The organism is Pseudomonas sp. F01002 (assembly GCF_004402115.1).
In the GTDB taxonomy this organism is placed as follows: domain Bacteria; phylum Pseudomonadota; class Gammaproteobacteria; order Pseudomonadales; family Pseudomonadaceae; genus Aquipseudomonas; species Aquipseudomonas frigoris.
On sequence record NZ_SOPU01000015.1, the window covers coordinates 334997 to 392667 of the forward strand.

The 57671-nt window shown below is 59.6% G+C and carries 42 protein-coding genes, 2 pseudogenes and 1 riboswitch (1 of these 45 cut by a window edge); of the genes and pseudogenes, 32 read left to right on the forward strand and 12 right to left on the reverse strand.

What is annotated here, in order from left to right:
• A pseudogene (locus E3W21_RS11125) lies at positions 1-788 on the forward strand (23S rRNA (adenine(2030)-N(6))-methyltransferase RlmJ) (it extends 54 nt beyond the left edge of the window).
• 126 nt (positions 789-914) lie between these two features.
• Here the strand turns inward: E3W21_RS11125 and msrA are convergent.
• From msrA to aceE, 5 genes are all read right to left on the reverse strand, one after another.
• Positions 915-1562, reverse strand: coding sequence for a peptide-methionine (S)-S-oxide reductase MsrA (msrA, locus tag E3W21_RS11130; protein WP_134419969.1), 648 nt, complete (start codon positions 1560-1562; stop codon positions 915-917).
• 219 nt (positions 1563-1781) lie between these two features.
• Positions 1782-4475, reverse strand: a complete 2694-nt coding sequence (locus tag E3W21_RS11135) for a bifunctional diguanylate cyclase/phosphodiesterase (protein WP_129439096.1) — start codon at positions 4473-4475, stop codon at positions 1782-1784.
• 257 nt (positions 4476-4732) lie between these two features.
• Positions 4733-6127: an alkaline phosphatase D family protein gene (locus E3W21_RS11140; RefSeq protein WP_134419737.1), complete on the reverse strand. Its 1395-nt coding sequence runs from the start codon at positions 6125-6127 to the stop codon at positions 4733-4735.
• Between the two features lie 281 nt (positions 6128-6408).
• Positions 6409-8379, reverse strand: coding sequence for a dihydrolipoyllysine-residue acetyltransferase (gene aceF / locus E3W21_RS11145; protein WP_134419739.1), 1971 nt, complete (start codon positions 8377-8379; stop codon positions 6409-6411).
• An 11-nt stretch (positions 8380-8390) separates the two neighbouring features.
• Complete coding sequence (gene aceE / locus E3W21_RS11150) at positions 8391-11036, reverse strand: pyruvate dehydrogenase (acetyl-transferring), homodimeric type (protein ID WP_134419741.1); 2646 nt, start codon at positions 11034-11036, stop codon at positions 8391-8393.
• A gap of 383 nt (positions 11037-11419) precedes the next feature.
• Between aceE and glnE the strand changes: the two genes are divergently transcribed.
• From glnE to E3W21_RS11230, 15 genes are all read left to right on the forward strand, one after another.
• On the forward strand, positions 11420-14359 hold the full coding sequence (gene glnE, locus E3W21_RS11160) for a bifunctional [glutamate--ammonia ligase]-adenylyl-L-tyrosine phosphorylase/[glutamate--ammonia-ligase] adenylyltransferase (protein ID WP_134419743.1): 2940 nt from the start codon (positions 11420-11422) through the stop codon (positions 14357-14359).
• Between the two features lie 294 nt (positions 14360-14653).
• A complete protein-coding gene (gene waaF / locus E3W21_RS11165; RefSeq protein WP_134419745.1) occupies positions 14654-15688 on the forward strand; it encodes a lipopolysaccharide heptosyltransferase II in 1035 nt (344 codons plus the stop codon).
• Position 15689: 1 nt separating this feature from the next.
• A complete protein-coding gene (rfaC, locus tag E3W21_RS11170; protein WP_134419747.1) occupies positions 15690-16751 on the forward strand; it encodes a lipopolysaccharide heptosyltransferase RfaC in 1062 nt (353 codons plus the stop codon).
• Entirely contained in the window at positions 16751-17872 is a 1122-nt protein-coding gene (locus E3W21_RS11175) for a glycosyltransferase family 4 protein (protein ID WP_134419749.1), read from the forward strand. Before rfaC ends, E3W21_RS11175 begins: the two co-directional genes overlap by 1 nt.
• Complete coding sequence (rfaP, locus tag E3W21_RS11180) at positions 17872-18678, forward strand: lipopolysaccharide core heptose(I) kinase RfaP (protein ID WP_134419751.1); 807 nt, start codon at positions 17872-17874, stop codon at positions 18676-18678. Before E3W21_RS11175 ends, rfaP begins: the two co-directional genes overlap by 1 nt.
• Positions 18678-19412: a lipopolysaccharide kinase InaA family protein gene (locus E3W21_RS11185; protein WP_129439079.1), complete on the forward strand. Its 735-nt coding sequence runs from the start codon at positions 18678-18680 to the stop codon at positions 19410-19412. Before rfaP ends, E3W21_RS11185 begins: the two co-directional genes overlap by 1 nt.
• Complete coding sequence (locus tag E3W21_RS11190; RefSeq protein ID WP_134419753.1) at positions 19409-20161, forward strand: lipopolysaccharide kinase InaA family protein; 753 nt, start codon at positions 19409-19411, stop codon at positions 20159-20161. Before E3W21_RS11185 ends, E3W21_RS11190 begins: the two co-directional genes overlap by 4 nt.
• Complete coding sequence (locus E3W21_RS11195; protein ID WP_134419755.1) at positions 20161-21612, forward strand: lipopolysaccharide kinase InaA family protein; 1452 nt, start codon at positions 20161-20163, stop codon at positions 21610-21612. The genes E3W21_RS11190 and E3W21_RS11195 overlap by 1 nt, the downstream gene beginning before the upstream one ends.
• A gap of 241 nt (positions 21613-21853) precedes the next feature.
• Positions 21854-22189 (forward strand): YceK/YidQ family lipoprotein, encoded by a 336-nt coding sequence (locus E3W21_RS11200; RefSeq protein ID WP_134419971.1) that lies wholly within the window; start codon positions 21854-21856, stop codon positions 22187-22189.
• A gap of 173 nt (positions 22190-22362) precedes the next feature.
• Positions 22363-24120, forward strand: a complete 1758-nt coding sequence (locus E3W21_RS11205; protein ID WP_134419757.1) for a carbamoyltransferase — start codon at positions 22363-22365, stop codon at positions 24118-24120.
• Positions 24104-25234: a glycosyltransferase gene (locus tag E3W21_RS11210; protein WP_111449306.1), complete on the forward strand. Its 1131-nt coding sequence runs from the start codon at positions 24104-24106 to the stop codon at positions 25232-25234. The genes E3W21_RS11205 and E3W21_RS11210 overlap by 17 nt, the downstream gene beginning before the upstream one ends.
• Entirely contained in the window at positions 25234-26130 is an 897-nt protein-coding gene (locus E3W21_RS11215; protein WP_046045681.1) for an antimicrobial resistance protein Mig-14, read from the forward strand. Before E3W21_RS11210 ends, E3W21_RS11215 begins: the two co-directional genes overlap by 1 nt.
• 8 nt (positions 26131-26138) lie before the next feature.
• Positions 26139-27569, forward strand: a complete 1431-nt coding sequence (locus E3W21_RS11220) for a PIG-L deacetylase family protein (protein ID WP_134419759.1) — start codon at positions 26139-26141, stop codon at positions 27567-27569.
• Entirely contained in the window at positions 27566-28522 is a 957-nt protein-coding gene (locus tag E3W21_RS11225) for a glycosyltransferase (RefSeq protein ID WP_134419761.1), read from the forward strand. Before E3W21_RS11220 ends, E3W21_RS11225 begins: the two co-directional genes overlap by 4 nt.
• Positions 28523-28737: 215 nt before the next feature.
• Positions 28738-29832, forward strand: a complete 1095-nt coding sequence (locus E3W21_RS11230; RefSeq protein ID WP_134419763.1) for a glycosyltransferase — start codon at positions 28738-28740, stop codon at positions 29830-29832.
• Here the strand turns inward: E3W21_RS11230 and E3W21_RS11235 are convergent.
• A complete protein-coding gene (locus E3W21_RS11235; protein ID WP_256661546.1) occupies positions 29827-30393 on the reverse strand; it encodes a toluene tolerance protein in 567 nt (188 codons plus the stop codon). The two genes, E3W21_RS11230 and E3W21_RS11235, sit on opposite strands and share 6 nt — an antisense overlap.
• A 150-nt stretch (positions 30394-30543) precedes the next feature.
• On the opposite strand from E3W21_RS11235, the gene E3W21_RS11240 reads away from it, so the two are divergent.
• From E3W21_RS11240 to hldE, 3 genes are all read left to right on the forward strand, one after another.
• Positions 30544-31716 (forward strand): O-antigen ligase, encoded by a 1173-nt coding sequence (locus E3W21_RS11240; protein ID WP_134419765.1) that lies wholly within the window; start codon positions 30544-30546, stop codon positions 31714-31716.
• Positions 31717-31731: 15 nt separating this feature from the next.
• Positions 31732-33537: a lipid A export permease/ATP-binding protein MsbA gene (msbA, locus tag E3W21_RS11245; protein WP_134419767.1), complete on the forward strand. Its 1806-nt coding sequence runs from the start codon at positions 31732-31734 to the stop codon at positions 33535-33537.
• Between the two features lie 246 nt (positions 33538-33783).
• Entirely contained in the window at positions 33784-35205 is a 1422-nt protein-coding gene (gene hldE / locus E3W21_RS11250; RefSeq protein WP_134419769.1) for a bifunctional D-glycero-beta-D-manno-heptose-7-phosphate kinase/D-glycero-beta-D-manno-heptose 1-phosphate adenylyltransferase HldE, read from the forward strand.
• 118 nt (positions 35206-35323) lie between these two features.
• Here hldE and E3W21_RS11255 read toward each other — a convergent pair whose 3' ends face one another.
• The 4 genes from E3W21_RS11255 to E3W21_RS11270 all read right to left on the reverse strand — a co-directional run bounded on the left by E3W21_RS11255 (position 35324) and on the right by E3W21_RS11270 (position 38844).
• A complete protein-coding gene (locus tag E3W21_RS11255; protein WP_134419771.1) occupies positions 35324-36292 on the reverse strand; it encodes a metal ABC transporter ATPase in 969 nt (322 codons plus the stop codon).
• Between the two features lie 32 nt (positions 36293-36324).
• Positions 36325-37137, reverse strand: coding sequence for an aldo/keto reductase (locus tag E3W21_RS11260; RefSeq protein WP_134419773.1), 813 nt, complete (start codon positions 37135-37137; stop codon positions 36325-36327).
• Entirely contained in the window at positions 37134-38309 is a 1176-nt protein-coding gene (locus tag E3W21_RS11265; protein WP_134419775.1) for an FAD-binding oxidoreductase, read from the reverse strand. The genes E3W21_RS11260 and E3W21_RS11265 overlap by 4 nt, the downstream gene beginning before the upstream one ends.
• Before the next feature lie 202 nt (positions 38310-38511).
• Entirely contained in the window at positions 38512-38844 is a 333-nt protein-coding gene (locus E3W21_RS11270) for a multidrug efflux SMR transporter (RefSeq protein WP_134419777.1), read from the reverse strand.
• Positions 38845-38947: 103 nt separating this feature from the next.
• On the opposite strand from E3W21_RS11270, the gene E3W21_RS11275 reads away from it, so the two are divergent.
• Entirely contained in the window at positions 38948-39850 is a 903-nt protein-coding gene (locus E3W21_RS11275) for a LysR family transcriptional regulator (RefSeq protein WP_134419779.1), read from the forward strand.
• A gap of 11 nt (positions 39851-39861) precedes the next feature.
• A complete protein-coding gene (gene waaA / locus E3W21_RS11280) occupies positions 39862-41139 on the forward strand; it encodes a lipid IV(A) 3-deoxy-D-manno-octulosonic acid transferase (RefSeq protein WP_134419781.1) in 1278 nt (425 codons plus the stop codon).
• A 120-nt stretch (positions 41140-41259) separates the two neighbouring features.
• Here waaA and E3W21_RS11285 read toward each other — a convergent pair.
• Positions 41260-42697 (reverse strand): annotated as a pseudogene (locus tag E3W21_RS11285) (TolC family outer membrane protein).
• A gap of 197 nt (positions 42698-42894) precedes the next feature.
• A riboswitch (TPP riboswitch) is annotated at positions 42895-43000 on the forward strand.
• Between the two features lie 162 nt (positions 43001-43162).
• Between E3W21_RS11285 and thiC the strand changes: the two are divergent.
• Together thiC and cytX are read left to right on the forward strand one after the other, a co-directional pair.
• A complete protein-coding gene (gene thiC / locus E3W21_RS11290) occupies positions 43163-45052 on the forward strand; it encodes a phosphomethylpyrimidine synthase ThiC (RefSeq protein WP_046056450.1) in 1890 nt (629 codons plus the stop codon).
• A gap of 160 nt (positions 45053-45212) precedes the next feature.
• The gene (cytX, locus tag E3W21_RS11295; protein ID WP_134419783.1) at positions 45213-46505 is read left to right on the forward strand and encodes a putative hydroxymethylpyrimidine transporter CytX; all 1293 of its coding nucleotides are present in this window, start codon (positions 45213-45215) and stop codon (positions 46503-46505) included.
• On the opposite strand, the gene E3W21_RS11300 is transcribed toward cytX, so the two are convergent.
• Positions 46474-47220 (reverse strand): RsiV family protein, encoded by a 747-nt coding sequence (locus E3W21_RS11300; protein WP_134419785.1) that lies wholly within the window; start codon positions 47218-47220, stop codon positions 46474-46476. The two genes, cytX and E3W21_RS11300, sit on opposite strands and share 32 nt — an antisense overlap.
• A gap of 227 nt (positions 47221-47447) precedes the next feature.
• Between E3W21_RS11300 and E3W21_RS11305 the strand changes: the two genes are divergently transcribed.
• The 9 genes from E3W21_RS11305 to E3W21_RS11345 all read left to right on the forward strand — a co-directional run bounded on the left by E3W21_RS11305 (position 47448) and on the right by E3W21_RS11345 (position 57039).
• A complete protein-coding gene (locus E3W21_RS11305; protein ID WP_134419787.1) occupies positions 47448-48065 on the forward strand; it encodes an NUDIX domain-containing protein in 618 nt (205 codons plus the stop codon).
• On the forward strand, positions 48056-48508 hold the full coding sequence (locus E3W21_RS11310) for a DUF1249 domain-containing protein (protein WP_008153350.1): 453 nt from the start codon (positions 48056-48058) through the stop codon (positions 48506-48508). The genes E3W21_RS11305 and E3W21_RS11310 overlap by 10 nt, the downstream gene beginning before the upstream one ends.
• 258 nt (positions 48509-48766) lie before the next feature.
• Positions 48767-49582: a 3',5'-cyclic-AMP phosphodiesterase gene (gene cpdA, locus E3W21_RS11315; RefSeq protein ID WP_134419789.1), complete on the forward strand. Its 816-nt coding sequence runs from the start codon at positions 48767-48769 to the stop codon at positions 49580-49582.
• Positions 49583-49796: 214 nt separating this feature from the next.
• Complete coding sequence (locus tag E3W21_RS11320) at positions 49797-50405, forward strand: YqiA/YcfP family alpha/beta fold hydrolase (RefSeq protein ID WP_134419791.1); 609 nt, start codon at positions 49797-49799, stop codon at positions 50403-50405.
• Between the two features lie 54 nt (positions 50406-50459).
• Positions 50460-52364 (forward strand): DNA topoisomerase IV subunit B, encoded by a 1905-nt coding sequence (gene parE, locus E3W21_RS11325; protein WP_046045699.1) that lies wholly within the window; start codon positions 50460-50462, stop codon positions 52362-52364.
• Positions 52364-53353, forward strand: coding sequence for an esterase-like activity of phytase family protein (locus tag E3W21_RS11330; RefSeq protein WP_134419793.1), 990 nt, complete (start codon positions 52364-52366; stop codon positions 53351-53353). The genes parE and E3W21_RS11330 overlap by 1 nt, the downstream gene beginning before the upstream one ends.
• Positions 53350-53874 carry a TIGR02281 family clan AA aspartic protease gene (locus E3W21_RS11335; protein ID WP_129439024.1) on the forward strand — a complete coding sequence of 175 codons (525 nt, stop codon included), beginning with the start codon at positions 53350-53352 and terminating at the stop codon, positions 53872-53874. Before E3W21_RS11330 ends, E3W21_RS11335 begins: the two co-directional genes overlap by 4 nt.
• 7 nt (positions 53875-53881) lie before the next feature.
• Positions 53882-56149 (forward strand): DNA topoisomerase IV subunit A, encoded by a 2268-nt coding sequence (gene parC, locus E3W21_RS11340; protein ID WP_129439022.1) that lies wholly within the window; start codon positions 53882-53884, stop codon positions 56147-56149.
• A gap of 176 nt (positions 56150-56325) precedes the next feature.
• Positions 56326-57039 carry a membrane integrity-associated transporter subunit PqiC gene (locus E3W21_RS11345; protein WP_134419795.1) on the forward strand — a complete coding sequence of 238 codons (714 nt, stop codon included), beginning with the start codon at positions 56326-56328 and terminating at the stop codon, positions 57037-57039.
• Positions 57040-57671 lie beyond the last annotated feature (632 nt).

Sequence of the window (57671 nt, forward strand, 5' to 3'; positions counted from 1 at the left end):
AACACCTGACTTTGACCCGCATCATCGCTTTGATGTCGCGCAAGGAGCAGCCGTTTGCCTATCTCGACACTCACGCCGGTATTGGTCTGTATGACCTGCAGGGTGATCAGGCGAGCCGTACCGGTGAGTACCTGGAAGGTATTGCGCGTTTGTGGGATCAGCCGGATCTGCCGGCGTTGACCGCTGATTACATGAAGGTGCTGCACGACATGAACCCGGATGGCCAGTTGCGCTATTACCCGGGGTCACCGGAGTTGGCGCGGCGTCTGACGCGGCCGCAGGATCGGGTGATGCTCAACGAGAAACACCCGCAAGACGGTGTGTTGCTCAAAGACAACATGGCCGGCGACCGTCGAGTGAAGGTGCATCTGGGCGAAGGCTGGCATGTGCCGCGTGCGATGTTGCCGGTGCAGGAGAAGCGGGCGGTGATGTTGATTGATCCGCCGTTCGAGCAACTGGATGAGATGCAGCGCTGTGCGGCGTCGCTGAAAGAGGCGATTGGCCGGATGCGGCAGACCGTGGCGGCGATTTGGTACCCGGTGAAGGACCAGCGCATGTTGCGTCGTTTTTATCAGGATCTGGCGGGCACGGGCGCGCCGAAGTTGTTGCGGGTCGAGTTGCTGGTGCATCCGTTGGATACGCCGAACAGTCTGAATGGTTCGGGGCTGGCGATTGCGAATCCGCCGTGGGGTCTGGAAGAGGAATTGCGTGAGTTGCTGCCGTGGTTGTCCAAGAAGCTGGGGCAGACCCAGGGTGGTTGGCAGATGGATTGGTTGATTGCCGAATAGGGTCAATTGACGAGCAAGATCAAAAGATCGCAGCCTCGTTTCACTCGACAGCTCCTACAGGGGGAATGCATTTCTCTGTAGGAGCTGTCGAGTGAAACGAGGCTGCGATCTTTTGCTTTTTGGGATTCAGATCGGGCAAGTCACGCCTGTACCGCCAATGCCGCAATACCCTTCAGGGTTTTTCGCCAGGTATTGCTGGTGGTAAGCCTCGGCGAAGTAGACCGTCGGCGCTTCGTCGATTTCAGTGGTGATCGTGCCTTTGCCAGCCTTGGTCAACTCGGCCTGGAACACTTGCTCGCTGTGCTTGGCGGCTGCCAACTGAGTCGGGTTGGTGGCGTAGATCACCGAGCGGTATTGGGTGCCGATGTCGTTGCCCTGACGCATGCCCTGGGTCGGGTTGTGCAGTTCCCAGAACATCTTCAGCAGTTCTTCGTAGCTGACTTTCGCCGGCTCGTAGACCACCAGTACCACTTCGCTGTGGCCGGTCAGGCCCGAGCAGACTTCTTCATACGTCGGGTTCGGCGTAAAGCCGCCGGCATAACCCACCACCGTGCTGACCACGCCTTCGCGCTGCCAGAACTTGCGTTCCGCGCCCCAGAAGCAGCCCAGGCCGAAGATCGCGAAATCCACGTCCATCGCGAACGGGCCCAGCAGCGGGGCGTCGTGGACGAAGTGTTTTTCCGGCAGGTTCATTGGGGTTTCACGGCCAGGCAGAGCTTGTTCTTTAGTCGGGAGCACGTTTTTGTTCACCAGGATTTCCGAGCGCAAGACCATCATCAGTCCTCTCAGTCAGGTTGGATGTAAATAAACAGACCACCAGTGTGCCCAATGATGCCAAGTTAATCACTACTCCTGTGGGAGCGAGCTTGCTCCGGGCGGCGTTCCGACGATAGCAGTATCAGTCGACATCAATGCTGACTGACACGGCCTCATCGCGAGCAAGCTCGCTCCCACAGGGTTTTGTGTCTTGGCAGAAAGAGCCTTCAGCCTTATTCAGGCGATCGGGCCACGCGGGTAGCGCTTGAGCTTTTCGATCAGCTCGGTGCCCGGGATCGGTCGGTCGAACAGGTAGCCCTGGCCGACGTCGCAGCGGTGACGGCGCAGGAAAGCCAACTGCTCGGCGGTTTCGATGCCTTCAGCCACGACCTTGAGTTTCAGGTTGTGGGCCATGGCGATCACCGCGGAGGTGATTTCCATGTCGTCCTGGTTGTCCGGGATTTCGTGGATGAAGCTTCGATCAATCTTAATGATGTCGATCGGGAATTTTTTCAAGTAACTGAGCGACGAGTAACCGGTGCCGAAGTCATCCATGGCCAGGGTCAGGCCCAGGCGCTTGAGCTGATCGAGCTGCAAGTGGGTGTCTTCGGTGGCTTCCAGCAGCAAGCCTTCGGTGAGTTCGAGTTCCAGCAGGTTTGCCGGCAGCGCCTCTTCTTTGAGGATGTTGGCGATGGACGACACCAGGTCCGGGTCGGAGAACTGCTTAGGCGATAGGTTGATTGCCACCTGAAGATTGCCCAGGCCAGCGGCGGTCAGGTCTTTGCTCATGCGGCAGGCCTGGCGGGCGATCCATTTGCCGATGGGGATGATCAGGCCGGTTTCTTCGGCGACGCTGATGAACTGGTCCGGGCGGATCATGCCTTTTTCCGGATGGTTCCAGCGCAGCAGCGCTTCCATCCCCAACAGGCGACCGCTGCGCAGGCAAAGCTTGGGCTGGTAGAACACGTCCAGCTCATTCTGGGTCAGGGCGCGACGCAGGTTGTTTTCGACGAACAGTTTGTAGCTGGCTTCTGCGTTCAGCGCTTCGGTGAACACCTGAACCTGGTGTTTTCCGTTGGCCTTGGCCTTGTGCAGCGCGAGGCCGGCGTTGCGCATCAGGGTTTGCGGATCGCGACCGTGCAACGGTGCGCAGGCCAGGCCCACGGAGCCGGTGACGCTGATCAGTTGGTTGTCGACGAACATCGGCTTGTCGAGGGTCGCCAGCAATTGATTGGCGATCTGCTGGCCCGCACGCAGGTCGGTGTCGTCCAGCAGCACGGCGAATTCGTTACTGGCGAACCGCGCCAGGCTGCCACTCGGGCTCAGGCTGTTGCGCAGGCGTCGGGCCAGGCTGATCAGCAGTTTGTCGCCGGTCTGGTGGCCGAGGCTGTCGTTGATCCGCTTGAAGTTGTCGATGTCCACTAGCAACAAGCTGATCGGGGTATCGCTGTCTCGGGCGAAACGTTCATCGAGGTTGCGGATGAAGGCCGGACGGTTGCCGAGGTTGGTCAGGTTATCGGTGTAAGCCAGACGCTCAATGCGCTGCTGAGCGAGCTTGGTCTGGGTGATGTCTTCGTAGATGCCGATGTAATGCGTCAGCTCGCGGTTGTCGCCGTAAACCTTGGAAATCGACAACTGGCCCCAGTAGGGTTCGAGATTTTTGCGGCGGCTTTTGAATTCGCCTTGCCAACTGTTGCTCTTGGCCAGCGCCGAGGGCGCGTCGAACAACAGCTCGCTGAGGTTTTCCAGTGCCGGCAGTTCCGACAGCCGCTGGCCGTGGACTTCTTCGGTGGTGTACTGGGTGATCGCCGTGAAACTCGGGTTGACGTATTCCACCACGCCATCGCAATTAACCAGCAAAAAGGCGTTGGCGCTTTGCTCTACCGCACGCTGAAACAGGTGCAGGGCGCTGGTGGCGGTGCGACGGTTGTGGTTGTTGATGACTTGGGCAAACTGATCCGCCAGTTCGCCGGCGAAAGCAATTTCGTCCGATTGCCAGGCGCGGGTCGTACCGGTCTGTTCCAGGCAGAGTACGCCGACCACTTGGCCGTCGACGCGGATACTGGCGTCGAGCATGGCGTTCACATCACGCGAGCGCAGATGTTCGGCCATTTCCCGGGTGCGCGGGTCGCGCATGGCGTTGTGGGCGTCGATGGCGCGGCCGGTGTGCAAGGCATCCAGATAATCAGGGAAGAGACTGACGTCAATCGGCTCCGGCAGCAGGTATTCCTGGCTGGCGCGGTGATAGGCCGAAATCGGCACGAGCAGTGAACCTTCGAGGTTCCACAGGCTGGCGCAGTCGATTTCGTAAATGTCACAGGCGCTGCGAGTGATCAGTTCGGCGGCTTCTTGCAGGGATTTGTTGCTGCTATAGCGCTGGCGGGTCAGCAGCAGGATCAAGTCTTGCTGGGCGCGCACCCGGTCCAGGTGCAGAAGCTGTTCCTGCTGGGCGCGCTGATTGAGTTCCAGGGCGATTTGCAGGCGAGAGTTCTGGGTTTCGAGGTCCAGGGCCGGCAGCAGTTGCTCGCCATCGAACAGGCCGTCGACCACCAGCAGGTAGCCGCGCAGCAGGTGTCGATTATGTTGTTTGTAGGCTTCGCCCAGTTCCAGCAGGTTCAAGGAGCCGGCGGCGGTGTGCAGGGTGTAGCGGATCAGGTAATGCGGGCTTTCGGTGAGTTGCTGCTGAACCGCGTCATGCAGCTGATAGCGCGCTTCGGGCTCCATCAGGCTGGCGTAGGGCGAGCCGACCAGAGCGCAGAGCTCCACCGCAGGCAGGCCGAACTGTCGTTCGCAATTAGGATCGAGAAACAGCAGCGCCCAACTCGCTTCATTCAGCCGTTCGAAACGCAGCATGCCGAGCCGCGAGGGCACAGGCAACTGCGTCACTACCTCGGCCACCATACGGCTGGCGGCATCGGGTTGGCTCTTCATATGGAGGGAAACTCACTTCGAATAGGCTGATCGCGCCGGGCTCTCGCCCTCTTTACTGTTACCAGCGGCAAGGTTGCATCATTGCGACACTGACTGACAAGAGACATGAAGGCCAAGTGCTATAAGAATATGTCGGCAGGAGGACGAGTTTCTCCAGCAGCCGGCTAAAAGTAATGCTTCAAGCCGAAAAGATCGCAGCCTGCGGCAGCTCCTACGTTGGGATGTAGGAGCTGCCGAAGGCTGCGATCTTTTTGGGATCACCGAAGTGCTATGCCGACCGACTGCAAAAGGTTGCCGTCCCTGTCGTGATAGTTGACCTGAACCTTCTCCTGATCAACGATCAAATGGGCAAAGTTGTCCTGACTGACCACCTGGCTGGTCAGTTCATGCTGATAGTCGCCAGCGGCTGTTCGCGCCAACGGTTGATCGAGGATGAAGGTGGATGCCTTGGCGTACGGCAGCAGTTTGCTGTTGCACAAGGGTGAGGAGACGATGGTGTGCACCTCGAAGTCCGGGTCCTCGCTGTGGGTCAGGCGACTGGTCAGGGAGCCATGGACATCACCGGAAACGAAGAAGACGTTCTTGATGCGGTGTGTACGAATTGTCTCCAGCAGCCGCAGACGCTGTTCGGGAAAGGCTTTCCACGCGTCATCACCGTGGGCTTTGCGGTCGGGGTAGAACATCACGCTGGTGACCACGAATTTGACCCTGGCCGGGCTGTGAATCAACCATTTGCACAAGACCTGTTCCTGCTCTTCATCGAGGATGCGTCGATCATTGGCCGACAGGTTGCGTCGGGTTCGACTGTCAGTGACAAACCATTCGATATCACCTTCGGCGAACTGATACCAATACTGTTCCAGTTTTCTATTTATTTGCCCGCTGGCAAGAAGTGTATGCGCCGGGCTATGACTGGCTTGATACAACTCATACGCCGCGATGGCGTTTTTGTATAAATAGGCGTCGGCCTTATTTTTTTTGGCGGGCCAGTTGTCTTCAATTTCATGATCATCGAGGATCATGTAAGTCGGCACGCCGGACATTAACTTGGCAATATTGGGTTGGGAAAAAGCCGCGCGGTACTTACTGAGTATTTCCTTGTATTCCCGGTCGGGAGCAATGACGTTCAGGTCATCGACATAGATTTGATCGCCGGTCATCAACATGGCGCTGATGGGCGGTTCGGCCTGCTGCGCCAGATTCGTGATCGAGGCGAAAATCCTGTCCCCCAGATGCGGTGCAGACGGGACGCCAGCGGTCATGCGCAGGTAACGACATGAACCGACGATATAGGCCCGTGGAATCGTGGCTTTGCTGGACTGTGTGCGAAACCGGTAGATATCGCGCGGCCATTGCAGCGGCAGTTCCTGAATTGTCTCCACGGTGTGCACCGGGCTCATGGGGCTGAACCAGCCTGCTTGGTATTCGTACTCGGTGTCGGTGGCAAGGTCGTTGAGTGCAATCACATCGGACATATCACGCAAGATCGTCAACTTTGCAAATACACCTTGGGACCAGCGCTCTTCGCCAGGCCGGCGATAACGAATACCTGCAAATGCCGGCGCATTGTTTTGAAGTTCGCCACGCAAGAAGATGCGTGTGTGGTTAGTTGTTGTGTGGCCAATAATAGGGCCGACAGTCGGTTTAAACATGTTCGAATCCATTCGAAGTAATGCTAACTAAGCAAAATAAGTTGATAAGGGTTCTAGCAACAATTAGTTGAAGTAAGCTTAGTTATGGGCTCGCAAAAAATATCGAGCAGAAGTGGACTGGAGTTGTGGGCGACGTAAGCCGCGAATGTAGGAAAGGGGTGTTGGGTGACTTTCTTCCAGGCAAAAAAAGCCCCGCCAAACTGGCGGGGTTGAGGTACGAGCGTGGCGCTCGGAAAACGTGGAACGCGACGGGCCCTCCGGTGAAGGAGGGCCGATCGGTGTTACAGCAGGATGGTGCGGATGTCCGCCAGCAGGTCGCTCAGACGCTTGGTGAAGCGTGCAGCAGCGGCGCCGTTGATCACGCGGTGATCGTAGGACAGCGACAGCGGCAGCATCAGTTTCGGCTGGAAGGCTTTGCCGTCCCAGACTGGCTGGATGGTTGCCTTGGAAACACCGAGGATCGCCACTTCCGGCGCGTTGACGATCGGCGTGAAGCCGGTGCCGCCAATGTGGCCGAGGCTGGAAATGGTGAAGCAGGCGCCTTGCATGTCGTCAGCGGTGAGCTTTTTGTCGCGGGCCTTGGCGGCCAGCACGGCGGCTTCGGCTGCCAGTTGCAACAGGCTCTTCTGATCGACGTTCTTGATGACCGGTACCAACAGGCCTTCAGGGGTGTCGACTGCGAAGCCGATGTTCACGTACTTCTTGCGGATGATCGCTTTGCCGCTTGGTGCCAGCGAACTGTTGAAGTCCGGCAGTTCCTTGAGCAGGTGTGCGCAGGATTTGAGCAGCAGTGGCAGGATGGTCAGCTTGACGCCAGCCTTCTCTGCAACGGCTTTCTGAGCGATACGGAACGCTTCCAGGTCGGTGATATCAGCCGAATCGAACTGAGTCACGTGCGGAATGTTCAGCCAGCTGCGATGCAGGCTCGACGCGCCGATTTGCATCAGGCGTGTCATCGGCACTTCTTCGGTTTCACCGAAGCGGCTGAAGTCCACGACCGGAATCGGCGGGATGCCTGCGCCACCGGTTGCGCCAGCAGCAGCGGCCGGTGCTTCCTTGGCCTTCTGCATCATGGCTTTGACGTAAACCTGCACGTCTTCCTTGAGCACGCGACCGTGCGGGCCGCTTGGGCTGACCGAGCTCAGCTCGACGCCGAACTCGCGAGCCAGTTGGCGCACCGCAGGACCTGCGTGAACCTTGGCGCCCGGTTTGGCCGGTGCAGCAGCAGGTGCGGCCGGTGCCGGAGCAGCAGGCGCAGCGGCGGCTGGAGCTGGAGCACTAGGAGCAGCAGCAGCGGCCGGAGCCGGGGCAGCAGCAGGCGCAACGCCTTTGACTTTCAGCTTCAGGATCAGGTCGCCGGTACCGACTTCGTCATCCAGCTTGATGGAAACGCTTTCCACCACGCCAGCGGCAGGCGATGGAATTTCCATGCTCGCCTTGTCGGATTCCAGGGTGATCAGCGACTGGTCGGCTTCAACGGTGTCGCCGGCCTTGACCAGGACTTCGATGATCTTGGCCTTGCCTGCCGAACCGATGTCCGGGACATGAATGTCCTGAACGCTGTCAGCAACCGGTGCAGCCGGGGCCGCAGCGGCTGGCGCTGGAGCAGCGGCAGCAGGTGCCGCCGCCTGAGCTGGCGCGGCCGCAGCCGGTGCCGCGGCACCTGCCACTTCCAGATCCAGAATCAGGTCGCCGGTGCCGACTTCGTCGTTGAGCTTGACGCTGATGGCCTTGACCACGCCAGCTGCAGGCGAAGGGATTTCCATGCTGGCCTTGTCGGATTCCAGGGTGATCAAAGACTGATCAGCCTCGACGGTGTCGCCGACTTTGACCTGGATCTCGATGATCTGGGCCTTGCCCGACGAACCGATGTCCGGCACGTGCACTTGCTGGGTGGTTGCAGCAGCTGGAGCTGCGGCCGGAGCAGCCGCTGCCGGAGCAGGAGCAGCAGCCGGTTTCGCTTCAGCTTTGGCCGCCGGCGCAGCGGCAGCCGCAGCCGCAGGGGCCGCAGCAGCGGCACCTTCGACTTCCAGCTCCAGCAGTTCGTCGCCTTCTTTCAGGCGATCGCCCAGCTTCACTTTGATGCTCTTGACGATGCCAGCCTTGGGCGCAGGGATTTCCATGCTCGCCTTGTCCGACTCAAGCGTCAGGATGCTTTGGTCGGCTTCCACACGGTCGCCGACCTTCACAAATAGTTCGATTACTTCACCTTCACCGCTGCCGATGTCAGGTACGCGAATGAGTTCGCTCACAGAGTGTCTCCTCAGCAGTCCAGTGGGTTGCGTTTTTCCGGGTTGATCCCGAACTTGGCGATGGCTTCAGCCACCACTTTAGGTTCGATATCACCACGGTCAGCCAAGGCTTCCAGGGCTGCCAACACCACGAAATGACGGTCGACTTCGAAGAAGTGACGCAGCTTCTTGCGGCTGTCACTGCGGCCGAAACCGTCGGTGCCCAGGACTTTGAATTCCTTGGACGGGACCCACTGACGAATTTGCTCAGCGAACAGCTTCATGTAGTCGGTAGACGCGATGACCGGACCTTGACGGCCGTTCAGGCACTCTTCGACATAGCTCAGTTTTGGCTTCTGGCCCGGGTGCAGACGGTTGCTGCGCTCTACGGCCAGGCCATCGCGACGCAGTTCGTTGAAGCTGGTAACGCTCCACACGTCAGCGCCGACGTTGAACTGTTCACGCAGGATTTTCGCCGCTTCGCGAACTTCGCGCAGGATGGTGCCGGAGCCCATCAGCTGAACGTGGTGCGCCGCTTCGCGGGTGTCTTCCTCGAGCAGGTACATGCCCTTGATGATGCCTTCCTCGACACCGGCCGGCATGGCTGGCTGCTGGTAGGACTCGTTCATCACGGTGATGTAGTAGAAAACGTCCTGCTGCTGTTCGGTCATCTTCTTCATGCCGTCCTGAATGATCACCGCCAGCTCGTAGCCGTAGGTTGGATCAAAGGTGCGGCAGTTCGGGATGGTGGCAGCCAGGATGTGGCTGTGACCGTCTTCGTGTTGCAGGCCTTCGCCGTTCAGCGTGGTCCGGCCGGCGGTGCCGCCGATCAGGAAGCCACGGGTACGGCTGTCGCCAGCGGCCCAGGCGAGGTCGCCGATACGCTGGAAGCCGAACATCGAGTAGAAGATGTAGAACGGCAGCATTGGCTGGTTGTGGCTGGAGTACGAAGTACCGGCAGCGATGAAGGAGCTCATGGCGCCCGCTTCGTTGATGCCTTCTTCGAGGATCTGGCCCTTCTTGTCTTCTTTGTAGAACATCACCTGGTCTTTATCGACTGGCTCGTAGAGCTGGCCGACGGAGGAGTAGATGCCCAACTGACGGAACATGCCTTCCATACCGAAGGTACGGGCTTCGTCCGGGATGATCGGAACGATGCGCGAGCCGATTTCCTTGTCCTTGACCAGCTGCGCGAGGATCCGCACGAAGGCCATGGTGGTGGAAATTTCACGGTCGCCCGAGCCGTCCAGGATTGCCTTGAGGGTATCCAGCGATGGCGTCGGGATGTCGAAGCTTTTGGCACGGCGCTGTGGCACGAAACCGCCCAGTGCAGTGCGGCGCTCGCTCAGGTAACGGGCTTCAGCGCTGTTGGGTTCCGGTTTGAAGAACGGCAGGTTTTCCAGTTCTTCGTCTTTGACCGGAATGTCGAAGCGATCACGGAACAACTTCAGGCTTTCAACATCAACTTTCTTGGTGTTGTGCGCAGTGTTTTTCGCTTCGCCGGCACCGGTGCCATAACCTTTGATGGTCTTGGCCAGGATGACGGTCGGTTGTTCTTTGTGGTTGACCGCTTCGTGGTACGCCGCGTAGACCTTGTACGGGTCGTGACCGCCACGGTTGAGTTTCCAGATCTCGTCGTCGGACAGATCAGCAACCATCGCCTTGAGTTCTGGCGAGTTGAAGAAGTGTTCGCGTACGAACGCGCCGTCTTTGGCTTTGTAGTTCTGGTACTCGCCGTCGATGACTTCGTCCATGCGGCGTTGCAGGATACCGTCGACGTCTTTGGCCAACAGTGGGTCCCAGAAACGGCCCCAGATGACTTTGGTCACGTTCCACTGAGCACCGCGGAACACGCCTTCGAGTTCCTGGATGATCTTGCCGTTGCCGCGAACCGGGCCATCAAGGCGCTGCAGGTTGCAGTTAATAACGAAGATCAGGTTGTCGAGCTTCTCGCGGCCAGCCAGCGAGATCGCGCCCAGGGATTCCGGCTCGTCACACTCGCCGTCGCCCAGGAAGCACCAGACTTTTTGCTTGCCTTCAGGGATAAAACCACGGGCTTCCAGGTACTTCATGAAGCGTGCCTGGTAGATCGCCTGGATCGGGCCCAGACCCATGGATACGGTCGGGAACTGCCAGAAATCAGGCATCAGCCACGGGTGCGGGTAGGACGACAGGCCCTGACCGTCGACTTCCTGACGGAAGTTGTTCATCTGGTCTTCGGTGATGCGGCCTTCCATGAACGCACGGGCGTAAACGCCTGGCGAGGTGTGACCCTGGAAGTAGATCAGGTCGCCGCCGTGTTCGTCGGTCGGGGCCTGGAAGAAATAGTTGAAGCCGATGTCATACAGCGTTGCGCTGGAGGCGAAGCTGGAGATGTGACCGCCCAGGTCAGAATCTTTCAGGTTCGTACGCATCACCATGGCCATCGCGTTCCAGCGTACCAACGAGCGAATGCGGCGTTCCATGAACAGGTCGCCAGGCATGCGTGCTTCGTGGGTGACAGGGATCGTGTTGCGGTATGGCGTGGTGATGGCGTAAGGCAATTGCGAACCGCTACGGGTTGCGAGTTCGCCCATACGGGTCATCAGATAGTGAGCGCGGTCTTCGCCTTCTTTGTCGAGAACCGATTCCAGGGCGTCCAGCCATTCCTGGGTTTCGACGGGATCGAGGTCTTGCATGGCTTGCTCCAGGGCGGAAAGGCTTCCAGAATCGGTTGCCTGAGTTTGCGACTGGCCTTGTGGGCAGACGATATAAATTCTTGGATTGCCGAGAGGTTGTTCCGGCGGCGTGTAGTTTTACTACAAATCTTCGGGCATTTCAGCCTTTCGAATGTATATACGAGTAGTAAAACTACAGATGAGCGGCTTGTGGCCTCCAGCTGCGTTGTGAGAATAATCGTTAAGGTTGGTCTTTTGCCAACCAGAAAAGGTGAAAGCTTGATGCTGTCTGCCAAAAATAAAGAAATTTCAGCTATTTCTAACCTTTGTTCGACAGTCGATCAGGTAGTGCATTCTCGCGAATCACTACATGCAGCCCTCTACACGCCGATCAAGGATAGACCATGAGCCTCCCTTCGCTTGCCGAACTGCCTGGCATCCTCCTGCCGTTTGTCACCCGCGCCGAGCAGTCGTTCCGTACGGCCGTCGCGGTGCTTCCCGACGACCATGGCCTGGCCGGCTGGACGCCTGAACGCTGGGCGCAATTTGCCCGCGTCACCGCTGCCAGCGACTTCGTGATTGAACAAAGTGTCCGTGACCCATTGATGTTGCTGGAGCTGGTGCAGTCCGGTGAGCTGGACCGACGTTTTGCGCCCGGCGAGCTGTGCGCACAGATTGCGGCAGCGGTGAATGCAGCAGAAACCGACGATGGGCTCGGTCGCGCCCTGCGTCGTCAACGTACCCGCCATCAAGTGCGGATCATCTGGCGCGACCTGACGCGTCAGTGCGATCTGACCCAGACCTGTCGCGACCTCTCGGACATGGCCGATGCCAGCATCGATCAGGCTTATCAGTGGTTGTACTCGCGGCATTGTCAGCAGTTCGGCGTGCCGACTGGCCGGCGCAGCGGCGAGCCGCAGCAGATGGTCATTCTCGGCATGGGCAAGCTCGGCGCGGTGGAACTCAATCTGTCGTCGGACATCGACCTGATCTTCGCCTATCCCGAGGGCGGCGAAACCGTCGGCGTCAAACGCTCGCTGGATAACCAGGAATTTTTCATTCGTCTCGGCCAGCGCCTGATCAAGGCGTTGGACCCGATGACCGTCGACGGTTTTGTATTCCGCGTCGACATGCGCCTGCGGCCTTACGGTTCGGCCGGCGCATTGGTGCTGAGCTTCAACGCGCTGGAGCAGTATTACCAGGATCAGGGTCGCGACTGGGAACGCTATGCGATGATCAAGTCGCGGGTGGTGGCCGGCGATCAAGTGGCCGGCGCGCAATTGCAAGAGATGCTGCGGCCGTTCGTTTACCGGCGTTACCTCGACTTCTCGGCCATCGAAGCGCTGCGCACCATGAAGCAGCTGATCCAGCAAGAAGTCCGGCGCAAGGGCATGGCCGACAACATCAAGCTCGGCTCCGGTGGCATTCGTGAAGTCGAATTTATCGCCCAGGCGTTCCAGTTGATCCACGGTGGCCGCGACCTGAGTCTGCAGCAACGTCCTCTATTAAAAGTACTGAGCACGCTGGAAGGTCAGGGTTACCTGCCGCCGGCGGTGATCAGCGAACTGCGCGAAGGCTACGAATTCTTGCGTTACACCGAGCACGCGATCCAGGCGATTGCCGACCGCCAGACCCAGATGCTGCCCGACGGTGCTCAGGATCAGGCGCGCATTGCCTTTATGTTGGGCTTCGCCGACTGGGAGGCTTTCCATGAGCAGCTGATGTATTGGCGTGGCCGCGTGGCTTGGCACTTTGGTCAGGTGATCGCCGATCCCGACGAAGAGGAAGGCACCGAAAGCGAAGTGGTGGTCGGCGGCGAATGGCTGCCGTTGTGGGAAGAGGCTCAGGACGAAGAGGCCGCTTGCCGCCAGTTGGAAGAGGGCGGCTTCGCCGATGCCACCAAGGCCCTGAAAGCGTTGGCCGGTTTGCGCAGCAGCCCGCAGCTGCGGGCGATGCAGCGCTTGGGGCGTGAGCGCCTTGATGCCTTTATTCCGCGGTTGCTGGCTCAGGCCGTGGAGCACGCCAATCCGGATCTGGTGCTGGAAAGAGTATTGCCGCTGGTGGAAGCCGTGGCCCGTCGTTCCGCGTATCTGGTGTTGCTGACCGAAAACCCCGGCGCGCTGCGACGTTTGTTGACCTTGTGCGCCGCGAGCCCGTGGATCGCCGAACAGATCACCCGCTTCCCGCTGCTGCTCGACGAATTGCTCAACGAAGGTCGGCTGTTCAAGCCGCCGCTGGCGCCGGAACTGGCTGCCGAGTTACGCGAGCGTTTGACGCGGATTCCCGAAGACGACCTTGAACAGCAAATGGAAGCCCTGCGGCATTTCAAACTGGCGCACCGTTTACGGGTCGCCGCTTCGGAAATCGCCGGCAGCCTGCCGTTGATGAAGGTCAGTGATTACCTGACCTGGCTCGCCGAAGCGATCCTGGAACAAGTGCTGGCCCTGGCCTGGCGCCAGACCGTGGCCAAATACGGCACGCCGCTGCGTACCGACGGCACCTTGTGCGATCCCGGCTTCATCATTGTCGGTTATGGGAAAGTCGGGGGTCTGGAACTGGGGCATGGTTCGGACCTGGACCTGGTGTTCATTCACGATGGCGATCCGCAGGCGGAAACCGACGGGCCGAAACCTATCGACGGTGCGCAATTTTTCACTCGGCTGGGGCAGCGGATCATTCACTTACTCACGGCCCAGACCAACTCCGGTCAGCTGTATGAAGTCGATATGCGCCTGCGACCTTCCGGTGCGTCGGGGTTGCTGGTGAGTTCGCTCGGTGCGTTTGCCCGGTATCAGGAAAATGAAGCCTGGACCTGGGAACATCAGGCGCTGGTGCGGGCGCGGGTGCTGGTGGGCAGTCCGGACGTCGGCCAGGCGTTCGAGAAAGTCCGCGCGGCGGTATTGGGCAAGTCGCGGGACCTTACAACCTTGCGCCAGGAGGTCAGTGAGATGCGCGCCAAAATGCGCGATAACCTTGGCAGCAAGAGCACCGCGGCGGGCACCGGGGCAAATGCCTTCGAGGCCACGGCGCCGTTCGATCTCAAGCAGGACGCCGGAGGTATCGTCGATATTGAATTTATGGTGCAATACGCGGCCCTGGCGTGGTCCGAATCGCACCCGCCATTGCTGCGCTGGACTGACAATATCCGCATTCTGGAAGGGCTGGAGGAGGAAGGGCTGATGCCCGCCGAAGACGCCAGCCTGTTGCGCGAGGCCTATAAAGCCTACCGTTCAGCCGCTCACCGGCAGGCCTTGCAGAAGGACGCCGGGGTGATACCGGGCGACCAGTTCGTGGACGAACGGCGGCAGGTAGTGCGGATCTGGCGCGAACTGGGATTGAGTTAAGCGACACAATTCAAATGTGGGAGCGNGGCTTGCTCGCGAAGAGGCCGTCACATTCAGCCTCTATAGTGACTGACACTGCGCCTTCGCGAGCAAGCCCGCTCCCACAGTAGATCTGCATTGTTTCGCAGATCGATGTACACCAAATCCCAATGTGGGAGCGAGCTTGCTCGCGATAGCGGAATGACAGTCGACAATAATGTTGAAGGTGATGACCCATCGCAAGCAGCCTTGCTCCCGCAGTGATTCTCGAGGCGGGGAGGCGTATGCCTNCCCCGGCTCGTTTATGGAAACCACATGAAAATTCTGATCGTTGGGCCCAGTTGGGTCGGTGACATGGTGATGGCGCAGACACTGTTTCAGTGTCTCAAGCAGCGCCACCCGCAATGCGAAATCGACGTGCTGGCCCCCGAGTGGAGCCGGCCGATTCTTGAGCGCATGCCCGAAGTACGCCAGGCCTTGAGCTTTCCGCTCGGTCACGGTGCTTTGGAGCTGGCGACGCGTCGGCGCATCGGCAAATCCCTGACCGGCCAGTACGACCAGGCGATCCTGCTGCCCAATTCCCTGAAGTCGGCATTGGTGCCGTTCTTCGCCGGCATCCCGAAACGCACCGGCTGGCGTGGAGAGTTCCGCTACGGCCTGCTCAATGACGTGCGCACGCTGGATAAAGAACGTTACCCGCTGATGATCGAACGCTTCATGGCCCTGGCTTACGAGCCCGGTGCCGAGCTGCCGACACCTTATCCACGGCCGAGCCTGCAGATTGACCCGGTCACGCGCGAGGCGGCAATGGCCAAGTTCGGCCTGGCCCTCGACCGCCCGGTGTTGGCGCTGTGCCCCGGTGCCGAGTTCGGCGAGTCCAAGCGCTGGCCGTCCGAGCACTATGCCCAGGTTGCCGAAGCGAAGATCCGTGAAGGCTGGCAAGTCTGGCTGTTCGGTTCGAAAAACGATCACGCCGTCGGCGAAGACATCCGTTCGCGGCTGATTCCCGGTTTGCGTGAAGAGTCGGTGAACCTCAGCGGCGGCACCTCCCTGGCCGAAGCCATCGACCTGATGTCCTGCGCCGATGCGGTGGTGTCCAACGACTCCGGCCTGATGCACGTCGCCGCTGCGCTGAATCGCCCGTTGGTGGCAGTCTACGGCTCGACGTCGCCGGGTTTCACGCCGCCACTGGCCGAGCACGTCGAGATCGTGCGCCTGGGCATCGAATGCAGCCCCTGCTTCGATCGCACGTGCCGTTTCGGTCATTACAACTGCCTGCGCCAGCTCATGCCGCAAGCGGTGAACGAAGCCTTGCAGCGTTTGCAAGGCACTGTGGTCGAGGTCAAATAGTTTGCGGGTACTGCTGATCAAGACTTCTTCGCTGGGCGACGTGATTCACGCGTTGCCGGCGCTGACCGACGCGGCACGGGCGATCCCCGGCATCCAGTTCGATTGGGTGGTGGAAGAAGGCTTCGCCGAAATCCCGACCTGGCACCCGGCCGTGGGCAAGGTGATTCCGGTGGCGATCCGTCGCTGGCGCAAAAACATCTGGCAGACCATCAAGAGTGGCGAGTGGAAGCGCTTCAAGCAAAGCGTTCGCGCCAACAAATATGACTTGGTGATCGATGCCCAGGGCCTGCTGAAAAGTGCGTTGCTGACCCGATACGCCAAAGCCCCGGTGGCCGGGCTGGATAAAAACTCGGCCCGTGAGCCGATTGCCGCACGCTTTTATTCCCGGCGTCTGGCCGTGGCCCGTGGGCAACACGCGGTGGAGCGGGTGCGTCAGCTGTTTGCCGTGGCCCTTGGTTACGACCTGCCCAAAGGCTTGGGCGATTACGGCCTGAACGTCGAACGACTGGTGGAATTGCCGCGCAAGAATCCTTACGTGGTGTTCCTGCACGGCACCACGTGGGACACCAAACACTGGCCTGAAGCCTACTGGCGCGAGTTGGCCGAGCGCGTCGGCTATCTCGGTGTCGCGGTGAAGCTGCCGTGGGGTAATCCGATCGAGAAAGCCCGGGCCGAACGCATCGCCAAAGACATGAGGCACGTCGAAGTGCTGCCCAAGCTGAATCTGGCGGGTGTCGGCAAAGTGCTGGCCGGTGCGCAAGCCTGCGTGGCGGTGGACACTGGTCTCGGCCACCTCGCCGCTGCGCTGGACGTGCCGACGATATCGTTGTTCGGCCCGACCAACCCGGGCCTGACCGGTGCCTACGGTAAAGCGCAGATTCACATCGCCAGCGATTTCCCCTGCGCGCCGTGTATGCAAAAGAAATGTACGTATCAACCGACGGCCGAAGATGCCCGTCAGTTTGACCTTAAACGCGAGTGGCCCCTGTGCTTCACGCGTCTGAATCCCGAGCGTGTCGCGACCCGACTGAGCACGTTGTTACTGGCTGAGGAGCTGCGCTGATGCAATTGGCATTCGTCTTGTACAAGTACTTTCCATTCGGGGGCTTGCAGCGCGATTTCATGCGCATCGCCCTGGAATGTCAGCAACGCGGCCATCAGATTCGGGTCTACACGCTGATCTGGGAAGGCGACATTCCACCGGGCTTCGAAGTGTTGGTGGCGCCGGTCAAGGCGTTCTTCAATCATCGACGCAACGAGAAACTCAGCGAATGGATGGAAGCGGATCTGGCCAAGCGTCCGGTGGACCGTTTGATCGGCTTCAACAAAATGCCGGGTCTGGACGTCTACTACGCCGCCGATGGCTGCTTCGAAGACAAGGCACAAAACCTGCGCAACTCGCTGTACCGCCGTTGGGGCCGCTACCGGCACTTCGCCGAGTACGAACGCGCGGTGTTCGCCAAGGATGCCAAGACCGAAGTCCTGATGATTTCCGAAGTTCAGCAGCCACTGTTCATCAAGCATTACGACACGCCGCTTGAGCGCTTCCATTTGCTGCCGCCGGGTATCTCTCAGGACCGTCGCGCGTCGGCGAATGCCGCCGAGATCCGTGCCGAGTTCCGTCGCGAATTCAACCTGAAAGACGATGATCTGCTGCTGGTGCAAATCGGCTCCGGGTTCAAGACCAAAGGTGTGGATCGCAGCCTCAAGGCGCTGGCCGCATTGCCCGCCGATCTGAAGAAACGCACCCGGCTGTTTGTAATTGGCCAGGACGACCCCAAATTATTCCAGATGCAGAGCGCCACATTGGGGCTCGGCGATAACGTGACGTTCCTCAAGGGCCGCAGCGACATCCCGCGTTTTCTGCTCGGCGCCGATCTGTTGATTCACCCGGCGTACAACGAAAACACCGGAACCGTGTTGCTCGAAGCCCTGGTGGCCGGGTTGCCGGTGCTGGTGAGTGCGGTGTGTGGTTACGCCCATTACATCGCCGAGGCCGACGCCGGTCTGGTGCTGGAAGAGCCTTTCGATCAGGCGCAACTGACTCAGTACCTGACCGGTATGTTGAACGACGCTCAAGCACGGGCGGCCTGGAGCCGCAATGGTCTGGCCTTTGCCGAGACGGCCGACCTCTACAGCATGCCGCAGCACGCGGCCGATGTGATTCTGGCGGAGCACGCTTAATGAAGTTGATGCTGGCTGAACCGTTCAAGAGCCTCTGGGCCGGACGTGACCCGTTCGCTGAAGTCGAGGGCCTCCAGGGCGAGGTATACCGCGAACTTGAAGCGCGCCGAACCCTGCGTACCGAAGTCGATGGCAATGGCTTTTTCGTGAAGATCCACCGTGGCATTGGCTGGGGCGAGATCTTCAAGAACCTGCTCACTGCCAAACTGCCGGTGCTCGGTGCCGGCCAGGAATGGAAGGCCATCCAGCGCCTGCAAGAGGTCGGCGTGCCGACCATGACCGCCGTGGCTTACGGCGAGAAGGGCAGCAACCCGGCGGACCAGCATTCGTTCATCGTCACCGAAGAGCTGGCGCCCACTGTCAGCCTCGAAGACTTCAGCATCGACTGGATCAAGCACCCGCCCGAGCCAAAACTCAAGCGTGCACTGATCGCCGAAGTCGCGCGCATGACCGGCATGATGCACCGCGCCGGGGTCAACCATCGCGACTGCTACATCTGTCACTTTCTGCTGCACACCGACAAGCCGGTGACGGCCGACGATTTCAGGCTCTCGGTGATCGACCTGCACCGCGCCCAGACCCGTCCGACGATTACCCAACGCTGGCGCAACAAGGATCTGGCGGCGCTGTACTTTTCGGCCCTGGACATCGGCTTGACCCGTCGTGACAAGTTGCGTTTCCTCAAGGGTTATTTCCAGCAGCCCCTGCGCCAGATACTGGGCGAGGAAGCCGGGTTGCTCGCCTGGCTCGAAGGCAAGGCCAACAAACTCTACGACCGTAAACAGCGATACGGGGATGCGCTCTGATGGCGGGTTGGAAACTGGAGCCTGCGTACAGTGATCTTGCAGAAGATTTCGGCAGTCTTGAGGCTGTGTTTGCGCTTGAGGGCGAACGCCTGACGCGCGACCTGTTGTCCGAGGTCATTCGCGTCCAGCGCAATGGCGTCAACTATTACGTCAAACGCTACGTGGGTGCTGGCAAAGGTCTGCGCCGTTACCTGGGCAAGCCTCGGGTGAAAGCCGAGTGGCAAAATCTCAAGCGCTTTGCCAAGTGGGGCATTCCTACCGCCGAAGTGGTGGCTTGGGGTCTGGAACGTCGCGGTGCGGCGTACGATCGCGGGGCAATGATCACCCGTGAGCTGCCGCATACCGAAGACTTGTCGGCCCTGGCCGAGCGGCATGATCCTAAACTGGCGGACCGCGCCTGGGTCGACAACGTCAGCCGCCAGCTGGCGGGTTATACCCGGACCATGCACGACCATCGTTTTACCCATAACGATTTGAAGTGGCGCAACCTGCTGATCGACGATGAGGCCCGGCTGTTTTTGATCGACTGCCCCAATGGTGATTTCTGGCGCGGCTTCTGGCTCAAATACCGGATCACCAAGGACCTGGCCTGTCTGGACAAGGTCGCCAAGTATCACTTGTCGGCTACCCAGCGCCTGCGCTTTTACCTGCAATACCGCCAACGTGATCGGCTGAATGCCGCCGACAAAAAACGGATCCGGCACGTGGTGAGATTTTTCGAGGGGCGCGAATGACTGATTTTCTGGCGGCTGAAGACCGTGCGCTGCTTGAGCGTCACGGCCTCGGCACCTTCGACGCACTCTGGGTCAAGCAGCTCGACGCTGTGGACGAGCCCAATACCGCTCGCGGTGGCTGGAGCAGCGTGTTTCGGCTGGATCTGGAAGGTCATGGCTACTACCTCAAACGCCAGAGCAACTACCAGATGCGCACCTTGCATGCGCCCTTTGGCGAGCCAAGTTTTTCCCGTGAGTTTCGCAATATCAGTCGCTATGAAAAGTTCGGTATTCCGGCGTTGAAAGCGGCGTTTTTCGGTGAGCGCAAAGTCGACGGCGAAGTCCGAGCGATTCTGCTGACCCGTGCCCTGGACGGTTGGGATGACCTGGATTCGCTGTTGCAGCGCTGGTCGGACCTGAGTTCGGCGCAGCATTCGGCCATTCTGCAGGCCTGTGGACAACTGGCTCGGTGCCTGCACGGCGCGCGTCAGATTCACGGTTGCTTCTACCCCAAACACATTTTTCTCCAGGCCACCGGCGACGGTTACCTGGCCCAGCTGATCGACCTGGAAAAGACCCGGCCGTTGCTGTTTGGTCTGCGTGATCGGGCCAAAGACCTGGAGCCGTTGCTGCGTCGGGCGCCTGAGTGGAGCGAAGCGCAGTTGCGCGAGCTGCTGGCCGCCTATCTGGATCAATCGCAAGACAGTTCGCTGATCGACAGCTGGCTTGCGCGCCTGACCGCGCGGCGTAGTCATAAGGAGGCGCGCTGATGCGTTTGTCCGAACTGAAAAACGCTGGCCGCAGCCCGAGCCTGCCGCTGAACATTCCTCTGGCCGACGCCGCCGGCCCTGCCGAGCTGCAGTTGCTGAGTCTGTTGCGGGTGTTGCCGGGGCAGCGTTATGTCGGTGCCGGCGTCTGGCGTGGGCGGCCGGTGCTGGCCAAGTTGTTGGTCGGCAGTAAAGCGGCGCGGCATTTCCAGCGTGAGCTGGACGGCGTGCGGTTGCTGGCGGCTCAGGGGTTGACCACGCCGTTGTTGCTGGCTGATGGCCTGAAGGACGGCGAGGGCGGTTGGCTGCTGTTTGATTTCCTTGAAGGCGCTGAAAGCCTTGGGGATGCCTGGAAACGGGTCGAGCACTTGCCGATGCTGGCGGATGAGCAATCGGCGGTATTGGCCGATGCGCTGGGTGCGATCGGTCAATTGCACCGCAAGGGCCTGTGGCAGGAAGACCTGCATCTGGACAACCTGCTGCGCCAGGGCGGTCGGCTGTATTTGATCGACGGCGCCGGAATCCGCACGGAGACGCCGGGCCAGCCGCTCTCGCGGCAGAAAATCCTGGAGAACCTCGGGGTGTTTTTCGCCCAGTTGCCCAAGTCGCTGGAGCCCTACACCGAAGAGTTGCTGGTGTATTACCTGCTGAGCAACGGCGAGCATGCCTTACCGATGGAAGCGTTGCAGAAGCAGATCAGCAAGGTGCGCAGCTGGCGCCTGAAGGACTTCCTGATCAAGGTCGGCCGCGAGTGCACGCTGTTCAGTGTCCAGCGCGGAGCGTTCGGCTTGCGGGCGATTCGCCGCGAGGAAGAAGCGGCGATGCTGCCGGTGCTGGCGCAGGCCGATGCGTTGCTCGATCAGGGCCATCTGTACAAGACCGGCGGCGCGGCGAGCGTCGGCAAGGTCGAGGTGGCTGGTCGTACGCTGGTGATCAAGCGCTACAACATCAAAGGTTTTGCCCACTGGCTCAAACGCTTCTGGCGCCCGAGCCGTGCCTGGCACTCCTGGCGTGAAGGCAATCGCCTGGCGTTTCTCGGCATCACCACACCCAAACCGTTGGCATTGCTGGAGAAGCGTTTTCTCTGGTTGCGCAGTCGGGCTTATTTGGTGACCGAGTATTTACCGGGACCGGACATCATCGAGCGCTTTGCACCTTACGTTGAAAGTGGTGAGGCACCGGAAGCCGAATTGCTGGCGCTGGATCATTTGTTTGCCGAGCTGATTGGCGAGCGGATCAGTCACGGCGATTTCAAGGGGCATAACCTGTTCTGGCAGCACGATCGCTGGGCGCTGATTGATCTGGATTCGATGTGTCAGCACGCCTCGCTCAGCAGCTTCGCCCCGGCCTACGCGCGGGATCGGGCAAGGTTCATGCGTAACTGGCCTGAGAGCAGTGCGCTGTATCGGGTCATTGATCAGCGTCTTCCCAAAGATATCTCTAGCGCTGCCTGAATCGGACCTTCGGTCCTATCGCGAGCAAGCCCGCTCCCACAATAGTTCTCGGTCGCACACAAATTAAGTGTGCGACACCAAAACAATGTGGGAGCGGGCTTGCTCGCGAAGGGGCCAGACGAGTCACCCGAGATTAAGGGGACACATTCTTGTGAATCGTCCTACACGATCCACAGACCCCATGAACTGTACCCTGAATGGCCGCGATGCTAGTTTGCCTGACGTTCACGGAGGGCAGACGTTGACGATAAAAATGACGGTGTTACTGAGCACTTTTGCACTGGTTTTATCAGGCTGCGGGACCGCTGTCACGGTGCTGCAGGATGACGAAGACGCGGCGCGTAGCCTTAGAAAGCAAAAGACCTACTGTCAGTCCATCCCTCGTATCTACAGCGGCTTGGCGTACGACTTTTGCGTATTAAACGCATCGCCTGATCCCACGGGTATTCTTTTGCCGTTCGTATTGGTGGATTTCACCCTCTCGGGTGTTTTCGACACCGTCCTCCTGCCCTATACGGTTTACCGCCAAGCTGCCGACGGCAATATCAGTATTTACTGGAGGTCAGGCCGCGGATGAGCAATGCCGGCTGCTTTCGCCAGGATCATCTTTACGGGGGCAATATGCGCTGGGTCATTCCCGCCATGTTTACGCTATAATCCCGCCCTTTAGCTGCCACTCGCCCTTTGCGAGGGCACATTAATCTTTGAGGCGCCTTGCGCCTGCATGCAGACTAAAGAGGCTAGACCCCTGTGGCATTGACGATTCTTGGCCTGTCCGGCGCCCTTAGCCATGATCCTTCCGCAGCGTTGTACATCGACGGCAAGCTGGTCGCGGCGGCTGAGGAAGAGCGCTTTGTGCGCGATAAACATGCAAAGAACCGCATGCCTTACGAGTCGGCGAAGTTCTGTCTCGAGCAGGCCGGCATCAAGCCATCCGACGTTGATGTGGTAGCGATTCCATTCGCGCCGATCAGCCTGTTCGGCAAGGCTCGCTGGCATTACGCCAAGCGTTACTGGTACGCCCCGGACCGCGCGCTCGATGCGATCCTGATGGGTAACCGTCGCTACAAACGCTATCGCAACAAGATTGTCTGGTGCCTCGAGCAATTGGGTTTCGATCCGAAGAAAATCAAGATCGAACCGGTCGAGCATCACCTGGCCCACGCCTCCAGCGCTTACCACTGCTCCGGTTTCAAAGAGAAAGCCGCGATCCTCGGGATCGACGGCAAGGGTGAGTACGCCACGACCTTTTTCGGTTACGGCGAAAACGGCAAGATCCACAAGATCAAGGAATTCTTCGATCCGGACTCCCTCGGCGGCCTGTACGGCGCAATCACCGAGTTCCTCGGTTTCGAGATGCTCGATGGTGAGTTCAAGGTCATGGGCATGGCGCCGTACGGCGATGCCAGCAAATACGATTTCTCGCGCCTGGCTTCGTTCGAGAACGGCGAGCTGGTGATCAACACCGACTACGCCAACGTCATCGGCCTGCGTCGTTATAAAGAGAAGGGCAAGGGGTTCTACTTCTCGCCAAAGCTGATCGAGTGGCTGGGTCCCAAGCGCGAAGGCGACATCGCCGACGAGCCGTACATCCACTACGCCGCGAGCATGCAAGCGCTGTTCGAAAAGATCTCGCTGCAGATGATCGACCATTACCTGGGTGACGTGCTCAAGGAAACCGGCAAGCTGGCCTTCGCCGGTGGCTGTGCGTTGAACGTCAAGCTGAACCAGAAAATCATCGCCCGCGATGACGTTAAAGAACTGTTCGTGCAGCCTGCGTCCGGCGATGCCGGCACCGCGGTCGGCGCGGCGGCCTATGTGTCCCACGCCCGTGGTGTGCCGGTCGAGAAGATGGAACACGTTTACCTCGGCCCGTCGTACACCAACGAAGACGTCCTCGCTGCATGCGCCCGTCACCCGAGCAAGCCGGTATGGCGCAAGCTTGAGAACATGCCGGAAAACATCGCCAAAATCATGGTCGATGGCAACCCGGTGGCCTGGTTCCAGGGCCGCATGGAGTTCGGTCCGCGGGCCTTGGGCGGTCGTTCGATCATTGGTTGCCCGAGTGCGACTGGCGTGGCTGACCGCATCAACCACCAGATCAAGTTCCGCGAGCGCTGGAGGCCTTTCTGCCCGTCGATGCTCGACACCGTTGCACCGCAGATGATCAAGATCGATCACCCGGCGCCGTTCATGACCTTCACCTTTGAAGTGGCGGAAGAGTGGAAGACCCGCGTGCCGGAAGTCGTCCATGAAGACGGCACGTCCCGGGCCCAGGTGCTCAAGCGCGAATACAACCCGCGCTACTACGACATGATGAAGGCACTGGAAGTGCTGACCGGTAACGGCGTGTCGCTGAACACCTCGCTCAACCGTCGTGGCGAACCGATGATCTGCTCGCCGACGGATGCCCTGAACATGTTCTTCGGTTCCGATCTACAGTATCTGATCATGGAAGACATCCTGGTGGTCAAAGAGGGCGCGGACGCATATGACACGCTCGGCTGAACGCCATGTGCTGCAGTTCTGTCACGGCTATGACGGGCCGTTTCTGGACTGCGCCCGGCAGTACGCCAGCCTGTTCGCGGGGACCGGTTATCGAGTGACCACGGTGTTTTTGACCGGGGCTGCCGATGCCGAAGTCGCCGCGGGCTGCGCTTCCGATGAAGTGCTGTTCATGGAATACAGCTCCAAGGCCATTCGTGGCCTGAAGCTGGGCGCCATCAGCGATCTGCGCAAGATCGCCGCCTCGCGCAATTTCAGTTTTTGCATCGCTCACCGTTTCAAACCTATTTATATCGCCTTGCTCGGCACCTCGTTGCCGGTGATTGGCGTGCATCACGCGTTTGACGATTACAAGCGCGGTACGCGCAAACTCTTCGCGAATATTTTCCGCAAGCGCCTGAGCCTGCTCGGGGTTTCCGATGCCGTGCGTGACGACATGCGTCATTGCCTGCCGAAGTGGCCGGCGGCGCGGATTCAGACGCTCTATAACCGTATCGATGTGCAGACCTTGCAGGACAGCCAGGTATCAGTTCGCGAGGCCAGGGAAACCCTCGGCCTGGCGCCGGATGCCTGGGTTGTCGGCAATGTCGGACGGCTGCATCCGGACAAGGATCAGACCACGCTGCTGCACGGTTTTGCTGCGGCGTTGCCGGGTTTGCCGGCCAGCAGTCAATTGGTGATTCTCGGTGCCGGTCGACTGGAACAGGACCTCAAGGCCCTGGCCCGTGAGTTGGGTATCGGCGACCGCGTGCTGTTCCTCGGTCAGGTGCCTGAGGCTCGGCGTTATTTCCGTGCCTTCGATGTGTTTGCCCTGAGTTCCGATCACGAACCGTTCGGTATGGTACTGCTGGAGGCCATGGCTGCCGGCGTGCCCTTGCTCGCCACGGCGTGTGGCGGGGCGAAGGAAGTGGTCGAGGGCGTCGGTATTTTGTTCCCGCTGGGCGATGCGGAACACTTGGCTCAAGGGCTGCAACATCTGGCCGCGATGGACGAGCAGCAACGTCACCAGTGTGCTGAGCTGATGCTCGATCGCTTGCGTGAGCGCTTCTCCGACCGCGCGGTGCGCGATGCTTTCTGGCGTTTGCCGCACGTTACCGAACTGGCGCCGAGGGGCTGATGCTCAACCGATTTCAAGGCTGGCGCGAACGTGGCTGGGCGGTAGTCGACGCCTCGACATATGCCGATGCCTGGCAACGTTATGGCGGCAGCGTCGCCACTCATCCCATGGTGGTCGAGCGACTGGCGCAGTTGGCCGACATTCCTGTGCGCTACCTGGCCTGGGAGCAAAACGGTGAAGTCAAAGCCGCGATCCCGACCTGGGGCCGCGACCTCGCCTTGTCCAAGGACGTGCTCAAGCGTTGCGGTAAAAAAGGTCTGTTCGACCTTGGTAATGCCGAGTTCATCCTGCCGGCCGCTGCCGATGCACAAGCGCCGCTGCGTCATCGTGGACGCTACCTGTCGGCGCTGAATGAAGGCCGCTTTACCGGCATAAAGTTGCAGGCTGAACAGCTGGCGATGGCCCGCACTCCCGAAGAACTGTCGAAGAAGTTTCGCTACAACCAGCGCCGTGAATTGCGATTGCTGGAGGAAGCGGGCGGAGTGGTCCGGCCGGTCGCGGAGTTTTCCAGCAGTGAACTGGCGGCGATCTATTGCGACCTGTTCCAGCGTCGCTGGGGCTTCCCGGCGACGGGGGCCGAACGCATGGCTGAGGTCATCGAGTTGCTGCGTGATTTGCTGATCGGCTCGGTGATTTTTCTCAACGATGCGCCGATAGCGATTCAACTGGTCTACCGTGTCGAGACACCGCAGTGGATCAGCGTCGAGTACATCAATGGCGGCGTCGATCCCGAAACCCGCGAATTCAGTCCGGGCAGCGTGCTGAGTTTTCTCAATACGCAAAGCGCCTGGGAGCATGCCCGGGCGTTGGACAAACCGTTGCGCTTTTCTTTCGGTCGCGCCGATCGTGAATACAAGGATCGCTGGTGCAATCCTGTGCCGGTGTTCACCGTATGAGTCAGCCCATGAACCGCAAACAGCAATTGCTCAAGCGCCATCGGCGCAACAAACGCATTGGTTTGCTCATCGCGCTGGTGCTATTGATTGCCATGGGTGTGCTGGTGACTTGGTGGCTGCCGTTGGTGCTCGCGGTTCTGGGCTGGATTGCCCACGAGGCATGGTTTGCCGACCACCTGTTTTATTCGCCAAAAGACGACTATCAGTACAGCTTTCCACCGTACACCCAGCAGCCCAAGGTTCACCTTGACGGTGAACGTTTGCGCCTGGACGACGGCGTCATGCTGGTTGACGACGCCACCCTGGTGTTGGCGCTGCGGATTAAAAGCACCTGGCTGGGACGCTTCATCGATCCTGTGGTCGAGTTGTCGGGGGGGGATAACCCGGACCGACAAACCTTCGAGCGTGGTGTGAACGGCCTGCGTTACCTCAACCTCAGTGGTCAGGCGCAGGTTCTGTCGCAAGGTGAGTTACGCCTGCGTGGGCGTTTCTGCCGACTGCTGGGTGAGCCGGTGCTCAGGGCGTTCGAGCATCCGGATTACAGTCGTCAGCGGGTGATGGTGATCGCGCCCCACGCCGACGATGCCGAGTTGGCCGCATTCGGTTTGTACAGCAGCGCCAGTCAAAGCTGGATCGTGACCTTGACCGCCGGTGAAATCGAGGCTGGGCACTATCAGCAAATGGGGCTCAATGGCGTCGAAGCGTCCCGGTTGAAAGGCTCGCTTCGCGCCTGGGATAGCATCAGCGTGCCGCTGTGGGGCGGCGTACCTCAGGAACGCTGTATTCAGTTGGGGTATTTCTGCCTGCAATTGTCCGCCATGCAAAGCGCGCCGACCGAGGCCGTGGTGTCCCGTGAGGCACAGCTTGGCGATACCCGATATTTTCGACGACTCAATCCGTTTGCCCTGGGCAGTGACGTCGATGGCATACCGTCCTGGAACAATCTGCTGGCCGACCTGAGTGAGTTGATCGAGCGTATCCAGCCTCAGATCATCGTTTTGCCACATCCGCGTTTCGACCCGCACCCAGACCATCTATGCTCACAGCAAGCGGTGATGCAGGCACTGAACGGTACAGCCTGGCAGCCCGAAATCTTGTTGCATTACGCCAATCATCTACACGACAACGATCGCTGGCCAATGGGTGATGCGGGGACCGGTGTGACACTGCCGCCACAGATCAATAATCACGAACCGTTGCGGCCCTGGGCGCTTTGTTTGTCGACCGAAAAACAGTGGCACAAGGCTATGTCGTTGGGCATGATGCACGACCTTCAGCCCCGACTTCCCCTCAAGCGTCTACTTCGCCGAGCGATACAACGTTGTCTGGCGGCCCGACACTGGCCGGCTTTCGGCGAAAACGAGTTCTTCCGTAAAGCGGTGCGACGCCACGAATTATTCTGGGTCCAAGAGCTGTCTGGAAAGAGAGAGACCAATTGAAAGTTCTGTTTCTGGTACAGAAAGAGCAGCGAGCGATCCTCGATCGACTGTATGACGGTATCGCCGAGCACTGCGACTGCGACAAGCGCGAGCTGACCAGCGCGGAGCAGGACGACTTGCGTGGATACTTTCGCAAGCATGTCGATGTGACCCGCTACGACCGGATTGTTTTTTTCCTGCGTTTCAAAAAAGAAATCAGACAGGTTAGGTTCATACAAACCCTGCCTAATCTGGTTATTCTGGAACACGATGCGTATCAGAATTACATCCCGTGCAAGTACACCGGAAAGTTCAGTGCGCATTACCGCAAGCTACCCTGGGCGCGGGTGATTAGCTCGGGTTTCATGGTCGCCGCTCGTTTGCGCGAGGAAGGTTTCGATGCTGTGTTCGTTCCCAAGGGATACGACCAGTCGCTGCTGCAAGACCAAGGTCGTGAGCGAGATATCGAACTGGCATTTGTCGGCAGTACCAACAGCGTCGCCTATAGCGGCCGCAAAGCACTGCTCGATGAGTTGGCGCGCGTCGAACCTCTAGTGGTGACGCGTACCAAGTCGGGTGAGGAATACTGCGATACGCTTAACCGTATTCGCTACTTCGTCAGTGCCGACGTCGGTATGGGCGAATTCATGATCAAGAATTTCGAGGCCATGGCGTGTGGTTGTGTGCTCCTGGCTTATGATCAGGGCGCGGCTGAAAGCAGCGCGCTGGGTTTGCACGATATGCACAACGTTGTTTTCTATCAAAGTATCCCGCAGCTTCAGGAAAAACTCGCGAGGCTACGGGCTGACCCGGAGCTGGCGCAGCGTATCGCTTGCAATGGTCGCGAACTGGTGGTCGGCCAGTTCAGCTTTGCGCGTATCGGCAAGCGTATCGTCGAGGAGCTCGAGCCAGCATTGCGTCCTCACGCGCCGTTGAGTCTGCTGGAAAAAGTGCGTCTGAAACTGGGCGTTTGACAAGGGCTTCTGTGACGCTGGAAGGAGATGTCGTTCGGCATGCCGGTTTGGGGCTCCACGTACAGCTGTCGATTGAGCATCAGCGCAAGGCGCGCAGTCGACACGAACACATCAAGTTTGCATTGTCTCTAATGCCGGGAGTCTGCATTGGCTGTTTTATCAATTAAGTGCGCCGCAGCGTACCTGCATAGTTCCATGCGTTGGCTTGTTGCCTTATGAGTATCCTTAACGTTATGTGGTCCGGCGGTGCGCCGTTCGCATCGATTCACAAGGTTCATCAGCAAATACTGTCGCAGGTTGGCGCCACCGCATCGGCCAAGACCTGGTTGCTTCAGGGCAGCGCGTCAGGGTCTGGAGTGAATGTTGGCGAAGCCCGGGAATGGAAACTGTCCTCTGCCCGTTTGAAAGGGCGGCATTTTTGGCGGCTGATGAGGCCGTGGATGCAGGCCTCTTTCAAGAGAGCCCTCAAGCAAAGTGGGGCACACCTGTTGCTGCTCGATGGCTTGGGAGTAGCTCGCACACTTTTACCCCTTCTCAAAACATTACCAAACATCCGCGCGGTGGTGATTGTTCATGGTTCCACGCGAGTTCGTGCCGCAGATCGAGCCCTCTTCCACCAGCTCTCGACGTCCCAACTGACATTGGTCGCAGTGTCGAACACCTTGGCGGCCTCGCTGGGCCGAGACCTTCAAATGCCGGTCATGACACTGCGTAGTGCGTTCGACCCTGTCGCGTTTCACTCAGCGGTACTCCCTCGCGAGGAGGCCCGCGCCCGGTTGGGGTTGCCCCTGGACGACACGCCTGTGCTCGGTGCGGTGGGGCGATTGGTGGAGGATAAGGGGTTTGCCTGTCTGATCGAGGCCTTTGCTTCTGCATTGAAGCAGCGGCCCGATTTGCGATTGGTGATTGTCGGTGAAGGGTCTTCCAGAGAAGCGTTGCAAGCACGCATTGATCACCTGGGGTTGCGCGCGAGTGTCTCCTTGCCCGGCCATCTGAATGATGCTGCGCGGCTTTACAGGGCATTCGACTGGGTCGCTATTCCTTCACTAGACGAGGGTCTGGGCCTGATTATGCAAGAGGCGGTGATGGCGGGTGTTCCCGTCATTGCCAGCGAGTTGCCAGTGTTTCGCGAGCAGTTGGCCGACACGGGTTGGTATGCCCCCGTAGAGGATGTCAGCGCCTGGAGCGATGTTATTGTGCGAGCGTACAGCGTCTCTGCGAAAGAAATCGCGGCAGGCCAATATCAGGAGCTGGCCCCTGACCAGGCCTGGCTGAACTTCAGTCAGACGGCCCGTGCATTGCTTTCATGATGGCAGAACAGCTTGCTCGAGTGCCTGCATTGGAAAGCTGTCGTTCAGGTTCTCGCGTGCAATATAGCGGGCGAAATGCTGCAGGTTGCGCTTGATCAAATGCTTGGGCAGTGGCGCCCGCAAGAAACGCATATCCGCCACATCGATCAGGCCCATCCGGTTGTCCGGAGTGACCACAATGTTGCCCAGGTGCAGTGAGCGAAAGTAGATCCCCGACATATGAAGGCTACGTATCAGCCCCGCCAGAGCTGGCAGTGTCTGCTGCCAGTCGAACCCTTCCTTGCTGGCGATCTGGCGCAGGGTTTCTCCCGGCAGGGGCTGGTAAAGCACCGCCGTCATGCCTGGGGTTTGCAGCCGATAGAAGTGCAGGACCTGAAGGGTGGGTACGCCAAGCTTGTGCAGTTCGGCGGCATTGTCGATGAAGCGTTTCGAGTACGGACGAAACAGCGCGAAAGATAAAATACGCTTGCGACGAAACAGTTTCAGGATATTCCCATCCTGCAACAGGTAAACTTTCGGGCCGTAGCTGTCGGCCTCCAGTACTCTGGCGGCTTCAATCATTTGATTTAAAGCGTCTTGCGGAAGCCGGGAGCATTGCATCATAGAAAGCCTTGTTGGAATAGCGGGGCACTGTGGCGGGCAATGATGCCGAAAAGTTTCGGTTTTAACCATGCCGGGTTAGGCAGGGTGGGCTGTCTAAGGAGCAATTTGATGCAAGAAACACGTTGGGTGCAAGCATGGATGACGTCAGGTCTGTTGTGGTTTCTGCTGGCTATCGCCGTTGCGCCTACCAACAAACTTTATCAGCAAGGGCTGGTCGCACTGCTATGGCTGCCGGCCATGGTGTTCAGCTGGTCAGCGCGGGCCCGGATCAGAGAACTCCTGTATGAGCAGCGCTGGGTCTACCTGCCGATGCTCGGTCTGCTGGTCTGGTCATTGATTAGTCTCTCTTGGACGAACGTCGATGATCCGGGTCGCGAAGCCAAGCGTTTGTTGTACATCGTTGTATTCCTGCTTTTTTTTCCGGTTTTTGCCAATACCCGGCCCGAGCGAGTCATTCGTATCATGCAATGGGGCGGTATTGGGCTTGCATTGACTGCATTGGCTGCCACCATCAAATTTTATGGGGTCAATGGCAACGTCTGGTACGCGCGCGTTGAAGGATTGGGCGAGTTGTCTCACCCGATTCTGGGTGGCTACGTTATTGGGTTGGCGGCCGTGTGGCTTGTTCATTGGGTACCGCGCACGCTCTGGATGCAGGCGGCCTGGGTCGTAGCGCTGGGTGTTCTTGGCGTGTTTGTCGTGCTTAGCCAGAGTCGTGGTGCTGCCTTCGCGTTGTTCCTGACATTACTCGTCATGCCGATCTGGTGTCGCGATCGACGCAGCCGCGTCGTTGCGGTATCTGCGTTGACAGTGGCGATGCTGGCTTTCTGGTTCTTGGAACCTTTGGTCATGGCTCGCGGTGTTTCCTATCGTCCGCAAATCCTGATGGCAAGCTTGCAAATGATTGCCGAGCACCCATGGCGCGGTCTGGGCCTTGGCGGCAACTATAAAGTGCTCGCCGACGGCTTGTCCTTTGACCATGCCCATAACCTCTTCACTCATGTCGCCATCGAACTGGGTCTGCCGGGGCTGTTGTTGTGGTGCGCGGTCTGGCTTGCAGTTTTACGTGAGGCGTGGAAAGCCCGGGAAACGCTATATGGTCAAGGCATTATCGGCATATGGGTATTTTCATCCTTGGCCATGCAATTCGATGCGGCCAGTCTGACTGGAACGCCAAGGGCCGAGTGGTTCATCAGTTGGTTGCCCGTGGGCCTGGCCAGTGTGTTGGTATGGGCGCGGGTCAATTCCGACGATTGTGATAAAATTTCGCGTTCTTCCTAACGAGTGAGCTCTACGATGAGTGACGCACCGCCCAAAGCGGGACAGGATTCCAGCCTGATAATCTATTTGCGGCTGTTGGGTTATGTAAAACCCTATATCGGCCTATTCCTGGTGAGTATCGTCGGCTTCGTGATTTTTGCCTCGACGCAGCCCATGCTCGCAGGGATTCTCAAATATTTCGTCGATGGCCTGAGCAACCCCGAAGCGGTGCTCTTCCCGACTGTTCCCTATCTGCAAGACTTGCAGTTGCTGATGGCCGTGCCGCTGCTGATCATCCTGATCGCGGCCTGGCAAGGCCTGGGGTCTTTCCTCGGCAACTATTACCTGGCCAAAGTATCGTTGGGGCTGGTCCACGACTTGCGTGTCGAGCTGTTCAACAAGTTGCTGGTATTGCCCAACCGTTATTTCGACACCCATAACTCCGGGCACCTGATTTCGCGCATCACCTTCAACGTGACCATGGTCACCGGTGCTGCCACGGACGCCATCAAAGTGGTCATTCGTGAAGGCCTGACCGTGGTGTTCCTGTTTGCTTACCTGTTGTGGATGAACTGGAAACTGACCCTGGTGATGTTGGCGATCCTGCCCATCATCGCGATCATGGTGAGCAGCACCAGCAAAAAATTCCGCAAGCAGAGCAAGAAAATCCAGGTGGCGATGGGCGACGTGACTCACGTAGCCTCCGAGACCATCCAGGGCTATCGCGTGGTGCGCAGCTTCGGTGGCGAAAGCTATGAAGAGCGTCGTTTCGCCGAAGCCAGCCAGGGCAACACCGACAAGCAACTGCGCATGACCAAGACCGGTGCGGTCTACACGCCCATGCTGCAATTGGTGATCTACACCGCCATGGCGGTGTTGATGTTCCTGGTGCTGTTCCTGCGCGGCGATGCCACCGCCGGTGACCTGGTGGCCTACATCACCGCGGCGGGCCTGTTGCCCAAGCCGATTCGGCAGTTGTCGGAAGTCAGCTCGACAATCCAGAAAGGCGTTGCCGGTGCCGAGAGCATTTTCGAGCAACTGGACGTAGAGCCAGAGATTGACCAGGGTACCGTCGAGCGCGATCGTGTCAGCGGCCACCTGGAAGTGCGCAACCTGAGCTTCACCTATCCAGGGACCGAGCGTGAAGTGCTGAAGAACATCAGCTTCACGGCGGCACCGGGGCAAATGATCGCCCTGGTCGGTCGTTCGGGTAGCGGCAAGTCGACCCTGGCCAGCCTGATTCCGCGTTTCTATCACCACGAAACCGGCGAAATCATGCTCGATGACGTGGAAATCGAAGACTATCGTCTGCGCAATCTGCGTCGACACGTGGCGCAGGTGACGCAGCATGTGACCCTGTTCAACGACACCATCGCCAACAACATTGCTTACGGTGACCTGGCCGGCGCACCACGTGCCGACATCGAAAAGGCCGCGACGGATGCTTACGCGATGGACTTCATCACGGAGATGCCGCAAGGCCTGGACACTCAGGTCGGCGAAAACGGCGTGTTGCTGTCCGGTGGCCAGCGTCAGCGCCTGGCGATTGCCCGGGCCTTGTTGAAGAACGCACCGTTGCTGATTCTCGACGAGGCAACGTCGGCGCTCGACACCGAGTCCGAGCGACACATTCAGGCGGCACTGGATCAGGTCATGAAAGGTCGCACCACGCTGGTGATTGCTCACCGGTTGTCGACCATCGAGAAAGCCGACCTGATCCTGGTCATGGACCATGGCGAAATCGTCGAGCGCGGCACCCACGCTCAACTGCTGGCGCAAAACGGCTACTACTCGCGCCTGCATGCGATGGGCCTCGACGCCCCGGTTGGCGACATCGCCTGACCCACAAAAGGGGTGAGCCTGGCTCACCCCTTTTGCACACCTGGCGTGCAATGCGCCCGGTGATTGGTATCCAGACCTTTACCCTTCTTGACCAAGCCTGAATAAATCTGCGCACCGCGGTCGGATTTTCTGATCAATAAATGAGCAGAAAGCCCTGCGGAATCATCCCATTGCAGCCGTCACACAAGCCCACGCCAACCCTGTGTTAATATCGCGCCCCTGTTCATTTTGTATGTGGGTTGCTCCATGAAGTTGTCCATGCCGCGATTCGATCAAGCCCCTGTCTTGGTGGTCGGCGATGTCATGCTCGACCGTTACTGGCATGGTGGTACCTCACGGATTTCCCCTGAGGCGCCGGTACCGGTAGTCAAGGTCGAGCAAATCGAGGACCGCCCGGGCGGTGCCGCCAACGTTGCGTTGAACATTGCCGCCCTCGGTGCACCGGCCTCGCTGGTCGGCGTGACTGGCGACGATGAAGCTGCCGACAGCCTGGCCAATAGCCTCAAGGGCGCTGGCGTTCGGGCGTTGTTCCAGCGCATCGCGCACCAGCCGACCATCGTCAAGCTGCGGGTCATGAGCCGTCACCAGCAACTGCTGCGTATCGACTTCGAAGAACCTTTCGCCACCGACGCGTTGGCGTTGGGCGAGCAAGTCGACGAGTTGCTCGAAGGCATCAAAGTGCTGGTGCTGTCCGATTACGGCAAAGGCGCGCTGAAAAACCATCAGGTGCTGATCCAGGCGGCACGTGCCCGTGGCATTCCGGTGCTGGCCGATCCCAAGGGCAAGGATTTCTCGATCTACCGGGGTGCGAGCCTGATCACCCCGAACCTCAGCGAGTTCGAAACCATCGTCGGCGGTTGCGCCGATGAGCACGAACTGGTGAGCAAGGGCGCGCAGTTGATGCATGATCTCGACCTCGGCGCGCTGCTGGTGACCCGCGGCGAACACGGCATGACCTTGCTGCGTCCGGATCATCCGGCGCTGCACCTGCCAGCCCGTGCCCGTGAAGTGTTCGATGTGACCGGTGCTGGCGACACGGTGATTTCCACCCTGGCGGCCGCCATTGCCGCTGGCGAAGAACTGCCTCACGCGGTGGCGTTGGCCAACCTGGCGGCGGGCATCGTGGTCGGCAAACTGGGTACGGCAGCCATCAGCGCACCGGAACTGCGTCGCGCCATCCAGCGTGAAGAAGGTTCGGAGCGCGGTGTACTCGGCCTTGAGCAGCTGTTGCTGGCGGTCGATGATGCGCGTGCGCATAAAGAGAAGATTGTCTTCACCAACGGCTGCTTCGACATTTTGCACGCCGGCCACGTGACCTACCTCGAACAGGCGCGGGCCCAGGGCGATCGCTTGATCGTTGCGGTCAACGACGATGCGTCGGTCAGCCGCCTGAAAGGGCCGGGTCGTCCGATCAACAGCGTCGACCGTCGCATGGCCGTACTGGCAGGTCTGGGCGCCGTGGATTGGGTGATCAGCTTCGCTGAAGGCACCCCGGAAAACCTGCTGCGCGAGGTCAAGCCCGATGTGCTGGTCAAGGGCGGGGACTACGGAATCGAGCAGGTCGTCGGCGCGGACATCGTGACCGCTTACGGCGGAACGGTGAAAGTGCTGGGGCTGGTGGAAAACAGCTCGACTACCGCGATTGTCGAGAAGATCCGCAAGTCGTAGGAGCTGGCGAAGCCTGCGATCTTTTTTTGATTCTCTGCTATCGAAACGTCAAAAGATCGCAGCCTTCGGCAGCTCCTACGCGCCCGCTGGGAGCTGCCGGAGGCTGCGATCTTTTGCTTTAAGAGCTGACTTTCTTGCGCGGTACGATTCTCTTCAGCAATTGCTTCGCCTTCCCACGCAACCGCGCCAAACCTGAATCCTTCCCCGGCGGGCTCAAGCCCTGCTGCCGCACCCAATCCTTCCAGCGAATTCGCTCATCCTTCACCAGCCAGCCTTCCTGCTGGGCAAAACTCTCTGCCAGGTACAACCCACGAGTACTCGCCGGGTACAGCTGATCCTTTTTCAAGGTATAGAGCTCGGCCATCGGTTGGCCGTCCTGCAGCGGCATCAAATACAAATCGGGACGTTTTCGATCGAGCCGGGCCACCAGTTGATCGCCTTCCAGTCGTTCGTCGACATGGAACAGGCTCAGGGATTTGGCCTCCTTGGGCACATCCAGGCGCAGGTCATAGATCAATTGCAGCGAGGCCGTCGGCAAATGCACGTAAGCCCGCGGGCGTTCGATCAGCTGCATCTTGGCGCAACGCACCGGCCGCGCCGAGCCGGACAGCGGCGTCAGGCGAAACGGCAGGGCTTCGCGATAATGCAGCGCGGACGAGTAGGGCGCCGGCAGCCAAGTGTCGTTGAAACGCCCGCCGAGCCAGCCTTCCGGGGTTTCCAGCAGGCACTCTTCGGCAATTTCCTGAATCGCGGTGTGCAGCGGCAGGTTCAGCTCATGGGCGGGCACGTAACCGGAGATCAGTTTGAGCACCACGTCGCCGCGGTCTTGCCGACGTTGACGCACCAACACCCAGTAATCGCGATTCTGCCAATGCAGGGTCAGGCGCACCGAGACCCCGAGGTTGGCCAACTCAAGCGAAAACCGCTGTGTGTCGGCTACCGTCACCGGGCGGCGACGTTGCAGCGTCTGGGAGAAATTGAGCGGCATCCCGACGCTTTGATAACTCAGGCCTTCGGGAGTCGCTTCGACGAATAACGGCAGGGTCTTGAAGTTGCTCGGGTTCTTTCTTATGAGCGTACGCGGCATGTCGGCTCCTGCTTAAGGCCGCGTGGGCGGCATCAGTTTCTACGTAGGACCTGGGCAACGGTCGCGACGTTGTGGGCGAGGTGCAGCGGATTAATGGTCCCGACAATAGCACTGGCAACACCCGGATGTTCAAACAACAACTCGAAGCTGGCGCGAACAGGGTCCACACCCGGACTCAGGCATACGTGGCCGCTGGCGAGGGCTTTTTTGACTAGAATGGCTTTGCCGTGGGCAGCAGCATAGTCAATGACCGGCTTCTCGTTCTGCTCGTTCAGATTGTAGGTGACCATCGCGCAATCACCTTGTTCCAGAGCCTTCAAACCACCTTCGACGGTTTTGCCGGAAAAACCGAAGCCGCGAATCTTGCCTTCACTCTTCAACGCCGCGAGGGTCGCATAGACTTCGCTGTCGTTGAGGATCGCCAGGTCGTTGCCGTCGGAGTGCACCAGCACCAGATCGATGAAGTCCGTTTCCAGCCGTTGCAGACTACGTTCCACCGACAGCCGGGTATGAGCGGCGCTGAAGTCGTGACGGGACTGGCCGTCGGCAAACTCTTCGCCGACCTTGCTGACGATCACCCAATCCTGACGCTGACCCCGCAGCAATGGACCGAGGCGTTCTTCGCTGCGGCCGTAGGCCGGGGCAGTGTCGATCAGGTTGATGCCCATGTCGCGCGCGAGTTTGAGCAGCATGCGCGCTTCGTCGTCATCGGGAATCTGAAAACCGTTGGGATATTTCACGCCTTGGTCGCGGCCGAGTTTTACCGTGCCCAGGCCCAGTGGCGAAACCAGCAGGCCGGTGCTGCCCAGCGGGCGATGCAGATCGTGCAAAGTGGGTTGGCTCATGGCAGCAGTTGCTCCCAGGCAGGGATGCCCATCGGCGGTTTTGGCAGGTCGGGCAGCGGGGCAGAATTGCTTGGCTGGATGCCGTCGCGCTGCAAGGACGCGATGACGCGATCAGCAAAGTCCGGAGCCAGCGCCAGTTTGGTTGGCCAACCGACCAGCAGCCGGCCTTCTTCGGCAAGGAATGCATTGTCAGGGCGGGTCAGTCCCGATTGCAGTGGCTCGGCGCGATCCACTCGAAGGGTGGCCCATTGCGCTGTGCTCAGGTCGATCCATGGCAGCAGCTGGCCGAGTTCTTTCTGCGCCGTGGCGATTTGCTCGGCTGGGGTACGGGCAACACCCTCGGCTTCGGCGATATCACCGCCCAGATACCAGACCCATTGACCATCGGCGGCCGGATGGGTCGTCACGGTAATGCGCGGCTTGGTGCCGCCGCCCAGGCAGTGGGCATACAGTGGTTTGAGGCCTGGACCTTTGGCGATGATCATGTGCAGTGGCCGGCGTTGCATGGCGGGCTGACTCAGCCCCAGCGCTTCGAGCAGCGCTGCCGTACCGGCACCGGCGCTCAATACGATGCGTTGGGCGCGAATCTCGCGCTCGTCAACCTTCAGGCCCACCAGAACGCCACCTTCCAATAGCGGTTCGATCTTCTGACCGGCGAGCAAACCGTCGCCAGCCAAATCGGCCAGACGCTGGATCAGGCTCGGCACGTCGATCACCAGTTCCGCCAGGCGATAGACCTTGCCCTTGAAGCGCTTGTCTTGCAGGGCTGGCGGCAGTTGATCGCCCTTGACCTGATCGACACGGCCGCGCACCGCTTTGCTAGCGAAGAAACTGGTGAGATTGCCGGCGATCGTGCCGGGGGACCAGAGGTAATGCGCTTCGGACAGCAGGCGCACGCCGGTCAGATCCAGTTCTCCGTCACCGGCCAAGGCTTCACGCCAGCGACGCGGCATGTCGGCGATGGCTTCCGAGGCACCGGTCAGGGCGCCATGCAATGCGTACTTGGCGCCGCCATGGATGATGCCTTGGGATTTCACGCTTTGCCCGCCACCGAGGCTGGCGCTTTCCACCAGCACGGTCGAAAAACCCTGGCGACGCAGGCGCGCATTCAGCCAGAGGCCGGCGACACCAGCGCCGACAATCAGAACGTCGGTGGAAATAACGGATGGCATGCAGCGACCTCAGTGTTCAAGACGAGGGCGCAGTATACAGACTCGACGGAGAGGGGATTTGTTGGTGAACAATCGGCTGGATGCAAAAAAACTGTGGGAGCGGGCTTGCTCGCGAAGAGGCCGTATCAGTCGGCATCAGCGTTGCCTGACACACCGCTTTCGCGAGCAAGCCCGCTCCCACAGTGGGATTGTGTTTCGGGTGTTAGTGGCCGACGGTTTTGGAGAACAGCTGAATGACGACAACGCCGAGCACAATCAACGCCATCCCCAGCATTGCCGGCACATCCAGTTTCTGCCCGTAGATAAACAGCGCCGCGACGCTGACCATCACGATTCCCATACCGGCCCACACCGCGTAAGCCACGCCCACCGGAACGCTGCGCACCACCAGCGTCAGCATCCAGAAGGCAATGCCGTAACCGACAATAACCAGAATCAGCGGCAGTGGGGTGCTGAAGCCTTTGACCGCTTTCATCGAAACGGTGGCGATCACTTCGGCGCAGATGGCAATGGCCAGGTAGTAGTAAGCGGTCATAGGTGCATCCTCGTGTGAAGTGTTGCTTTCTGAGGTCGGCATTTTAGAGATTCTCCAGATGCGGTAAAGTCATTACCTATCTGTTCTGAAGATGGGTTGAGCCATGAATACGCAATGGAATCTGGAGCAGCTGCGCTTGTTTGTCAGCGTCGCGGAGCAGCGTTCGTTTTCCGCGGTGGCGCGGGATCAGCGCAAGGCGCAGTCGGCGGTCAGCAGTTCGATTGCGCTGTTGGAAGAGGACCTGGGCGTCAGCCTGTTCGACCGTAGCAGCGGCCGCCAGCCGAAACTCACCGAGGCCGGTAACGCATTGCTGGATGAGGCGCGGGAAGTGCTGCGCCAATGCGAACGCCTTAACGGTCGGGCGCTGGCCATGATGCGCGGCCAGGAGGCCCGTTTGCGTGTCGCCCAGGATGAAGCGATGCCCTATCAGCCGATCATCGAAAGCTTCGAAGCCCTGGCTCAACAATTTCCCAGCCTTGAAGTGCAGCTGACCAGCGCCGCCCAAGGGGATGTCGCGCGCAAACTGGTGGAGCGTCGGGCCGATCTGGGGTTGTTGTTTTATCACGACCAGATTCCCGAAGCGCTCGAGCGGCGGGTGTTGGGCAGCGTCGAAATGGTCACGGTGTGCGGCGTCGGCCACCCACTGGCGCAACAGGCTCAGGTCGATTGTCAGCAACTGGCGCAGCATCGTCAGTTGCTGATGTCCACACAGTCCAGCGTCTATCCCGGAAGCGAGCCGGCCAGCCCGCAAGTCTGGCGGGCCGACAGTTTTTACGTGATGGCTGAATGGCTGGTGCGCGGACTCGGTTGGGCCTGGCTGCCGCGCCACGTGGTGCAGTACCCGGCGTATCAGGATCTGATGGTCGAACTGGTCAGCGAATGGACCCCGCCAGCGCTGGTGGTAGAGCTGGTCTGGCGCCGCGATGAACCTCTGGGTCCGGCAGCTCGTTGGTTGGCCGAACGTTTTGCCGTGCACTTGCAGACGATCGGTGAAAAAAGCCGATAAACTCCGCCGCCATGAATAGAACTCTCTACACCGCGCTGTTTTACCTGGGGCTGCCATTGGTAGCGATTCGGCTTTGGCTGCGGGCGCGCAAGGCGCCAGCGTACGCCAAACGCGTTGGCGAACGTTTCTCCGTCGGGTTACCGGCGATGAAAACGGGCGGCATCTGGGTGCACGCGGTGTCGGTGGGCGAAAGCATTGCCGCGGCGCCGATGATTCGCGCCTTGCTGCAGCGTTATCCACAGTTGCCCATTACCGTGACCTGCATGACCCCGACCGGTTCGGAGCGCATTCAGGCGCTGTTCGCCAATGAGCCGCGCATCCAGCACTGCTATTTGCCTTACGACTTGCCTTGCGCAGCGAAGCGATTCCTTGATCGGGTCCAGCCGAAGCTGGCGGTGATCATGGAGACCGAACTCTGGCCGAACCATATCCATCAGTGCGCCAGGCGCGGGATTCCCGTGGCCCTGGCCAACGCTCGACTGTCCGAGCGTTCTGCCAAGGGCTATGGCCGCTTCGGCAAACTGACCCAGCCGATGCTCGCCGAGATGAGCCTGTTCGCGGTGCAGACCGAGACCGAGGCCCAGCGCTTCCGCGATTTGGGTGCGCGTTCGCAAACCGTGGAAGTGACTGGCTCTATCAAGTTTGATCTGACTATCGACCCGGCACTGCTTCAGCGTGCCGCCGAGTTGCGTGCGCAATGGCAAACCCAGGAGCGCCCGGTGTGGATCGCGGCCAGTACGCATGAAGGCGAAGACGAGGTGGTGCTGGCGGCTCATCGTCAATTGCTGGCCAATCATCCCGATGCGTTGCTGATTCTGGTGCCGCGCCATCCAGAGCGTTTCAACCCGGTGTTCGAGTTGTGTCGGCAGCAGGGTTTCGCCACGGTCCGTCGTTCCACTGGCGAACCCGTCACCGCCGGTACGTCGGTGCTGCTGGGGGACACCATGGGTGAGTTGCTGTTTCTTTACGCATTGGCTGATAGCGCTTTTGTTGGGGGCAGTCTGGTGCCGAACGGCGGGCATAACCTGCTGGAACCGGCGGCTCTGGCCAAACCGGTGTTGAGCGGACCGCACCTGTTTAACTTCCTCGAAATCGCCGCGCAACTGCGCAGTGCCGGGGCGTTGCAGGAAGTGGAGGATGCCGAAGGTCTGGCGCTGGCGGTGCAGCGGCTGTTCGAGTTGCCACGGGATGCGCAGCGGATGGCGGAGGCGGGGTTGAAGGTGATGCGCACCAATCAGGGCGCGTTGCAGCGGTTGCTGGATGGGTTGGGGCGGTTGATCGACCGCTAGACCGCATCGCTTGAGAGTAAAAAGATCGCAGCCTNNCGTTTCACTCGACAGCTCCTACACGGGATTCGTATTCATCCTGTAGGAGCTGTCGAGTGAAACGAGGCTGCGATCTTTCGCTTTTTACGGTCTGGCTTTGAGCTGTTCCGCCGCAGCCTTGGCCAGATCCGGCGGCAGGAAGTCTTTATCCGGGTTGTAATCAGCCTTGAGGTAACGCGCCAGGTCCTGCAAATCCCCCGGGTTCAAGGTACCCGCGGCCTGTTTCAAACGCNNNNAGGTTGTCGAGGATGTAGTCGTAGCGAGTGTTGTTGTAGTTGCGCACCGAGGTGTACAGCTGACGCTGCGCATCCAGTACGTCGACGATGTTTCGTGTGCCCACCTGATAACCGATTTCGGTCGCTTCCACGGCGCTCTGGTTGGAGATGATCGACTGCTTGCGCGCTTGCACCTGCTCGACGTCGGTGTTCACCGCGCGGTGCAGGTTGCGGGTGCTTTCCACCACTTGCCGGCGCAAGGATTCACGTTGCTGTTCGGACTGATCCAGCTGTGCATACGATTGGCGCACCTGGGAGTTGATCAGGCCGCCGCTGTAGATCGGGATGTTCAGCTGCAGGCCCACGGTCGTTTGCTCGACGTTGCCACTGTATGGCTGGCCGAAGGCGTTCGGGTTGCTGAAGCCCAAGGCATCGTTGTCACCCTTCTCGTATTTCGCCACGGCATCCACGGTGGGCGCGTGGCCGGCCTTGCGCTGCTTGAGGGTTTCTTCGGCGGCGCTGACGGCGTAGTTGCTCGCGAGCAGATTGAGGTTCTGTCTGGCTGCAGTATCGACCCAGGCCTTGGCGTCGTTCGGTGCTGGCGGCAGGATCGGCAAGGTATGGGAAATGCCCCAGATCGAGTTGTACTGACGGTTGGTCAGGGTGATCAGGGCTTCGAACGCATCATCTACCTGGCGCTGCGCGACGATTCGGTTGGCTCGTGCAGTGTCGTAGCTGGCTTGCGATTGCAGCACATCAGTTTTGTCCGAGAGTCCGACGTCGAAGCGTTCGTTGGACTGATCGAGCTGGCGTTTGAACGCGGCTTCTTCGGCCTTGGTTGACGCCAGGTTGTCCTGGGTTCGCAAGACATCGAAGTAGCTGACGGCAGTTTGCAGGATCAGGTTTTGCTGGGTTGCCGAGAGCTGCAACGCAGCCTGTTCGTTAACGTCTTTGGCGGCCTGGAACTGGAACCAGCGATCGGCCCGGAACAGCGGTTGAGCCAGGGTCGCCTGATAGGAGTGAGCATTACGGTTGGCGGTGGCCGAAGGCTGATCGATCACGGTGCGCACGTTGGCCAGTTCAGCGCCGCCCGAGAGGTTGGGCAGCAATCCGGCGCGGGCCTGGGGCACGACTTCTTTCTGGGCGCCATATTGAGCGATGGCGGCAGCAAGGTCGGCGTTATTGTCCACCGCTTCCTGGTAGACGCTGACCAGATCGTTCTTGGTCGATAAGGGCGCTTCTGCTGCCCAGGCCATTCCATTGGACGCACAAGACACGGCAAGGGCCAGTGAGAGTTTGCGCAGCATGAGGCGATCCCTAAAAAATTACGCTGATAATTTGAGCGCCAAAGGTACGGCGCAGCCCGCATAGCGTCAAGGCGCGGCATGGCATGGCATGGCGAGTGTAGTTGCGCATACGCACGGCAACAATCCTGTAATTACGCCATTCATCATGGTGTTTACCGCGGTGTTGGCGTTCTTTGCCAGTTGTGTCTAGACTGGCCGGGTTCTTGTCGGGGTGCCTTGCTATGAGGCTGAGATCGAATAATTTCGGATCCCGTTGAACCTGATCAGGTTAGCGCCTGCGTAGGGAACAAGATTTCTCGTCACCCGGCGAGTCCTCTTGTGCTTCGTCCGGGATGTTGTTCGACAATCGAACACCCTCGAGCACTGAGCACAGCACAGCTGGTTTTCCCAGCGCCCGTGCGTCCATTCGATTACAGGTTCGCTCCGACAAAAATCCACTGCCTGGATGTGTTTGGAGAGCCCGTGATGACGATAAAACTAAAAAATACGACGAACCTGAGTGATTCGGCCCAAGTCGATCAGCAATCGGTTCAGCCGTTTACCCGCTCGCAAAAAATCTATGTTCAGGGCTCTCGCCCGGACATCCTCGTGCCGATGCGCGAAATCAGCCTTGATGTGACCCCGACCGATTTCGGCGGTGAGATCAACGCGCCTGTCGTTGTGTATGACACCTCGGGCCCGTACACCGACCCCAACGTCATCATCGACGTGCGCAAAGGCCTGGCCGATGTGCGATCGCCGTGGATCGAATCCCGTGGCGATACCGAGCGCCTGCCGGGTCTGAGTTCCAACTTCGGCCAGGAACGCCTCGCCGATGCGGAGCTGACCAAGCTGCGTTTCGCTCACGTGAACAACCCGCGCCGGGCCAAGGCCGGTGCCAACGTCAGCCAGATGCACTACGCCCGCAAAGGCATCATCACCGCCGAGATGGAATACGTCGCCATCCGCGAAAACATGAAGCTTGAAGTGGCTCGCGCCGCCGGCCTGCTGGACCAGCAACACGCCGGTCACAGCTTCGGCGCCAGCGTGCCGAAAATCATCACCCCCGAATTCGTCCGTGAAGAGATCGCCCGTGGTCGCGCAATCATTCCGGCCAACATCAACCACACCGAACTGGAACCGATGATCATCGGCCGTAACTTCCTGGTGAAGATCAACGGCAACATCGGCAACAGCGCCTTGGGTTCGTCCATCGAAGAAGAAGTGGCGAAACTGACCTGGGGCATTCGCTGGGGTTCGGACACGGTCATGGACCTGTCCACCGGCAAACACATTCACGAAACCCGCGAGTGGATCATCCGTAACTCGCCGGTGCCGATCGGTACTGTGCCGATTTATCAGGCCCTGGAAAAAGTCGGCGGCGCTGCCGAAGACCTGACCTGGGAGCTGTTCCGCGACACGCTGATCGAACAGGCCGAGCAGGGTGTCGATTACTTCACCATCCACGCCGGCGTGCTGTTGCGCTACGTGCCGCTGACCGCCAAGCGCGTAACCGGTATCGTTTCCCGTGGCGGTTCGATCATGGCCAAGTGGTGTCTGGCGCACCACAAAGAGAACTTCCTCTACACCCATTTCGAAGACATCTGCGAAATCATGAAGGCCTACGACGTCAGCTTCTCGCTGGGCGATGGCCTGCGTCCGGGCTCGATTGCCGACGCCAACGACGCTGCACAATTCGGTGAGCTGGAAACCCTCGGCGAGCTGACCAAAATCGCCTGGAAGCACGACGTGCAATGCATGATCGAAGGTCCGGGCCACGTGCCGATGCAGTTGATCAAAGAGAACATGGACAAGCAGCTGGAATGCTGCGACGAGGCGCCGTTCTACACCCTCGGCCCGCTGACCACTGACATCGCGCCAGGCTACGACCACATCACCTCGGGTATCGGTGCGGCGATGATCGGCTGGTTCGGTTGCGCCATGCTCTGCTACGTGACGCCGAAGGAACACTTGGGCCTGCCGAACAAGGATGACGTGAAGACCGGGATCATCACCTACAAGATCGCCGCGCATGCCGCCGATCTGGCAAAAGGGCACCCGGGCGCACAGATCCGCGACAATGCCTTGAGCAAGGCGCGTTTCGAATTCCGTTGGGAAGACCAGTTCAACCTGGGCCTCGATCCGGACACCGCTCGTTCGTATCACGATGAGACCCTGCCGAAGGATTCGGCCAAGGTCGCGCACTTCTGCTCCATGTGCGGGCCGAAATTCTGTTCGATGAAGATCACTCAGGAAGTTCGCGAATACGCGGCCAACCAGCGCATCGAAACCGTCGACGCCGAAGTCGCCCAGGGATTGGCGGACCAGGCCGAGCGGTTCAAACAGGAAGGCAGTCAGCTGTACAAGAAGGTTTGATCTGACCTGTGATTGACGGCGCCTGTGCTGCCGTCTTCGCGAGCAAGCCCGCTCCCACATTTGGAATGCATTCCTCCTGTGGGAGCGGGCTTGCTCGCGAAGACGGCAGACCAGGCGCCGAGTATCTCAATGACACACTTATCCCTCTGAGATAACACCCTTGAGCATTCAACCCAGCACTTATTCCCCTGATATCGCGGTGCCCAAAGACAAACGTGTCTTCGGCGGCCGCGATCTGTTTTCCCTGTGGTTCTCCCTCGGCATCGGCCTGATGGTCCTGCAGACCGGCGCTTTGCTCGCACCAGGTCTGGGCCTGTCCGGTTCGTTGCTGGCGATCTTTCTCGGCACGCTGGTCGGCGTTCTGCTGCTGGCTGCGGTCGGCGTGATCGGCAGCGACACCGGCCTGTCATCGATGGCCGCGCTCAAACTCAGCCTCGGTGCAAAGGGCGCGAGCCTGCCGGCGGTGCTGAACCTGTTGCAATTGATCGGTTGGGGCTCGTTTGAAATCATCGTCATGCGCGATGCCGCCAGCCTGCTCGGCGCGCGTGCCTTCAGCGAAGGCAGTCTGCTGTCGAATCCGCTGCTGTGGACCGTGTTCTTTGGTGGTTTGGCGACCTTACTGGCCGTCAGTGGTCCGCTGACATTTGTGCGGCAGATCCTGCGCAAATGGGGCATCTGGCTGTTGCTGGCCGCGTGCATCTGGCTGACCTGGAACCTGTTCGCCAAGGCTGATCTGGCGGCGTTGTGGGCGCAGGCCGGTGATGGTTCGATGCCGTTCGCCGTGGGCTTCGACATTGCCATCGCCATGCCGCTGTCCTGGCTGCCACTGATTGCCGACTACTCGCGTTTCGGCAAGCGTGCGAAAAACGTGTTCGGCGGCACGGCGCTGGGCTTCTTTATCGGTAACTTCTGGCTGATGAGCCTCGGCGTGGCCTACACCCTGGCGTTCGCGCCGAGCGGTGAAGTGAATGCCTTGCTGTTGGCATTGGCCGGTGCCGGCCTGGGGATTCCGCTATTGCTGATTCTGCTGGATGAGTCCGAAAAAGCTTTCGCTGACATTCACTCGGCGGCCGTTTCCAGCGGGATTCTGTTGCGTTTGAAAGTCGAGCATCTGGCGCTGGCCATCGGTGTGATCTGCATCCTGATCGCCTGTCTGGCACCATTGGTCCAGTACCAGAACTTCCTGCTGTTGATCGGTTCGGTGTTTGCGCCGCTGTTCGGCGTGGTGCTGGTGGATCACTTCATCCTGCGCAAGCGCGGTGCTCGCGTGGCGTCAGCCGCATTGCGCTGGCCGGCGTTGCTCGCCTGGTTAGGCGGGGTGAGTACCTACCATTTGCTGGCTAATCTGTATCCGGACATCGGCGCAACCCTGCCGTCACTGATTCTGGCAGGGCTGCTACAACTCGTGCTGGGTCGGGCCTTCAGTTACGGCCAGGAAACAGCTCGGGTTTGAGAATGCCATTCAGGCGAGGGTAAGGGATCTTCAGTTCGACGTGACCCAGCGCGTAAGGCGCGATGGTGCTCACTTCGTACTTGAGGATCACCCCGCCGTACGTCAGCGCCACGTTCTGGGTTTTGACGAAGGGCCAGCTCTTCACGAACTCTGGCTCCTGGTCGAGCTTGGTGCTGATCAGCCAACTGTTGTGCGCCACCTGCGCGGCTTTCCAGAACGCCTCTTCCTGCCCCGGCACCAACATGTCCGACAGCGTCAGCACTTTGTGTTGCTGGCGCGAATAGTTGATGAAGCTGCGGCCCGGTGTGCCATGGGCGCCGCCGGTGTCCAGGTAGCTGGAAAATTCAACGATCACCAAGCCGTCATGCTGCTCACGTACCTTGGCTTGCAGGTAACTGCTGTTACGCGGGCCAGCACTGCTCAAAAATTGCTCGCGATACGCTGCCAGCGTCGGCGCCACCGGGGCGTCGGGCGAAGTGCGGGTCATTTGCAGCAGGCGTTTTTCGACGATGCCGTCCAACTGCGGTTCGGCCGGGAAGCGCAGCGTATCGATGTTCACCAGCGGGCAGTCAGGTGTTGTGCAACCCGGTTTCAGCTGTTCGGAAGCATCGCGGGTGGTTTCCAGCGGCGTCCGGTAGTTCGGTTGGAACAAACTCTGGCAGGCGCCCAGGGTCAGGGCGATTGCGGCCACGGAGGCGATTTTAAAAAGCGACATGGGCGTCCTTCATAAAACAGGGAAAGGCAAAAAGTTATCCGCTTCGACTCTCAACGAAGCAGTCAGTTCGCCACTAAGCTAATTAGAGTTGGTTTCGCCCTCACCGTCTATCCCGCTGACTGGAAAGGGGCTGCATCAAAGGTCGCGGGCGCGTTAGGATGGCGCGAAGTCGAGGTTGCAAGTAACAAAAGGAGCCTCGTAACGGATTTGCAGTAAAGAGGATTGTCATGACTGATTTTGCCAACGCCATTCCGACAGCCGTTGATATCGTCCGGCGCGAAAAGTGCTACGAGGGTTTCTACAAGCTCGATCGTGTGCACTTGCGTCACGAATTGTTTGCCGGTGGCATGAGTCGCGAGATCAATCGTGAAGTGTTTGTTCGCCACGATGCGGTGTGCGTACTGCCTTACGATCCGCAGCGCGATGAAGTGGTGTTGATCGAGCAGTTCCGTGTCGGCGCCATGGGCAAGACTGACAATCCATGGCTGATCGAACTGGTCGCCGGTCTGATCGACAAGGAAGAAGTGCCGGAAGAAGTTGCTCACCGCGAAGGGCAGGAGGAAGCTGGGCTTGTGTTCGGGGCGCTCTGGCCGATGACCAAATACTTTCCATCGCCGGGCGGCAGCAATGAATTCGTGCATTTGTACCTGGGGCGTTGCGACAGCACCGGCGTCGGCGGCCTGCATGGGCTGGAGGAAGAAGCAGAAGATATCCGCGTCACGGTCTGGGCGTTCGAAGATGCCCTGCAGGCCGTACGCGACGGACGAATTGCCAACGCGGCCAGCATCATTGCCTTGCAATGGTTAGCTTTGAACCGCGCTGAAGTGAGGGGGTTATGGTCGTAAACAAACTGCGCGATCGCTATCGGGTCGACCTCGTGGGGCTGCAAGCCTCCTGCGAGGCCAACTACGCGCGCCTGATGCGACTGCTGCCGGACATGCGTAACGAGCCTGAGGCTCGGCGCATTGCTGTGACTCATGGCGACCAGATGCTCGGCGTGCTGGCCCTCGAAGTGCTGCAGGTCTGTCCGTATACCACGACCCTGCAAGTGCGCCAGGAACACAGCCTGCCGTGGCTGCCGGTGCCGCAACTGGAAGTTCAGGTCTATCACGACGCCTGCATGGCCGAAGTCGTCAGCGCCGAACACGCGCGACGTTTTCGCGGCATCTATCCTTACCCGAACGCCTCAATGCATCAGCCGGACGAAAAGGCCCAGCTGAATATGTTTCTGGGCGAATGGCTGAGCCATTGTCTGGCTTGCGGGCACGAGTACGCCGTTGTGCGTTGAGCGCCCTATCTCCCAAATATGCTCATTTTTGGCGGTGTTCATTGTCGCCATGCTGCGTTGCCGCTCCTCCCCATAGCTAGCTATGAGTCGTCGCGGCGCCTTGCCTGACGACAATGACCACTCGCCAAAAAAAGAGCATATTTGGGAGATAGGGCGCTAGGTGTGAACTGCGTCAGGTTCACAGGTTTCCCCTTTTGATCGTCCCCCAGCATAATTGCGGCACTCATCCATCCCGTGATTCAGCCCTGGGAGAACGCCTTGCCAAGCGTATCCATTTTGACCACCGCCGACTCGGCGTTGCTGGTGCAACTTTCCGACAGTCATCTGTTTGCCGAGACGGACGGGACGTTGTTGGGCATGAATACCCGGGACAGCCTGCAAAAAGTCATCGAGCTGGTGCGGCTTCAGCAGCCGCAGATCGACCTGATTATTGCCAGTGGCGATCTTTCTCAGGACGGGACGCTGGAGTCCTATCAGCAGTTTCGCGACCTGACGCGACAGCTCGATGCGCCGGCGCGCTGGATTCCCGGTAATCATGATGAGCCGCGGATCATGGCTGAGGCAGCCGTGCAGAGTGCGTTGCTGGAGCCGGTGGTGGATGTCGGTAACTGGCGCGTCACGTTGCTTGATTCGGCCGTACCGGGTTCGGTGCCGGGGTATTTGCAAGATGAGCAGCTACAGTTGCTGGCCCGTTCGTTGTGTGAGGCGCCGGAGCGCCATCATCTGGTGTGCTTTCATCATCATCCAGTGTCTATCGGGTGTGCGTGGATGGAGCCCATTGGATTGCGCAATCCAGACGCTTTGTTTGCCGTGCTGGATCGGTTTCCGCAGGTGCGCGCTGTTTTGTGGGGGCATGTGCATCAAGAGATCGACCAGGTTCGCAAGGGTGTGCGGCTGATTGCCTCGCCTTCGACGTGTATTCAGTTCGAGCCGGGCAGTGATGATTTCAAGGTGAGTGACGAAGCCCCTGGGTACCGCTGGTTGCGGCTTTTGCCGGATGGCCGGCTGGAAACCGGCGTGGAACGCGTCACGGGATTCGACTTTGAGGTCGATTACGGCTCCAACGGCTACTGATCACTCAGAAAGACTGAAGTGCGGCCTTCGCGAGCAAGCCCGCTCCCACAGGAGATCTGCAGCGTACATAAGATTTGTGAGCACCCGAGATCCAATGTGGGAGCGGGCTTGCTCGCGAAGGCGTCAGTGCAGGCGCCTTGAATTCCGAGGATATCCCCGATCCACTCGACTCCCTGTAAACTGCGCCTCTTTACCCGACGCACAGGGAGCTCAAATGTCTGGTTCGATCCTTTATATCCACGGTTTCAACAGCGCGCCTTCGTCTAAAAAGGCGACGCAGTTGGTACAAGTAATGGAACGTCTGGGCTTGAGCGATCAGTTGCGCGTCCCGGCCTTGCATCACCATCCGCGTGAGGCCATCGGTCAGCTAAACAAGGCGATTGAGGAGCTTGGGCGGCCACTGCTGGTCGGCAGCTCACTCGGCGGCTACTATGCGACTCACTTGGCCGAGCGCCATGGCCTCAAGGCCCTGTTGATCAACCCCGCCGTCAGCCCGCACCGGATGTTCGACGGGTATCTGGGGACGCAGAAAAACCTGTATACCGATGAGGCCTGGGAGTTGACCCACGACCACGTGACGGCCCTGGCCGAGCTGGAAGTGCCGGCGCCCCAGGACCCGCAGCGGTATCAGGTGTGGTTGCAGACCAGCGACGAAACGCTGGACTATCGCCTCGCCCAGCAGTACTACCGGGCCTGTGCCTTGCGCATCCAGGCCGGCGGCGACCATAGTTTCCAGGGTTTTGCCGCGCAACTTCCGGCAATGTTGAGCTTTGCCGGCATCGGCGCAGATTTGTATCAGGCGATTGATTTCACAGCACTGTGAACCATCGCCTCTTTTTCACAGAACACTCTTTTTACAGGCGGACGACGAGACCCCATGGCCACTCCCAGCGCTAGCTCTTATAACGCAGACGCCATCGAAGTCCTCTCGGGCCTCGACCCGGTGCGCAAACGCCCCGGCATGTACACCGACACCAGTCGGCCGAACCACCTCGCCCAGGAGGTCATCGACAACAGCGTCGACGAAGCCTTGGCCGGGCACGCGACCTCGGTGCAGGTCATCCTGCACGCCGATCACTCCCTGGAAGTCAGCGATGACGGCCGCGGCATGCCGGTGGATATCCACGCAGAAGAAGGCGTGTCGGGCGTCGAGCTGATCCTCACCAAGCTCCACGCGGGCGGCAAGTTTTCCAACAAGAACTACCAGTTCTCCGGCGGTCTGCACGGGGTGGGTATTTCCGTGGTCAACGCCTTGTCGAACGAGGTCCGGGTGCGTGTAAAGCGTGACGGCAACGAATACCAGATGACCTTCGCCGACGGTTACAAAAAAACCGAGCTGGAAATCATTGGTACCGTCGGCAAGCGCAACACGGGTACCAGCGTATTCTTCGCGCCGGACCCGAAATACTTCGATTCGCCGAAATTCTCCATCAGCCGCCTCAAGCACGTGCTCAAGGCCAAGGCCGTTCTGTGCCCGGGGCTGCTGGTCAGTTTTGAAGACAAGGCCACCGGCGAGAAAGTCGAATGGCATTACGAAGACGGCCTGCGCTCCTACCTGGTGGACGCGGTCAACGGATTCGAACGCCTGCCGGACGAGCCGTTCTGCGGCAGCCTGGCCGGTAACAAAGAAGCGGTCGATTGGGCGCTGCTGTGGTTGCCGGAAGGTGGCGACAGCGTGCAGGAAAGCTACGTCAACCTGATCCCGACGGCGCAGGGCGGTACCCACGTCAACGGTCTGCGTCAGGGCTTGCTCGATGCCATGCGCGAATTCTGCGAATTCCGCAGCCTGCTGCCTCGTGGCGTGAAACTGGCGCCGGAAGACGTCTGGGAACGTATCGCTTTCGTGCTGTCGATGAAGATGCAGGAGCCGCAATTCTCCGGCCAGACCAAAGAGCGCCTGTCGTCCCGTGAAGCGGCTGCATTCGTTTCCGGTGTGGTCAAAGATGCCTTCAGCCTGTGGCTCAACGCCAACCCGGAAACCGGCATGCTGCTGGCGGAACTGGCGATCAACAACGCCGGCCGTCGCCTCAAGGCCAGCAAAAAGGTCGAGCGCAAACGCATCACCGCCGGGCCGGCACTGCCGGGCAAGCTCGCCGACTGCGCCGGGCAGGACCCGATGCGTTCCGAGCTGTTCCTGGTTGAAGGTGATTCCGCCGGTGGTTCGGCCAAGCAGGCGCGGGATAAAGAATTTCAAGCGATCCTGCCGTTGCGCGGCAAGATTCTGAACACTTGGGAAGTCGACGGCAGCGAAGTGCTGGCCAGCCAGGAAGTGCACAACATCGCCGTGGCCATCGGTGTCGATCCGGGCTCGGCGGACATCGCTCAGTTGCGTTACGGCAAGATCTGCATCCTCGCCGACGCCGACTCCGACGGTCTGCACATCGCCACGTTGCTGTGCGCGTTGTTCGTCCAGCATTTCCGCCCGTTGGTGGATGCCGGTCACGTCTACGTCGCGATGCCGCCGTTGTACCGTATCGACCTGGGTAAAGAGATTTACTACGCCCTGGACGAAGCCGAACGCGATGGCATCCTCGATCGTCTGGTGGCCGAGAAGAAACGCGGCAAGCCGCAGGTCACACGATTCAAAGGTCTGGGTGAAATGAACCCGCCGCAGCTGCGCGAAACCACCATGGACCCGAACACTCGGCGTCTGGTGCAGCTGACGCTGGACGATTTCGAAGCGACCTCGGAAATGATGGACATGCTGCTGGCGAAGAAACGCGCCGGTGACCGCAAATCCTGGCTGGAATCCAAAGGCAACCTGGCCGAGGTTCTTGGCTGATGCGGGTTGGCTTTGCCCTGGCGTGTGCGTTACTTCTGACCTCGGTTTCGGTGTTTGCCGAACCGGTGCCGCAGTTGCGCCTGTTGTCCGAGCATCCCGTTGACGGTATGCGCGGCGGCAACCTGTCCGGGCTGGCCCAGTGTGGCAAGGATATGTGGACGGTGTCGGATCGCGACGACGATCAGATTTACCGGCTCGATACCCGCGACAAGGTATGGCAAGCCGAAACCGTGGGCGTAGGCGTCCCTCCGGTGCCAGACAGCGGTTTGCCCTGGGGCTTGCGTTCGCGAACCTGGGTGGCGTCGTTTGTTCGTGGCGGGGATCTGGATTTTGAAGGCATCACCTGCGACAGCGCCGGTAATCGCTACATCGTCAGCGAATCCCATGCTGCGATTCTGCAAGTGCCACCCGTTGGGCCATCGTCATGGCTGAAGATCTCGCCGATTCTGATTCGCGAAGCCCGGGCCAGCGGCATGCTGCTGCACTTCAATGCGTTGTTCGAGGGCCTGGCGATCAATCCGGCGGGTGATCAATTGTGGCTCGCCGCCGAGCGTCAAAGCCGTGGATTGTTGCTGATCAAGCGCAAACAAACGGTATGGGATTGCGATGGTGGCTGTGTGTTGCTGAGCGAAGCCGGGAAAGAAATGCAGCCGGCGCAGTTTCCCCGAGCCAAAGCAGTGTCCCGAGACTTTGCCGACCTGTCGCTGTTCAACGGCAAGCTGTTTACCCTTGAGCGCAACGCTTACCAGATCTGCCGCCGTGATTCGGTGACGGCCAAGGTCGAGCGCTGCTGGTCGTTTGCCGATGAAGCCTTGCAGGCGCATCGCCGCTATTCAAATCCTTACGGCCTGACCGAAGCATTGATTGTTGACGCCGAAGGCGCGTGGATTGGCACCGACAACAACAACGATGCCCGCGCCGATGGCGAGGAACGTCCGATCGTCTGGCGCTTTGCCGCGCCTGAAGGCGGCTGGAGCGCCAAGCCGTGAGCCAGCAAACGCCGGGAAAACGCGCCGGTCGGGTATTTATGGTGCTGGCCTGGTGCGCGGCGCTGTTTCTGGCGACGCGGTTTTTCGGTCAGTGGGAGGCGCGTCAGCAGAACCCCAACACTGTCGTCAGCTCTGAGCAGGGCGAAGGTTTTATCGAAGTGAAACTGGCCAGCAACACACAGGGTCACTTCGTCGCCAGCGGCCAGATCAACGGCCAGCCAGTGGATTTCATGCTCGATACCGGGGCGACTGACGTGTCGATCCCGGCGGAAATGGCCGAACGGCTAAAGCTGGAAAAAGGCTTCGGGGTGACCCTGAGCACAGCCAACGGTCGCACCCAGGGTTACCGAACCCGCATCGACCGGCTGCAACTGGGTGACATTGTGCTGCGTGATGTGCGCGCCCTCGTCGTGCCAGGCCTGGATGGCCATCAAGTGCTGCTCGGAATGAGCGCGCTGAACAAACTTGAATTTACCCAGCGCGGTGGCACCATGCTGCTGCGCCAGACAACGAACCGATGAGGCCCGCATGAGCGACTCCCTTGATCTCAGCCTGGACGGTGTAGAACGCCGGTCACTGGCTGACTTCACCGAAAATGCCTACCTCAACTACTCCATGTACGTGATCATGGACCGTGCCTTGCCGCATATCGGCGACGGCCTGAAACCGGTACAGCGGCGCATTATCTATGCGATGAGCGAGTTGGGGCTGGACGCCGATTCCAAGCACAAGAAATCGGCGCGTACCGTCGGTGACGTGCTCGGTAAATTCCACCCGCACGGCGACTCGGCCTGCTACGAAGCCATGGTCCTGATGGCCCAGCCGTTCAGCTACCGCTACACGCTGGTCGACGGCCAGGGTAACTGGGGTGCGCCGGATGATCCCAAGTCTTTCGCCGCGATGCGTTACACCGAAGCGCGGCTGTCGCGTTATTCCGAAGTGCTGCTCAGCGAACTGGGCCAGGGCACCGCGGACTGGGGGCCGAACTTCGACGGTACGCTCGACGAGCCGCTGGTGTTGCCGGCGCGTTTGCCGAACATCCTGCTCAACGGCACCACCGGTATCGCCGTGGGCATGGCCACCGACGTGCCGCCGCACAACCTGCGCGAAGTCGCAACAGCGTGCGTGCGTTTGCTCGATGAGCCCAAAGCAACGGTCGAACAGCTCTGCGAACACATCCAGGGCCCGGATTACCCGACCGAAGCGGAAATCATCACACCGCGCGCCGACCTGCTGAAAATCTACGAAACCGGCAAGGGCTCGGTGCGCATGCGCGCCGTCTACCACATCGAAGACGGCGACATCATTGTCACCGCGCTGCCGCATCAGGTCTCCGGCGCCAAGGTGCTGGAGCAGATCGCGGCCATGATGCAGGCCAAACCGTCCAAAGCCCCGCAGATCGCTGACCTGCGAGACGAATCCGACCACGAAAACCCGTGCCGGATCGTGATCATTCCGGGCGCACGCAAAAACTTTGACCACGATGCGTTAATGACACACCTGTTCGCCAGCACCGAGCTGGAGTCGAGCTACCGGGTCAACATCAACATCATCGGCCTCGACGGCAAGCCGCAGCTGAAAAATCTGCGTGCGCTGCTGGTGGAATGGCTTGAGTTCCGCGTCAACACCGTGCGTCGTCGCCTGCAATTCCGCCTCGACAAGGTCGAGCGTCGCCTGCACCTGTTGGACGGTTTGTTGATTGCCTACCTCAACCTGGATGAAGTGATTCACATCATCCGCACCGAGGAACACCCGAAAGCCGCGCTGATCGAGCGTTTCGCCCTGAGCGAAATCCAGGCCGACTACATCCTCGACACCCGTTTGCGTCAGTTGGCGCGACTGGAAGAAATGAAGCTGCGTGCCGAGCAGGATGAACTGCTCAAGGAACAGGCCAAGCTGCAAGCCCTGCTGGGCAGCGAAACCAAGCTGAAAAAACTAGTGCGCACCGAGCTGATCAAGGATGCCGAAACCTACGGCGACGACCGCCGCTCGCCAATCGTCGAGCGCTCCGAAGCCAAGGCCTTGACCGAGCACGATCTGCTGCCGAACGAGAAAGTGACCGTCGTCCTGTCGGAAAAAGGTTGGGTTCGTTCTGCCAAGGGGCACGAAATCGACGCCACCGGGCTTTCCTACAAGGCCGGGGATGGTTTCAAGGCCTTGGCGCCTGGCCGCTCCAACCAGTTTGCGGTGTTCATCGATTCCACCGGTCGCAGCTATTCGGTGGCCGCGCACACGCTGCCATCGGCCCGTGGCCAGGGCGAACCGTTGACCGGTCGTCTGACGCCGCCACCGGGTGCGAGCTTTGAATGTGTGCTGATGCCGGAAGACGATTCGCTGTACGTGATCGCGTCCGACGCCGGTTACGGTTTTGTGGTCAAGGGTGAAGACCTGCAGGCCAAGAACAAGGCGGGTAAGGCGCTGTTGAGCCTGCCGAACAACGCCAAGGTGATTCTGCCGCGCCCAGTGGCTGATCGTGAGCAAAACTGGCTGGCCTCGGTGACCACCGAAGGTCGCCTGCTGATCTTCAAGATCAGCGATCTGCCACAATTAGGTAAGGGCAAAGGCAACAAGATCATCGGGATCTCCGGTGAGCGTGTCGCCAGTCGCGAAGAATATGTCACGGACATCGCCGTATTGCCGGATGGTGCCACGTTGGTGCTTCAGGCCGGAAAACGTACCTTGTCACTGAAAGCAGACGACCTCGAACACTACAAAGGTGAGCGTGGACGTCGTGGTAACAAATTGCCACGTGGCTTTCAGAGGGTAGATGCGCTGCTCGTCGAAAACCTCAATTAAGCGTCCTAGAGCGCTCGATCTACGATTTAACGCGTAGATCGACGCTTTGCCGCTGGAGTCGGAACGCATATTCACGGATGATATGGCCTTTCAAGCGCCGGCGTGGCCGAGCGTTCTTCATATTTATTGAGTATTTTCACTGTGGTTAGCCTTGTGGCAACCACCTGGATGGGACGATGACTGCTCTGCGCCTTCCTTTTATTTTGATGCTCGCTGGCGTTCTTGGCCTGGCGGGTTGCAGCGTTCACCAACCGGTGTCGCTGTATCAGCTGGACAGCGGAAGTCCGGCTCAGCCTGCGCAAAGCGCGGGCATGGCTGTATTACTGGGCCCGGTAACAGTCGCTGATTACCTGCAACGCGAAACGTTGTTGCAGCGACAGCCGGATGGCAGCCTGCAAGCGTCGGTTGATGGTCGTTGGGCGGGTAGCCTGTCGTCGGATATCGATCAGTTGCTGCTGCGTCAGGTCGCCGGTCATCTGAACAGCCAGCGCGTGGTGCTGGCGCCAGCGACAGTGGGCTTCACGCCGGATGTGCAGGTTCTTCTGACGATTACTCGCCTGGACTCGGGTGAGGCGCAACCGGCGATCCTTGATGCGCAATGGCGTCTGATCGACCGTCGTGGCCAGGTTCGTGATAACCGCATCATTCACCTGCAGGAACAGCATGCCGGTGGCACGGCGGCTCAGGTTCAGGCTCAGGGTGTATTGCTGCAGCGTCTGGCCGAGCAGCTTTCGGTGGCCCTCAAGCCGCTGGCTAATCAGCCGCCGATTGCCGAAGCGCCAAAAAAACCGGCTACCAAGCCTGTGGCACCGGCAGCCGAGCAAGAGAAACAGCCGAAGATCCCGATGGCGTCGCCGATCCGGACCGATATGGAAGTGTTCCGGTTCTAAGCCTGGATTGATCCAAGAACAAAGCCCGCCATGTGCGTAATGCTGTTCACTTAAGGTTGGGGTACATATCCGTTTCTGCGGTCACGGCGGCCTAGGGTTCCGCCCTTACGGCGGGTCACTTGGAAATACGGAATGCCGCCCAACCCCAAGTAACCAAGGGCTCTTGCCCCTTTCGTTCGGTGCCTCGCTTAGGGTCGGCATGCCCGCGCTCCGGTCCTGCTCCGTGGGCCCGCCGCCATCGGCCATCCATGGCCGGGGGCGGCTAACCCGGCATCCATGCCGGGTTGCCCACTGCGCAGAACCTCCACTCGGCCTCTCGAGGGGGCGNGCACCGCAAACGCCAAAGCGAGGCGGCCTACCGGCCGGCCTGACTTCAAGTGAACGCATTTCCCTGTAGGAGCTGTCGAGCGAAGCGAGGCTGCGATCTTTTCATCTTGCTGTTGCCGTTGCTGTTGGTCCGCTTGAACGCCATGATCCGAGACAAAGCTGAATGGAAAGAACGCGCAGCCTAAACAGGCTGCGGTTATAGGGAATCACACGGGTTGAAACTGTGGGAACCCGGTTGTCTTTTGAAAAAGCTCCAAAATAAAAACAACCATGACAGTTGCTCCCACATTCGATTGAGTTCCTTC

Coding starts and splice junctions, on each gene's coding strand:
- E3W21_RS11175 (WP_134419749.1), top strand. CDS start 16,751: ATGCAATTGGCATTCGTCTTGTACAAGTACTTTCCATTCGGGGGCTTG.
- E3W21_RS11260 (WP_134419773.1), bottom strand. CDS start 37,137: ATGAGCCAACCCACTTTGCACGATCTGCATCGCCCGCTGGGCAGCACC.
- E3W21_RS11240 (WP_134419765.1), top strand. CDS start 30,544: ATGCAAGAAACACGTTGGGTGCAAGCATGGATGACGTCAGGTCTGTTG.
- parC (WP_129439022.1), top strand. CDS start 53,882: ATGAGCGACTCCCTTGATCTCAGCCTGGACGGTGTAGAACGCCGGTCA.
- E3W21_RS11235 (WP_256661546.1), bottom strand. CDS start 30,393: ATGATTGAAGCCGCCAGAGTACTGGAGGCCGACAGCTACGGCCCGAAA.
- E3W21_RS11270 (WP_134419777.1), bottom strand. CDS start 38,844: ATGACCGCTTACTACTACCTGGCCATTGCCATCTGCGCCGAAGTGATC.
- parE (WP_046045699.1), top strand. CDS start 50,460: ATGGCCACTCCCAGCGCTAGCTCTTATAACGCAGACGCCATCGAAGTC.
- E3W21_RS11140 (WP_134419737.1), bottom strand. CDS start 6,127: ATGTTTAAACCGACTGTCGGCCCTATTATTGGCCACACAACAACTAAC.
- rfaP (WP_134419751.1), top strand. CDS start 17,872: ATGAAGTTGATGCTGGCTGAACCGTTCAAGAGCCTCTGGGCCGGACGT.
- E3W21_RS11230 (WP_134419763.1), top strand. CDS start 28,738: ATGAGTATCCTTAACGTTATGTGGTCCGGCGGTGCGCCGTTCGCATCG.
- waaF (WP_134419745.1), top strand. CDS start 14,654: ATGAAAATTCTGATCGTTGGGCCCAGTTGGGTCGGTGACATGGTGATG.
- E3W21_RS11305 (WP_134419787.1), top strand. CDS start 47,448: ATGACTGATTTTGCCAACGCCATTCCGACAGCCGTTGATATCGTCCGG.
- E3W21_RS11330 (WP_134419793.1), top strand. CDS start 52,364: ATGCGGGTTGGCTTTGCCCTGGCGTGTGCGTTACTTCTGACCTCGGTT.
- E3W21_RS11265 (WP_134419775.1), bottom strand. CDS start 38,309: ATGCCATCCGTTATTTCCACCGACGTTCTGATTGTCGGCGCTGGTGTC.
- E3W21_RS11190 (WP_134419753.1), top strand. CDS start 19,409: ATGACTGATTTTCTGGCGGCTGAAGACCGTGCGCTGCTTGAGCGTCAC.
- E3W21_RS11215 (WP_046045681.1), top strand. CDS start 25,234: ATGCTCAACCGATTTCAAGGCTGGCGCGAACGTGGCTGGGCGGTAGTC.
- msbA (WP_134419767.1), top strand. CDS start 31,732: ATGAGTGACGCACCGCCCAAAGCGGGACAGGATTCCAGCCTGATAATC.
- E3W21_RS11310 (WP_008153350.1), top strand. CDS start 48,056: ATGGTCGTAAACAAACTGCGCGATCGCTATCGGGTCGACCTCGTGGGG.
- aceE (WP_134419741.1), bottom strand. CDS start 11,036: ATGCAAGACCTCGATCCCGTCGAAACCCAGGAATGGCTGGACGCCCTG.
- E3W21_RS11135 (WP_129439096.1), bottom strand. CDS start 4,475: ATGAAGAGCCAACCCGATGCCGCCAGCCGTATGGTGGCCGAGGTAGTG.
- E3W21_RS11195 (WP_134419755.1), top strand. CDS start 20,161: ATGCGTTTGTCCGAACTGAAAAACGCTGGCCGCAGCCCGAGCCTGCCG.
- thiC (WP_046056450.1), top strand. CDS start 43,163: ATGACGATAAAACTAAAAAATACGACGAACCTGAGTGATTCGGCCCAA.
- E3W21_RS11210 (WP_111449306.1), top strand. CDS start 24,104: ATGACACGCTCGGCTGAACGCCATGTGCTGCAGTTCTGTCACGGCTAT.
- E3W21_RS11300 (WP_134419785.1), bottom strand. CDS start 47,220: ATGTCGCTTTTTAAAATCGCCTCCGTGGCCGCAATCGCCCTGACCCTG.
- E3W21_RS11220 (WP_134419759.1), top strand. CDS start 26,139: ATGAACCGCAAACAGCAATTGCTCAAGCGCCATCGGCGCAACAAACGC.
- E3W21_RS11275 (WP_134419779.1), top strand. CDS start 38,948: ATGAATACGCAATGGAATCTGGAGCAGCTGCGCTTGTTTGTCAGCGTC.
- E3W21_RS11320 (WP_134419791.1), top strand. CDS start 49,797: ATGTCTGGTTCGATCCTTTATATCCACGGTTTCAACAGCGCGCCTTCG.
- E3W21_RS11185 (WP_129439079.1), top strand. CDS start 18,678: ATGGCGGGTTGGAAACTGGAGCCTGCGTACAGTGATCTTGCAGAAGAT.
- E3W21_RS11255 (WP_134419771.1), bottom strand. CDS start 36,292: ATGCCGCGTACGCTCATAAGAAAGAACCCGAGCAACTTCAAGACCCTG.
- msrA (WP_134419969.1), bottom strand. CDS start 1,562: ATGGTCTTGCGCTCGGAAATCCTGGTGAACAAAAACGTGCTCCCGACT.
- waaA (WP_134419781.1), top strand. CDS start 39,862: ATGAATAGAACTCTCTACACCGCGCTGTTTTACCTGGGGCTGCCATTG.
- E3W21_RS11345 (WP_134419795.1), top strand. CDS start 56,326: ATGACTGCTCTGCGCCTTCCTTTTATTTTGATGCTCGCTGGCGTTCTT.
- hldE (WP_134419769.1), top strand. CDS start 33,784: ATGAAGTTGTCCATGCCGCGATTCGATCAAGCCCCTGTCTTGGTGGTC.
- glnE (WP_134419743.1), top strand. CDS start 11,420: ATGAGCCTCCCTTCGCTTGCCGAACTGCCTGGCATCCTCCTGCCGTTT.